The sequence below is a fragment of the Nonomuraea diastatica genome, assembly GCF_004349015.1.
In the GTDB taxonomy this organism is placed as follows: Bacteria; Actinomycetota; Actinomycetes; order Streptosporangiales; family Streptosporangiaceae; genus Nonomuraea; species Nonomuraea diastatica.
The window spans coordinates 1-54,570 of the sequence record NZ_SMKP01000023.1 but is presented as its reverse complement, the minus strand read 5'-3'; the positions used below and the strand labels follow the sequence as shown (position 1 = coordinate 54,570).

The window sequence follows — 54,570 nt, the reverse complement described above, 5'->3', positions numbered from 1 at the left end:
GAACATGCGCAGCATGGTGGCGCACTGCCAGCCCAGCCAGCCCATTCCGGCCCCGACGACGGTCACCGCCGCCAGCGTGGCCAGGAGGTTCATCTCCATGCCCACGACGCTGTAGAAGAGCGCGGTGTTGATTCCCGCCAGTGCGCCCACCAGCGCCGTGGTCCACACCGGGCTCACGCCCCGCCGGATCGCCCACGCCACGATGCCGCCGGTCAGCAACGCGATGAGCGGGAAGGTGACGGGGAAGCCGATCAGCGCTTGCGGCAGGCCGGTGGTGTAGTCGCGCATCGGCTGGTCGATCGCGTCGGCGTACCAGCGTGTGGCCGCGGGCGCGAACAAGGCGAGCCCTCCCTGCACGACCAGGAAAACCAGCCCGGCGGCGGCCGGCCACTGCCAGCCACGGGTGAGACCGACGATGAGGCTCAACGTCAGCGCCGCCGCCGCACCGAGCCCGAGCACGCGCGGCGCGATCCCGGGCAGCCAACTGAAGATCAGCTCGGAGGCCATGCCGAACGCCGACGTCGAGCCGATGGTGGCGATCCCGATGGCCAGCGCCAGACCCCACCGCTCCGCGCGGGTACGCCGCAGCACGGCGAACGCCATCACCATGGCGAAGATCTCCACCTGGATCGACAGGCCCAGCCCGAAGTGCGAGGGTGTGGCCCCGACCGCGATGTCGAACCCGTACAGTTCGTGCCACCACAGGTCGGCGGCCGCGTACAGGAGGTTGGCCGAGGCGCCGAGACCGCCCACGAGGAACGGCCAGGGCGCGCGGAAAGTGCGCAAGACCGTCACCGACGGGGTCTCCGTCGCCGGCCCACGCGACCAGGTCGACAACAGCACGACGATCAGGCAGGTCAGGCCTATCACGGCGGTGCCTGAGTAGAGCAGCAGATGGGGCGCGGTCCAGAAGTTGTCGGGGCCGACGTCGCCGTGCCACTGCCCGTCCCACACCATGCCGACCAGCAGCACGGTGTAGCCGAGCATCAGGAACCACGCCCCGGCGACCTCCCTGCGCGGCACGTCACGAGCGACGCCGCTGTTCCTGGTGGTGCGATCGGGCGGGTCGACTATCGGTCTGATGGCCATGGATGGCGTCTCCTAATCTCCGACGATGGTGTTGACCTTGATGACGTCCGTGCCGGACGCGCCCCGCACGCCCACCCTGATCTCCCACACACCCGGCATGGTGAACAGCTCGCCGCGCGCCACATAACGTCCGGCACCGTCGCCCTTCGCGGCGATCTCCGAGGTCGTGTGCCCCATGTGGGGCATCACTCCAAACAGCGAGACCTCGGCGGGCGTGGCGGGATCGAGCGCGATCCGCGCCTGCAGCGGCCCGGTGCGCGGTTCGAGCACGATCACGACCGCGTAGTGCGCGCCCCTACCTGTCAGCTCCACCGGCTCCTGCGCCTCGCCGCCGCGCAGGAGCCACAGGATCCCGGCCGCGAGCAGCATGACGGGCAGGACCACGAACGCGTGGCGCCGTGTCATCGCGGGCTCCCTTCTGCGCCGACCTCGATGACGTAGGGCACGGTGACGACCTCGTAGTTCCTGGCGTACTGGATCCAGGCGAGGTAGCGGCCGGGCCGGGGGAAGGTGAAGACGAATTCCAGCTGGCGGCCGAAGCCCGCGACCGACTCGTCCGGAGTCCGCCGCGAGGTGCGGGCCATCGATCGGGCCTCGTGGATGTGGCCGAGGTAGCCGCCGTCCTGGCTGCGCAGGATCAGGTGCCCGGCCATGCCGAGCCACGGCTGCAGGCTGGCGACGCCGGTGTCGAGCATCAGGCGTACGGGCCGGCCGGCCACCGGCCGGGCCGGCTCGGTGACCGGGGCCTCACCGGGCGGCGTTTCGCCGGTGACCGGTGGATGGCCGGTGGGAGCGCGGCTGGGAGCGGGGGCGTCCGGCCGCGCGCCTGGCGGCTCGTCGGTGACGCTGAACTCACCGGAGACGAGTTGCCCGCCGGCGTCGGCCCGCTCGAACTCGGCGTACACCAGATGCCGGCCCGCCTCCTGCGCGCGCAGCCGCACCTCGTATGTGCCCGGTGCCGTCCTCAGCGGGTGCACGTGACGGAAGTACGAGCCATCCTGGCTGGTCACCACGACGTGCGAGAGCGCGGCATGGTGCTCGACCAGGTCGTCCGCCCGCAGGCCGGTCGACCCGTCGAACAGCTCCACCCGCAGGCGGAACTCCGAGCCGTTCCTAGGCGCCCCGGGAAACACCTCGATCGCCGCTTGCGCGTTCGGCCGCCCGAGCAGCAGGTCCGGCGAGGGCGCGGGCGGTGCGCCCTCCGGCATCGCGGGCGCGAAATACGGGGACAGCAACCCGGCGGTGAACGCCACGACCGTCGCCACCAGGAACGCTCCCGCGAAACCCCCGGCGGGCACCCGCCTGGACAGCGCCGCGCTCGCCATGGCGCCGATCAGGGCCACCGCCGCGCACGCGGAGGCCGCGTAGACGACCACCTCCCACAGCGGCGCCCGCGCAACCAGCACGGCGAACGGCAACACGGACCGTTCCCCGCCGGCGCGGAGCTCCAGCTCGTGCGGTCCGACCCGGTCTACGGCGAGCACCACAGGGTACATCCCCGGCCGCCCCGCCTCGACGGTCACCGCCCCGGTCGAGGGGCCGGGGCCGGGAGAGGAGCCGGCGCCTGCCACGGAGCGCAGGGCCAGGTCGACCCTGCCGCCCTCGCCCGGCACATGCGCGACCACGTCCACCTGCAGCGGCGCCGGCACCTGCACGCTCGCCCGCACCACAACGGTGATCTCCATCCCGGCGATCGACTGGGCGAAGCGCACGTCGGCCTCCGCCGTGCGGCCGTGCGCCAACGCCGGACCTGCCCAGGCGAGCAAGGCCAGCAGCGCGAGGAGAACCGGGATCAGAGCACGTTTGAGCACGAGCCAGAGCGTAGGAATCCGCTCATGCCGAGCGCATCAGGCGCGGGCACTGACCCGGCTAGTTCCTGGGAACTAGCCGGGCACAGTCGATGGGGTACCAGCGATCTTTGCCGGCGGTGCGAGCGGCCCGGCCCTGTTCGTTGACCTCGATCTCGCGGGATGTCGGCTGCATCCGGGGAGAGCAAAGGTCTCATGTCGCGGACGAGGCGGCTCCTCAGCGATGCGGTCTCGCAGGCCGATCTGGAGCGTTGCTCGGCCGGGCCCGCCGGAAGGCCGGATCCTCTCGGCTTGACCTTGACGCGACGTCAACGTCTTGACTGATCGCGACGGACCCCGACGCGGGCACGGCAATCACCAAAGGAGCCGCAGTGAGTGAGACGACGCTTCCCGTCCTGCCCTTCGACCGGCCCGATCCCATGGCGCCGCCCCCCGTTTACGCGCGGCTGCGTGAGGGAGCACCGGTCGCCCGCGTGATCACGCCGGATGGGCGGCGGGCCTGGCTGGTGACCTCGTATGACGCCGCCGCGGAGATTCTTTCCGACCGTAGGTACGGGCTGGCGCCGCCGGGTGTCGAGATGACCGGCAACGACACGTTGTTCCAGGACGGTGCGGCCCACGCCCGGCTTCGCCGGCTCGTGTCGAAGGCCTTCGGCCCGCGGGGCGTCGGCGTGCTGCGGCAGCGGGTCGAGCATCTGGCCGACGCGTACGTGTCGGCGTTGGCGGACGGCGGGCCACCGGCCGATCTCGTCTCCGGGCTCGCCGCCCCGCTCTCGATCACGGTGATCGGCGAGCTCCTCGGGGTGGCGATCGGCGACCGGGAACGTTTCCGCGCGCTGGCCGATGCCGCGGGCGCCGTGGACTTCTCCTTCGGGGCGGAGGAGGATCTGGCCGCGGCCGCCGAGGCGTGGAACGCGCTCACCGCCTACGCCGGAGAGCTGGTCGCGGCCAAGCGGGAGGCGCCGGGGGACGATCTGCTCAGCGCCCTGGTCACGATCCGGGACGCGGAGGACGGACGGCTCAGCGACGCCGAACTCATCGCCATGGCCACGACCCTTGTCGCCGCCGGTTACCAGACGGCCGGCAACGCCATCTCCACCGGTGCCGTCCGTCTGCTGATGGAAGGACGGCTGTCGGCGCTGTTGTCTTCCGGGGAAGGGGAGATCGGTGAGGTGGTGGAGGAAGTCCTGCGGATGCAGGCCGGGCGGACCGGCGAGCCCTTCCCGCGTTACGCGCAGGAGGATCTCGAGCCGGCCGGGGTCCGGATCGGTGCGGGCGACATGGTGCTGGTCCGGCTGGAGGCGGCTCATCGTGACCCCGCCCACTTCGCCGATCCCGACCGCTTCTGGCCGGAGCGGCGGTCCAGCCCATCTCTGGTGTTCGGGCACGGTATGCACTACTGCCTCGGTGCTCCCCTGGCCCGCGTGGAGCTCGCCGCCGCTCTCGGGGCCCTGGCCCGGCGCCTGCCCGGGCTCAAGCTCCAGGTTCCGGTCGAGGAGATCGAGTGGATCGGCGGCGGGAACGACACCGGCCCCAAGGCCGTCCGCGTCACGTGGTGAGGCACCGGATGGCGACGTTCGGCCTGACGCCGATGCGGTGACCACCGGCCCACGTCCCAACCCCCACGCGGTGACCAGCGTCCCTGGTCCGACGCCGAAACGACCTGCTCTGGCGGAATGCGGCCCCGATCCCGACGGCCGTGATCACACGTTGCCCAGCACGCGTGTTACCTGGATCTCCACGACGACTCGGGACGGATTGGCCCTGGGCCGCTTGTAGCGGGCGGCGTAGCGGCGTTCCGCCTCGGCCACCTGCTCTCGCTCGGTACGCAGCACCGCCCGCCCCTCAAGCGTCGACCAGCGGCGGCCGTCCACCTGGCAGAGCGCGACCAGCGCGCCGGCCGTGCCGATCAGCCTGGCCTTGCGCGACGAACCCGAGGTGATCACCCTGGCGACGCCGGCGGCCAAATCCAGCGTCGCCCCCACCGGCACGACGTGGGGCGGGCCGTCGGAGCGGGCGGTGGCGAGCGTGCACAAGTGCCGCTCCTGCCAGAAAGCGGCGAAGGCGTCGCCTTGCTCGGCCAGGTTCACGGTCCTCCTCCAGGTGCCTGCGAGGAGCATCGTATATCTGCCGGTCTGGCAGACTTTGGCGGGTGAAGCGGCTCCTCGTCGTCAGGGTCGGCGCCAGGCGATGCGCACTCGCGTGCGAGGCGCTCATCCGCGACGAGCCGGCGCGGATGAGACCGGTGCCTTCCTCCGTGTGGGGGCCCCTGCCGTACCGGCCGCCGCCTGGGCGAGCGGGGCCCCACCGCCGAGGACCTGGCGGTCATGCTCGACGCCCCCTGCTCGTTCACCGGGCTCGACGACGTCCACATCTCCTGGGGCGCCTGTCTGGGCACACCTGACGAGATCCTGGTGTCGGGGCCGGTGGCCGAGGTCGGCGACCACCTCATCGAGTCCGTCGAGGGACAGGGCCGAAGCGGCCTGCGCAACGCCGCCCGGCAGGGCCGGAAGTCACCGGGATCCGACCCGCTCCCCGGATGAACGCGAAGCGCTGGGCGAGGTCCGCCACTTCGATGGCCGTGACCATGCGCCCTCCTTACTCGGCCGTGTGCGCGAGGATGGCGTCGGCCAGTTCCTGGTGGGTCTCCGGTGGCAACGTGTGCCCCATGCCCGGCACGATCACCAGCCGCGCCCCCGGGATCCGCTCGGCGATGATCGCGCTGTGACCCGGCTTGGCCGGCTCGTGGCTGCCCTCGATGACCAGCGTGGGCGTCTTCACTCGGTCCAGCACGCCCACCGGCTCGAAGCCGGGGTCGGCCGCCGCGGCGAGCCGGTGGTTGGCCACCGCCGACAGGTCGCGGGCCCGGTCGTAGATCCGCTCCTGCAACCGGCGAGCCGCGTCCTCGTCGAACGGCAACCCGGTGCCGTGCAGGACCCGCTGCTCGGCGATCATCCGGTCGATGAGCGTGCGGCGGTCCCGCGCCGGTGGGGCGGCCATCAACGCGCGGAAGAAGTCCACGAACTCCGGCGCCGGCTCCGGCAGGCTGCCCTCGGGCTGCGGCTGTCCCATCAGGGCCCGCATGATCACCTGGCCCTCACCGCCACCGAGCGGTGAGGAGCCGATGACGGTCAGCGAGCGCACCCGCTCCGGCCGCTCCACGGCGACGAACTGGCCGAGCAGGCCGCCCGCCGAGTGGCAGACCAGGTGCGCGCTCTCCAGACCGTGGTTGTCCATCACGCGGTAGACGTCGTTCTTGATGTCCTCCCATGTGTACGGCTCCGCCTCGAAGTCGACGGTGCCGGACATGCCGGTGTCGCGGTGGTCGTACCGGATCACCCGGCGGCCGCCGGCGGTCAGGCGGCCGACGAACTCGTCCGGCCACAGGACGCCCTGCGACATCGAACCCATGATCAGCAAAATCGGCGGGTCCGTGGCGGCACCGAATTCTTCGCTCCAGATGGTGACGTTCTGCATGCCTCACAGCATGCCGTCCCCGGCTACGGGCGCCTTCTGTAGAACTACTAGTCGCGCCAGCTCCGTACGGGAGCCGATGCCCAGCTTCGGATAGATCTTGTACAGGTGGTATTCGACCGTGCGCGGGCTCAGGAAGAGCTGGGCGGCGATCTGCTTGCTGGACAGCCCGTCCGCGACCAGGCCCGCGATCCGCAGTTCCTGCGGGGTCAGCGCGTCGAGCACGCTCGACGGCGGGGCGGCGCCGCTCTCGCCCGCCGCCCGCAACTCCTCCTGCGCGCGCCGCGCCCACGGGCGGGCGCCCGCCCGCTCGAACGTCTCCCACGCCAGCCGCAGCTGCGCCCGAGCCTCGCCCGGCCGCTGCGCGCGGCGCAGGCGCTCACCCAGCAGCATGGCCGTCCTGGCGGCCTCGAACGGGTTGGTGTGCAGGCGCAGCGCGTCCAGCAAGGCCGCCTCACCGGAACCGGTCAGGCCCCGGCACCTGGCCAGCAGCGCCCGCGACTCCGACGTCGCGGCATGCTGCGCCGATCGCTCATAGACCTGCAACGCCGCCCGGGCGGCGGCCTCGTCGCCCGCACCCACCGCGGCCTCGATGCGGTCCGGCAGGGTCCGCCACACCACGGTCGGATGCCCCGCCCCCGGCCCCGCCGCCGCGATCGCCCGGAACCGGTCGTGCGCCGCCTCGTGCCGGCCCAGGCACAGGTCGAGCATCGCCAGCGCGTACGCGGCCACGCCCGCGCGCAGCCCCACCCGGTGCGGCAGGGCGATGGCCAGCGCCTCGCGGGCCTGCCGCTCGCAGGGCTCCTCCTCGCCGCGCAGCGCCGCCAGCACCGCCAGGTTGGCCAGGTGCGCGGCCACCGTGTTCTCGTAGCCGGCCTCCCGCGCCAGCGCCAGGCCCTCCTCGGAGACGGCCTGGCTGCGCGCCAGCCGCCCGGCGAGGCGGTCGGCGGTCGCCACGAACTCCAGCACGACCGGCAGTTGCCCGGCCATCCCCGACACCCTGGCCACCTGCCCGGCCCGGGTGGCCAGATCGCCGGCCAGATCCGTCTCGCCCAGCGCGCCGGCAGCGGCTGCCGCCCACAGGTAACCCGCCGCGTCCTCCAGCTCATCCACCCGTAGCAGGGCCCGCCGCAGCAGGCCGGGCCCGGCGGCATCACCCTCCAGTGTCAGGCCGATCCCGGCCACCGCGTCGCGCAGGAACCCCTCGGTGTGCGCGACCGCCCGCCGGCCGAGCTCGGCCATCGCCGCCGTGTCGCCCACGTACGAGGCCGCCTCCATGGCATCGGCCAGCAGGTCCATGCTGTCGCCCACCGCCATGATCCGCACGGCCTCGGCGGCGTTGCCCGAGTTCAGCTCGAACCGGCCCCGGAGCTGGGCGATCTCCATGGTGAGCGCGGCGTCGCCGCCGGCTCCTTCGCGCGCCTCGGCCAGCAGCGACTCCGCCTGTCCCGGCCGGCCGCCGAGCCAGGCCGCGACGGCGGCGTCCTTCAGCCGGACGGCCCGCTCGCGTGGCCCGGGGCTCAGCTCGGCCGCCCTGGCCAGGGCGGTGGCGGCGGCGCCGTACCCGCCGCGGTCGCGGGCCCGCCCAGCGGCGGCCACCAGCGCGGCGGCGACCTCCTCCGACCAGCCCAGGGCGGCTCCGGCCAGGTGCCAGGCCCGGCGGTCGCCCTCGGTCAGCTCCGCCAGGACGGCGTGTACGTGGCGGAGGTCGGCGGCGGCCGCCGCCTCGTGGATCGCGGAGCGCATGAGCGGATGGCGGAAGCGCACGCCGGTGCCGGACACCTCGGCCAGCCCGCTGTCCTCCAGCTCGGCCAGTGCCGCCGCCCCGGCTCCGGCCGCCAGCCGTTCGGCGGCCCGCAGGACCACGTCGAGGCCGGTCTCGACGACGGCGACCAGCGCGACCAGCCGGGCGGCGGCCGACAGCCCGCTCACCCGGTCGCCGAAGAGCCGGGTGCCGCCAGGCAGCGGGTCAGGCAACGCTTGGCGACCGGCGAGCTGCGCGGGCGTCAGCCGGGCGGCGATCTCCTTCAGGGCGAGCGGGTTCGCGCCGGTCAGGGTGATGAGCTCCCGCCGCACCGGGCCGGGCAGCGGCCCGTGACGCGACTCCAGCAGCTCGGCGGCCGCGGCCTCGGGCAGGCCGCGCACCTCCACCGTCTGCGGCACGCCCTTGACGGGCGCGTCGCCGCGGACGGCGAACACCATCGCGATCCGCTCCGTCCCCAGCCGCCTGGCGGCGAACAGCAGCGCGTCGGCCGAGGCCCGGTCGATCCAGTGAAAGTCGTCGATCAGGCAGATCAGACCGTCCGGTATGGCGGCCTCGACCAGCAGCGAGAGCACGCCGGCGCCCACCAGGAACCGATCGCCCGCACCTCCTGCGGCCTGCCCCAGAGCCGCTCGCACGGCATCGCTCTGCGGCTCCGGCAGCGCGCCGAGCAGCCCGGCCATCGGCCACAACGCCTGGTGCAGCGCCGCGAACGCGAGGTCGGACTCGGACTCGGCGCCGCTGGTCCGCAACACCCGCATGGCCCCGCCCCGCGCCGCCGCCGTCTCCAGCAAGGCGGTCTTGCCCGCGCCCGCCTCCCCCCTGAGCACGACCGCCCCGCCGAAACCGTCGTGAGCCCGCGCGATCGCCTCGTCGAGTGCGCTGACTTCCGCGGATCTGCCGTAAAGCACGAACACCAACTGTAAGGGGCCACCACTCAGGGCGTTCTCCCGCGGCATCAGCGCGAAGGGGAGGCATGGGCGACGCTCTGAACAGGGTTTCGGCGGAGGGTCTGCCAGGAGGTTGCCGGTGGTCGGCAACGAGCAGACCGTGCTGCTTGGCCCGGCTGCCCATTGGCTCATCGGCCCGGGTCTCGAATACTCGAAGGAGCCACCCGCCCCAATGCCGTAAATGATGCCAGGAGGGTTCATGCGCGCAGCCGAGATCGTGGAGACGCTGCCCACGGCGCGTCTCGACGACGAGGCGCTGGCGGCCGTGCGCATGCTCTGCGAACACCGGCTGCCGGGACTCATCGTCGCGGACGAGCAGGGGCGCGTGGTGGGCTGCCTGTCGTCGGTCGATCTGCTCAAGCTCGCCTTGCCGCGCTACGCGCTGGGCGAGCCGCTCCTGGCCCGCGTGTTCGACGAGGCGCACGCGGACAGGATCGCCGAGCTCCTGGCTCGCAAGCCCGTCCGTGACCTGCTGGACGAGGCAGGACACCGGATCCCGGTGGCGCGCCCGGAGGCGACGCTGGTCGAGCTGGTCGAGATGATGACCCGCCACGGTTGCCCGTTGATACTGGTCGAACAGGCGGATGAGGGCGGCTCACTCGGGGTGATCACCGCCAACCGGCTGCTGGAGAAGCTGGCGGCCGCCATCAGCGAGGCCTCCCCATGACCGTGACGACAGTCTCCCAGCAAAGAAGAGGTGCCCAGCTGGCCGCTCCCGACGAACTCGCCGCGCTGGCCACGAAGATCGCCGCCGAGGCCGATGGGACATCCGGCGAGTTGCTGGACGGCTATCTGCAGACCCTGGCCGAGGTGAGCGTGAGCCGGCGTCCGCCCAGCGACGACGAGCTGAGGCAGTGGCGCGACATCGGGGCGCGGGCGGCCGAGCTCGGCGTCCCGATGCGGAGCCTGGTCAATCTCTATCTGCGGGCCACCTGGCAGGCCTGGCCGCATCTGCCCGGCGTGCGCGGTCCGGACGCGACAGAGCGCATCTGCCCGGTCGGTGAGTCGATCATGCGTACGGCCGACACCGCGGTGATGACCCTGGCCGAGGGGTACGAGGAGGTCCAGCGGTGGATCGTGCGGCGCGAGGAGTCCCTGCGCCGCGAGTTCATCGACGACCTGTTCGACGGGCGCGACATCGGCGGGCTGGCGGAGCGTGCCGAGCGCTACGGCTTGCACCTCGGCTGGGCCCACGTCGTGGCGGCGGCCCGCGGTGCCGCGCCCTTCGTGGACGGCGGCCTGATCGCACGCCAGGTCGAGACAGCGCTGCGCCCGCACTTCGGCACCCGGGACGCGCTGGTGGGCACCAAGGACGGGCTCCTGGTCTGCCTCGCGCCCCAGCGGCACCGAGCGGTCCTGGACGAGTTCGTGCGCCAGCTCTCCCTCGCCTTCGGTGCGGACACGTCGTGGCGGGTGGGCATCGGCCGCCCGCAGTCCGGCGCGGGCGGAGTCGTCCGCTCCTTCGAGCAGGCCCGCGGCGCGCTGGAGATCGGCTCGCGCCTCAGCCTCCCCGAGCAGGTGCTGCGCGCGCGTGAGCTGCTCGTCTACCAGGTGCTGCGCAGGGACACCGCGGCGCTGTCCGAGCTGGTCACCGAGGTCCTGGAGCCGCTCCGCACCACGCGGATGGGAGCCGAGCCGCTGCTCAACACCCTCTCGGCCTACTTCGATTCGGGCAGTGTCGCGACGGTCACCGCGCAGCGGCTCCACGTGGGCGTGCGCACGGTCACCTACCGCCTGCGGCGCATCCGTGACCTCACCGGATACGCGGCCGACGACCCCCGGCAGGCGTTCACCCTGCACGTCGCGGTGCTCGGCGCGCAGCTCATCGGCTGGCCGAAGCAAGAGAGCTCATGACGCAACCACGTCTCGCACCACCGGACACGGGCGTCACGCACTCGGACGGGACCAGCACCATCCGTCTGATCCGTTGGGCCGCTCCGCTGCTCGCGGCGTTCTGGCTGCTGCTCTCCGGCCATATCGATCCGCTCTTCGTGACGTTCGGCGTGATCTCGGTCGCCCTCGCCTGCGTGCTGGGCCACCGCGCCGGGCTCAGCCTGGAGAAGGGCCCCACGCTGGGCCTGGTGCTGCGGCTGCCCCGCTACCTTCTCTGGCTCGTCAAGGAAGTCCTGATCTCCGCGGTCACCGTGACGCGCCGGGTGTGGTCGCCTCGACCGGACCTGACCCCGGTCGTCACCTGCACGCCCTCGCGCGGCCTCTCCCCTCTCACCCAGGTGGTGTACGCCAACTCCATCACCCTCACCCCCGGCACGCTCTCGCTGGACCTCGACGACGAGCACATCGAAGTGCACGCCCTCGACAGCGCCGGGGTCCAGGACCTGGGTGACGCGCGCGTGCTGCGGCAGGTGCACAGGCTGGAGGCACGGCGGTGATCGTCGCGGTGATGGCCGCGCTCCTGGTCACCATGCTCCTCGCCCTGGCGAGGGCGTTCCTCGGGCCGGGACGCTACAACCGCATTCTGGCGATCAACATGTTCGGCGCCAAGACCGTCCTGTTCGTCGCCGTCTCCGGTTACCTCTTCGGCCGGCCGGAGTTCCTCGACATCGGCATCCTCTACGCCTTGGTCAACTTCGTCGCCGTCATCGCGGTCCTGCGCCTCACCCACGAGACGGAGAGCGACGCCGCATGATCCTCCTGGAGATCCTGAGCGCCGTGCTGCTCGCGGCCGGCGCGCTGTTCATCGTGTCGGGCGCGGTGGGCCTGCTGCGCTTTCCCGACTTCTACACCCGCATCCACGCCACCGGCATCACCGACTCGGCCGGGGCCGGCCTGATCCTCCTCGGGCTGCTGCTGCGGACGACAACATGGGAGGCGGGAGTCCGGCTGCTCATCATCATGCTGTTCCTCGTGGTGACAGGTCCGACGGCGACACATCTCCTGGCGCACGCCGCGCGCCGCGACGGCGTACCGGTCTGGCGTAAGGGCGACCCCCGCCGATGACGACGTTCACCGTGATCAACTTCACGCTTCTGGCGATCCTCACCGTGACCGCGCTGGTCATCGCGCGGTTACGCGCTCTGTACGAGGCCGCCATGCTGACCGCCCTGTCCAGCCTCGTCACCGCGAGCCTGTTCGTGCTCATGGACGCGGTGGACGTGGCCTTCACCGAGGCAGCGGTCGGCGTCGGCATCAGCACCGTCCTGCTGCTCGGCGTGCTCGCGCTCACCCGGTCGCGCGAGGCGGTCACCCCACGGCGCAGGCACCTGCCGGCCATCGCCGTCACCGCGCTGACCGGCGGCCTGCTCGTCTACGCCGCCCAGGACCTCCCCGCCTTCGGCTCCGCGGACAGCCCGGTCCAGCGACACCCCGTCACGGAGGTCTACCTGCACCAGTCGCAGGAGGAGATCGGCGTGCCCAACACCGTCACCGCGGTGCTGGCGAGCTACCGGGCCCTGGACACGCTGGGCGAACTGGTCGTGGTGTTCGCCGCGGGCACCGCCGTACTCCTGCTGCTCGGACCGCTCACCCACGGGAAGCGGCGGCAGAACCTGGACCTGATGGAGTACAAGGTCCTGCGGGTGGTCAGCAGCCTGCTGATGCCGTTCGTCCTGGTGTTCGCCCTCTACGTGCTCTTCCACGGCGACTTCGGGCCCGGAGGCGGATTCCAGGCCGGCGTGATCTTCGCCACCGGCTTCGTGCTGCACGGCCTGGTCTTCGGCCTGGACAAGTCTCAGCGGGTGGTGCCACCGGCGGCGCTGGGGTCTCTGGTCCCGCTCGGCCTGGGACTCTTCGTGGGTCTGGGCGTGGTGACCATGCTGCTGGGCGGCTCGTTCCTCGACTACGGCACGCTGCTGCCCGCCGGCGGGCCCGCGGCGCAGCACCTGGGCATCCTGATCGTCGAAGTCGCCATCGGCATCACCGTCGCGGCGGTCATGACGTCGATCTTCTTCGCCTTCGCCGGCCGGAGACCCACGCGATGACCGGCACGCACTACGTCTACTGGCTGCTGTTCGCCCTCATGATGATCGGCCTCTACGTCGTCATCAGCCACGGCAACCTGCTGAAGAAGATGATCGGGCTCACGCTCTTCCAGGTCTCGGTCTTCCTGTTCTTCATCAGCCTCGGCAAGGTCGAAGGCGGCAGCGCGCCGATCATCTCCCCGGAGGTCGAGACCTACTCCCACCCGCTTCCCCAGGTGCTGATCCTGACCGCCATCGTGGTCGGCGTCGCCACCCTCGCGGTCGGCCTGGCTCTGGCTGTGCGCATCTTCGAGGCCTACGGCACCGTGGAGGAAGAGGACATGCGAGAGCACGACGAGGACCGGCACGGAGCCGCCTCGTGATCGCGAACCTGCCGGTGCTGCAGGTGCTCATCCCCCTCGGGTGCGCGCCGCTGTGCGTGCTGCTGCGCCGCCGGAGCCTGGCGTGGCTGGTGTTCTTGGTGGCCGCGCTCGGCTCGCTGGCCTGCGCCGCCGTACTCGCCCGGCAGGTGGCGGCCCACGGCCCGCTGCACTACGCCGTGGGCGGGTGGGCGCCGCCGTACGGCATCGAGTTCGTGGTCGCCGGCTACAACACCCCCGTGCTGCTGGTCGTGTCGGCCGCGGCCGTGGCCGCGGCCGTCTACAGCCTGGGGAGCGTACGCACCGAGATCGACGACCGCCGGGCACCGCTGCTCTACACCTTTCTCTGCCTCACCGTGGGCGGCCTGCTGGGGCTGACGGTCACCGGCGACGTGTTCAACGCCTTCGTCTTCCTGGAGATCTGCTCCCTGTCGACCTACGCCATGGTCGCGCTGGGCCCGCGGCGCCGCGCCCTGCCGGCCGCCTTCCGCTACCTGGTGATCGGAACGGTGGGCGCGACGTTCGTGCTGATCGGCATCGGCCTGGCCTACGCCGTCACGGGCACCCTCAACATGGCCGACCTGGCGGCGCGCCTGGCCGCGGCCGACAGCGACCGGGCGCTCTACGCCGCCGCCGTCTTCGTCTTCGTCGGCCTGGCGGTGAAGGCGGCGGCCTTCCCGCTGCACGCCTGGCTGCCGGGCGCCTACGGCGAGGCGCCATCGGCGGTCAGCACGTTCCTGGCCGCCACGAGCACCAAGGTGGCTCTGTACGTGTTGTGCAGGCTCACCTTCACCGTGTTCGGCGCCGGCCTGGTCTTCGGCACGATGCCGCTCGGCAGGATCGGCCTGCTGGCGGGCGGGCTGGCGATGGTGGCCGCATCGGCCGTCGCGTGTTTCCAGACCGACCTGAAATACCTGCTGGCCTGGTCGAGCATCGCGCAGATCGGCTACATCCTGGCCGGGATCAGCCTGGGCAACGCCGGGGGGGTCTCCGCCGCCTACCTCCATCTGATCAACCACGCGGTGATCAAGGCCGCGCTCTTCGCCGCCGCCGGCCTCGTGCTGGTGCGGCTGGGCTCCGTGCAGTTGTCCGCGCTGGCCGGCCTGGGCAGGCGCATGCCCTGGACCTTCGCGGCGATCGTGATCGCGGGCCTCGGCCTCGTCGGCGTGCCGCCCACGGCCGGTTTCGCCGGCAAGTGGGCGCTTGCCTCGGCGCTCATCGAGGCGGGCCAGTGGCCGGTACTCGTGGCCATGCTGGTCAGCTCCCTGCTGGCGCTCGGTTACATCGGGCGCATCGTGGAGACCGCCTGGTTCCGCGAGCCCGCATCGGTCGCTGAGCCGTCAGGAGCGCCCGCGTCGATGACCGCGGTGGTGTGGGCCCTGGTCGCGGTCTCCGTCGTCTTCGGTCTCGACGCGGCGCTGCCCGCCTCGCTCGCCGAGTCCGCCGCCGAGGCGCTGTTGAACGGTGGTGGATGATGCCTCTCCTCCTGGCGGTCGCCGTGACGCTGCCGGTCCTGGCCTGCGGGGCCGTCCTCCTGCTGCGGCGCAGGCCTGCCGCACGCGAGGCCGCTTCGGTGGCCGCCGGCGTCACGCTGGCCGCCACGATGATCAGCCTGTGGCCCGCCGCCGGCCAGGACGTACGGCTGACGCTCTGGTCGTGGTTGCCCGGATTGTCGCTGGAGTTCGCGCTGGAGCCACTCGGGCTGCTGTTCGCCACCGTGGCGGCGGTGCTCTGGCCGGTGACGACCGTGTTCGCGGCCGGATACCTGCGTGCGAGCGAGACGCCGCACCGGACACGCTTCTTCGCCTTCTTCGCTCTGGCCATCGCGGCTGCGATGTGGATCGCCCTGTCGGCGAACCTGGTCACGCTGTTCATCGGCTACGAGATCATGACGGTGGCGACCTGGCCGCTGGTCGCGCACGGCGGCGACGCGGCGGCCCGGCGCGGCGCGCGCACCTACGCGGCGATCCTGCTGACCAGCTCGATCGGCCTCTTGCTGCCCGCCGTCGTGTGGACCTGGGTGCTGGCCGGCGACACCACCTTCCGCCCCGGCGGCCTGCTCGGCGGTACCGCGGGAACCGGCGTGCTGACCGTGCTGTTCGCCCTCTATCTGTTCGGCATCGGCAAGGCCGCGCTGATGCCGGTGCACCGCTGGCTACCCGCCGCGATGGTGGCGCCCGCCCCCGTGTCGGCGCTGCTGCACGCTGTCGCGGTGGTCAAGGCCGGGGTGTTCGCGGTGCTGAAGGTCACCGTCTACGTCTTCGGGATCGACACGCTCACCGAGACCGGAGCCGCGGCCCCGATGAGCTGGGTGGCGGCGTTCACCTTGATCGCGGCCGCGGTGATCGCCATCAGGTCCGACAACCTCAAGCGCCGCCTGGCCTACTCCACCGTCGGCCAGCTCGCCTACATCGTCCTGGGCGCGACGCTGGCCCGCGACATGGCCGTGGCAGGCGGGGTGTTCCACCTGGTGACGCATGCCGCAGGGAAGATCACGCTGTTCCTGTGCGCGGGCGCGATCGCGGTGACGGCGGGCAGGACACGCGTCAGCGAGCTGGACGGCCTGGGCCGGGCCATGCCGTGGACGTTCGCCGCATTCCTCACCGCCGCCCTCTCGATCATCGGGCTGCCTCCCCTGGGCGGCACCTGGAGCAAGTGGCTGCTGCTCATGGGCGCGGCCGAGGCAGGGCAGTTCGCCATGATGGCGGTGCTGCTGGCCGGCTCCTTGCTCGCGCTGGCCTACCTGATGCCGATCCCGGCGCGTGCCTTCCTGCTGCCGCCGGCGGATCCGCCTGCGCACGGGGAGGCCCGGCTCTCCCTGTCGGGACCGCTCGTGCTGACCGCGCTCGGCTGCGTGGCGCTGTTCTTCGGCGCGGAGGCCGTGCTCGCGCCGCTGGCCGGGATCCTGGAGGTGCCGTGAACGACGATGACGACCGCCGCTGGCTGGACGAGCCGCGCAACGTGACCCGCATCGTGTACGGCCTGGCCGTCCTGTGCGCGCTCACCTTCGCCGCCGACCTCTTCTACACCAAGCATCCGCACTTCGCCGTCGAGGAATGGTTCGGCTTCCACGCCGTGTACGGGTTCGTCGGGGCCTTCGCCCTGGTCATCGTCGCCAAGGTGTTGCGCAGGGTGTTGCGGCGCGATGAGGACTACTACGAGCGGGGCCGCGATGACGGCTAATCCCGCCCTGCTGCTGATCCTCGGCGCGGCCGGCGTGCCGCTGCTGCGCGGCCTGCCCCGGCGCGCCCTGATGGCGGCGGTGCCGGTCGCCGGGCTGGTCCTGCTCTGGGCGTTACCCGAGGGCGCCGCATCCGGCCTGCAGTTCCTGGGGCTGGAGCTGACACCGGTGCGGGTGGACGCCCTGTCGCGGGTGTTCGCCACGGGTTTCCTGATCGCGGCGCTGCTGACCATGGTCTACGCCATGCACCTGCGCGACACGCTGCAGCAGGCCATGATCCTGGTGTACGCGGCGGCTGCCGTCGGCGGCACGCTCGCGGGCGACCTGGTGACGTTGTTCGTCTTGTGGGAGCTGGCCGGGCTGTCGTCGGCGTTCCTGATCTGGGCGGGACGCAACGAGCGCAGCCACCGGGCCGCCACCCGCTATCTGGCCGTGCAACTGCTGTCCGGCCTGCTCATGCTGGCCGGGATCGTGCTTCGGGTCCGGTCGGGCGCCGGACTGGAGTTCGGCCATCTCGGGGTGGACGCGCCCGGCGGCGCACTGATCCTCGCCGCGATCGGTATCAAGTGCGCCTTTCCCCTCCTGCACTCCTGGCTCACCGACACCTACCCCGAGGCGACCATCGTCGGCGCCGTCGCGCTGTCGGCCTTCACCACCAAGTTCGCGGTCTACACGCTGGCGCGCGGCTTCGCCGGCACCGAGATGCTGGTGTGGATCGGCATCGTCATGGCCGTCTTCCCGATCTTCTACGCCGTCATCGAGAACGACCTGCGCCGGGTCCTGGCCTACAGCATGATCAACCAGCTCGGATTCATGGTCGTCGGCGTCGGCATCGGAGGCGCGCTGGGCATCAACGGCGCGAGCGCCCACGCCGTGGCCGACATGGTCTTCAAGGGCCTGCTGTTCATGAGCGTGGGCGCGGTCATGTTGCGCACGGGCACCGCCAACGGCTCCGACCTGGGCGGGCTCTACAAGTCCATGCCGCAGACCGCCGCGCTGTGCATGGTCGGCGCCGCATCGATCTCCGCCTTCCCGCTGTTCTCCGGCTTCGCCACCAAATCGCTGATCATGGAGGCGGTCGGGCAGGAGCAACTCACCGTCGCCTGGTTGCTGCTGCTGTTCGCCTCCGCCGGGGTCTTCCACCATGCCGGCATCAAGATCCCCTACTTCGCCTTCTTCGCGCACGACCGGGGCTATCGCGTCGCGGAGGCGCCCCTCAACATGCGCGCGGCGATGGCCATGGCCGCAGTGGTGTGCGTGGCGATCGGGGTGGCGCCCTCCCTGCTGTACGGCATGCTGCCGTACGCCGTGGACTACGTGCCGTACACCACCGCCCATGTGATCAATCAGTTGCAGCTGCTGCTCCTGGCCGCGCTCGCCTTCACGGTGCTGGTGCGCACCGGGCTCTACCCGCCCGAACTGCGCTCGGTCAACATCGACGCCGACTACGTCTACCGCCGGGCGCTCCCCCAGAGCTGGCGGGCGTTGTCGTGGGCCGCGGACGCGGTCCGCGGCCGGGTCGGGCCCGTGCTGCGCCGCCGTGGCGGGGAGCTCTGGGAGATCACCACGGGTCCGCTCCGGCCGGGCAGCCGGGTCGCCCGGCCATGGTCCACCCACCTGATGGTGTGGTGGACGGCGCTCCTGCTCGGCGCCATGCTGCTGCTGGCCTTTCTGTGACCTTGTCCGCGCTCGGCCACCCGACTGTGTGCCCCGGCCGGAGCCGGCCTCGTCGCGGCCGCAGCGGACCGGTTTCCGGCGTTGCGCTGGTGCACAGCGCGGCGGATGCCTGATCGCGGGCCGGTACGGCTACGACTTGAGTCGTACGGGGCGGTGGCGAGGATGGGACCTGCGGTGGGTGCGGCGGTCGGCGGCGGTCGGTAACGTCGCTCGCGTGGTCAGACGCATGGTTGCCCGCGCCCGAGAGCGCCCGCGCGTGGTGGACGCCGCTTTGGCTGTGCTGGTGATGCTGGCCAACGTCCCTGTGCTGGCCGGCGGTCACGCGGGGGTGGCCGGGTGGGGATGGCTGTGCGTGGTCTGCCTTCCGCTGGTCTGGCGGCGGGCGGCTCCGGTCCTCGTCCTGTATGTGACGGTCGGCTTGAGCCTGGCGTCCTACGTGGCCGGGGTCCAGGAGGTCCACCCGGTGGCCGCCATCGCGGCGGCGGCCTACACGGTCACCCGGCACCGCCCGTGGCGGTGTGTGCTGCCGCCGGTGGTGGCGCTCGGAACGGCCTTCCTCTACGGCACGCTGGTGGCGGGGCTGCGGTGGGATGACCTGGTGACACTCACCTCGGCCGTGACGGCGGCCGTCCTGCTCGGGGTGACGCTCCAGACCAGACGGGCCTATCTCGCGGGGCTGAAGGAGCGGGCCGAGCGGCTGGAACGCGAGCGTGACCAGCAGGCTCATCTCGCGGTAGCGGTCGAGCGGACCCGGATCGCCCGGGAGGTGCACGACATCGTGGCCCACAACCTGGCGGTCATGGTGGCTCTGTCCGACGGGGCGGCGTTCACCGCGACGGCCGCTCCCGAGCGGGCCGCCGACACGATGGGGAAAGTGTCGGCTGCGGGCAGGGAGGCGCTCGCGGACATGCGCCGGCTGCTGGGTCTGCTGCGCGACGGCGGGCCGGACACCTCCGCCGGGATGGGCGAGCTGGCCCCGCAACCCGGCGTGAACGATCTCGATCTGCTCCTCGACCAGGTGAGGGAGGCGGGCGTGCGGGTCACCCTGGTCCGCGAGGGCGTGCCGGGCCGCTGGGGGCCGGGCGCCGGACTGACCATCTACCGGATCGTGCAAGAAGCCCTGACCAACACGATCAAGCATGCCGGGCCGGATGCCGCCGCCCGGATCCGGCTGAGCTACACGGTCTCCGGGGCCGACCTCGAGATCGTTGACGACGGCCGCGGCGCTCCTGTCCCGGCCGTCGCGGGGCCGGCGCCTGGCGGTCACGGACTGGCCGGTATGGCCGAGCGGGCGGCCGCGTACGGCGGCCGCATCGAGGCGGGTCCCTTGCCCGACGGAGGCTGGCGGGTGCGCACCCGCCTTCGGTTCAGCGACGGAAGCGCGTGAAGATCCGGCTGCTGCTGGTGGACGACCAGCCCATGTTGCGTCTCGGCTTTCGCATGGTGTTCGAGACCCAGCCCGACCTTGAAGTCGTCGGGGAGGCGGGCGACGGCGCGCAGGGCGTCGCGATGACCGGCGCGTTGAGACCCGACGTGGTGCTGATGGACGTCCGGATGCCGGTGATGGACGGCATCGAGGCCACCCGGCGGATCGTCGGCTCCGGGTCTCCGGCGCGCGTCCTGCTGCTGACCACGTTCAACCTCGACGAGTACGTCTTCTCCGGGTTGCGCGCCGGAGCGAGCGGCTTCCTGCTCAAGGAGGTGCCGCCGCCTGATCTGCTCACCGGCATCCGGGCCGTGGCCTCCGGCGACGCTGTGGTCGCCCCGCAGGTGACGCGCCGGTTGATCGACGCCTTCGCCCAGCACCTGCCCGACTCGGCGACCGGCTGCTCGCCTGCCGACGAGCGGCTGGATCAGCTCACCGATCGCGAACGTGAGGTGCTGGCAGAGGTGGTCCGCGGTCACTCCAACGGTGAGATCGCCGAGGCGCTGACCGTCTCGGAGGCGACGGTGAAGACCCACGTCGGCAGAATACTCACCAAACTTCAGCTGCGTGACCGGGTGCAACTCGTCGTCTACGCCTACGAGACGGGCATCGTACGCCCAGGCCAGGACACGTGAGCGCGACGTAGGGCCGGGACCACCCCTGGCGGTCATGGTCGCGGGGGATGTGATCCGCGGGGCATCGGTCGGATCACGCCGGTCAAGCCGGCCGGCGCGAGCCTTCGGTCGAGTTCACCGGCACTGCGGTCGACGGCGCGGTGGGCTGCGCACGAGTGGCGAGGTCGAACAGGGTCGTCAGTTCCCGGGCGTAGCCGGGCAGGTCGAGGTCTGGTGCGGTCTGCAGCAGGAAGGGCAGGCCGTCGATGCTTCGCTGGATGGTCGAGGCCATGACGAAGGTGTCGAAGTCGCGGAACTCGCCGTTGTCCTGTCCTCTGCGCAGGATGGCCTGGACGTGGCCGAGGGCGCTGCGGTCGTCGCCGGCATCGTAGGAGCGGCTGTCGTCCTCGGTGTCGCGGAAGTTCAGGAAGATCGACATGAGAGCCTGCATCTGGACGCGGTGGTCGTCGATGAACTCGATCACGCCGGTGATGTAGGCGTGGAGTTCGCTGCGTGCGTCGGGCTGGCCGGTCAGGCGTTCGTTGGCGAACTGGCCAAGCAGCCCGTAGACCTCGGTCACGACGGCGGTCATCAGCTCGGCCTTGCCGGCGAAGTGGTAGGAGATCAGCCGGGTGCTGCTCAGGCCGGCACGTTCGGCGATCCGGGCGAACGTGGCCTGACCATAGCCGAGTTCGGCGATCGTCTCGATGGTGGCGGCGATGATCTGCGCGCGGCGAGCGGTCGCCGTGACGGTGTGGTGGTCATCAGCTCTTACTTGCACAAGTAATATTATCCGGACTGGTTGACGGCAGGCAATCTCACCCCTCGCAAGCGTGTGGCGATCGTGCGCGTACCGTCCGGCCCTCTCAGGATCCCGGCTACCAGGCGCCGCCACCACGGTGCGTCGCGCCCGCCCCGCCGACCCGGCGGGCACGACGCACCGCTCCCCTCACAGCGGTTTCCTGACCTGGTCAGCGCGCCATAGCCGGGGATCGGCTCCTGGAGCCGCGACCCCTTCGGGTGCGTCCCCACGGCTTGACGATGGACAGCACCGTAGCGAGGAACAGGACGACCAGCATCACGACCGACCCCGCCAGCAAGCCGGGCTCCAAAGAGCCGATGTCGGCCCCGGGGTCGGCCAGGGTCGCCGCGAGCGCAGCCTTCACCCCTTGGGCGGTGTACGCGTATCCGAAGGTCATCGCGAAGATGGTGAGCACCAGTTTGGTGACGACCCACCAGTGGCGCAGGACGCCCCACTTGGTGTACAGCGCCAGCACCAGCCCGGTGACCAGGGCTCCCAGGCTCCCGGGAATCATGATCGCGGTGTCGCTGATGTGCAGCAGGTCGTAGGCCGCGGGCCGCAGCGGCTTTCCCGTACTGCTCAGCGCCACGGCGCCCATGACGAGCATGGCGTAGCCGCCGCCAAGCCAGCCCACAGAAACGCTCACGTGCAGCACCAGCCACACCCTGCGGGCGGTGGGCTTCATCGGCCAGAAGACCGATCGCCTTGGTGGGGAGTGAACCGGCCTCACGAGATGCCCTCCATTGCGGTAGACGACGAGGTCTCCAGCACACAGGTGACCGGCAGGTGGGCGAATCACGGCAGGTACCACTCTTCTTGGTATAGGTGGCTGTCATGGCACAAGCGGAAAAAGGTCCTAAGCTCCGACGGTGTGGAGAGCATGCACCCGCGAGAGGCGCTGAGATCTCGTCCGCCCGGACTCCTGATCTCCTCCGCGCCCTGGCGCGCCTGGGCGTATGCGGCGACCGGCGCCCTGCTCGGCGGCGGCACCATGGCGGTGGTGCTGACACTCGTCCTGGTGGGCGCGACGCTGGCGCCTCTTGTCATCGGGTTCGTCCCGTTGACGGCGGCCGGGCTGGCGGGGATCCCGGTCGGCGCCATCGAACGCCGGCGGCTGCGGTTGCTCGGTTTGCCGGCGCACCCCAGCCCGCACAGGACCCTGCGCCGACCGAAGCCCGTGGCCTGGACAGGCACCAGGCTCCGCGAGAACGCCTCCTGGCGCGAGTTCGGCTACACCATGGCGCTGATCACTGGACTGTGGTTGCTCGACTACGTCGTCGCGGCCGTCCCGCTCGTCTGTCTCGCCTGCCTCGCCGCGCCGGTTGTCTACCTGGTGTCGGGGCCGGTCGACGTCCTCGGCTCCCATCTGGCCACGCTGGCGGACGCGCTCCTGGTCGCGGGATTCGCAGGGCTCGGACTGGTCGCCGCGGCCTATCTGGCCGTCGCGGTGGCGAGCATGCGCGTCTCGATCGTCCGGGCGTTGCTCGCGCCTCCTCCGCATGAGGTCCCCGACATGGAGACGGTCGGCTCCAGCGGACGGCTGCTCGACGCGTTCGACGCCGAGCGGCGACGCATCGAGCGTGATCTGCACGACGGCACCCAGCAGCGGCTCGTCGCGCTCGGCGTGATGCTGGACATGGCGCGGATGAACGTGGAAGAGCCCAAGCTGCGCAGTCTGCTGTCCCGCGCCCATCGAGAGACCATCACGACGCTGGAAGGGCTGCGCGAGCTCGTCCGCGGCATCCATCCACGCGTGCTGACCGAGCGCGGCCTCGCCGAAGCCGTCTCCGAGCTGGCAAGAGCCCATCCCATGAGGATCCGGGTGAAGATCAACGTACCGGGCAGGCTCGGGCCCAGCGTGGAGAGCACCGCGTACTTCATGGTGAGCGAGGCACTGGCGAACGTCGCCAAACACGCCGAAGCCGGCGACTGCTGGGTCAGCGGCTGGATCGTTCGTGACGTGCTGATCCTGGAAGTGGGCGACAGCGGCAGGGGCGGCCTCGACTCGCGGGCGGACGGAGGCGTCCAGGGCATGGCGGACCGGGTGGCGGCGGTGGGCGGCCAGGTGAAGTTCACCAGCCCCGGCGGCGGGCCGACCGTCCTGCGCGCCGAGATCCCCTGCCTGCCGCAGACGGCGACGACATGAGAGTCGTGCTGGCCGAGGACTCCGGCCTCCTACGGGAAAGCCTGGTCAATCTCCTTACCTACTTCGACCATCAGGTGGTGGCCGCGGTGTCCACCGCCGGTGAGCTCCGCACCGCGGCCGCGGACTTTCGGCCCGACATCGTCGTCACCGACGTGCGCATGCCGCCCGACCACACCGACGACGGCCTGCGGGCCGCGATCGCGCTGCGCCGCGATCGCCCTTCGCTGCCGGTGCTGGTCCTCAGCCAGTACGTCGACAGCGCCGCACTCGCCGAGCTGCTGCGCAGCGGCGATGCCGGCACCGGCTACCTGCTCAAGGACCGGGTGGCCGACAGCGCCCAGTTCGTGGCGACCATGCGTGAGGTGGGCGGCGGCGCAACGGTGATCGACCCGGACGTGGTGCGGCGGTTGCTCACGCACCGGGACGACCCGTTGCTGCGGCTCAGCACCCGCGAGCTCGAGGTGCTGGCCCTGATGGCGGAGGGCCGGTCCAACGCCGCCATCGGCAGGGAACTCGTCATCTCCGAGGTGACCGTCTCCAAGCACATCGGCAACATCTTCACCAAGCTGGATCTGCCCGCCGACGAGATCAGTCACCGAAGGGTCCTGGCGGTCCTCAGCTACCTGCGAGGCTGATCACTCCGGTCGGCTGTGGCGTTCGACCGTGCCGCTCGACTGTGCAGCCCGGCCCTGCCGCCGGGTGACGAGGGCCACGGTGATGAGGTAGGCGGCGACGAAGACCGCCCCGGACAGGGCCCTGAAGGCGTCGCCGACCAGCAGGCCGATCAGCAGGACGATGACGGCCGCCTGCGTCGTTCCCGCGCCGAGGACGAACACCGCCGCGGCGGCGCGGGTCGTCGCCCGGACCCGGGCCACCGCCCAGAGTCCCGCCACCACCGCCACCGAGGTGTAGAGCACGACGACCGGCCACGGGGCCTTGACGACGGAGACCAGCAGTTCGGTCCCCACGAACCAGCTCGCGTAGAGCCCGGCTCCCGCCGCGAACGGCAGCCATCGCGCCCCCGGACGATCCACGACCGCCACGACCCCCGGAACCCGCGGGACCCGGGGCAGCCGTGCCGCGACCAGGTAGGCGGCCAGCGCGGCACCGAGCACGGCGGCCAGGTGCAGGAGGAAGGTCGCGCCGTCCTGAACCCCGCGGTTCTCGCCCCAGAACACGAAACGGGCGATCGCCAGCCCGCCGGTGACGATCGCCAGAATCCAGGTGGCCCGTTTCGGCAGCCACGGCTGGTCCGCCTGCTTGGGGAACAGCAGGTGTGTCAGGAGTACCGGGGTGAGGAGCGAGAACAGGCCGTGCCAGGGCAGGATGTACAGGATCCAGGGGATCCTCAGCCCCGCCACGACGCCCAAGGTCCCGTACGCGTCGTTCGCCGGGTCGAGCGGGTGGAAGAGTGTTTCCGAGATGAGGCCCTCGTTGTACAGGCCGTAGACCATGCCCAGGCACCACAGGCCGAGCAGTCCCGTCTTCGTGCGTGTGGCCACTTCGCGCAGCACCAGGATCGGCAGGCCGTACACGAAGACGGTGAAGGGGAAGAACATACCCGGCTGGAAGAAGTCGGTGGCCGGCATGGAGCCGCTGAAAACCTCCGCCAGCAGCGGCGAGAGCACCATGAGCAGCAGGATCGGCCACCGGCTCTGACGTAGCGCGTTCATCGTGAGGAGTTTCCTTTCGTCGATATCCGACGCTAGAGACGGCGCTCCTCACGCACGACAACCCGAAGTCGGACTCAGGCACGCCGCCGCCATACGCCTCAGGTCGCAGTCCGTCCACCGACGGTCGTATGCACATGCAGCGGGCCGGGTCCGAAGCCGCGGGCGGCGGTGGAAGCGGGAGAGCCGGACCGGCGTGGTGCCGGACGGGCGTTTCGACCTGCCGCGCCTCTCGGAGGAGTTCGTCGTGTTCTGGCGGGAGCACGGCGGAGGGTGTGCTCGCCCGTCCTGAGCGCCGCCGTAGGGCTTTCCGGGTGGATCACAACCTCGGTCACCTGGCGGTGGGCTCACCGCGTCGCGGGGCGGTCGCGGGGGCGCTGTCGGGCGTGTGCGAGGAGCGTCCGCGTGCGGCGACAGAGAAGTCGACCTTCAGTGCGTAACGGTGCGCCACGTAGGAGCTGATCGTGTATTCGAGGGGGTTGCCGTGCTGATCGACGATGGAACGCGTCTCGACGAGCATCGGCGTGGTGGGGGCGACGTCGAGTTCGGATGCGTCGTCGTCGGCTGTGCGCGCCGTGAGGACGGAGGAGCCGAGAGTCGGTTGCAGTCCCAGGCGGCGGAGGGTCTGGTGCAGTGAGCCGGTCTCCAGGTCCGCGGTGAGCAGCGCGTCGAGGGAGGCGGGGAACGTGGCGTGCTCGATGGCCACGGGCAGGTCGTCGAAGATCCGGACGCGGCCGATGGCGACGACGGACGCGGGCCGCGGGCCGCTGTCGGGGTAGAGGGCGGCTGTTTCCTGGGGCGAGGCGGGGCGTACGCCGGCCTCCAGGACCCGGGAGCGCGGCGTCCTGCCGGCGGCGAGTGCCTGATCGTGGAAGCTCAGCAGGGTGCCGACGGGCCGGGCGGCGGCGGCCTGGCGCACGAAGCTGCCCCGTCCGGGCACCCGTTCCAGCAGGCCGTCGCGCTCCAGCCGGACCAGGGCGGCGCGCGCTGTCATCCTGGAGACGCCGAACTCCTGCGCCAGCCGCGATTCGGAGGGGAACGGGTCGCCGTCGGCGGCGGCTTCCAGACGCCGGCGCAGCTGCTTCTCGATGCGCTCGTACAGCGGTTGCGACGCGGCCATGGCGGGTGTGTTCCTCCTCAGTCGAGCGGTCGGTTCCCAGTGTGACGCCAGTCGACACCGTCTTCGACTTCTGTATAGGCTGTATATACAGCTTATCCGGCGATGTGAAGGAGAGCATCATGTCCGTGGCCTCGATGGACCTCCCGCGCTGGGACGGCCCCCTGCCCGCGCACGACGAGGTGGCGAAGATGATCGACCACTCGCTGCTGCGCCCCGAGCTGGCTCCCGCCGAGGTCGAGGACGGTCTGGCGACCGCGCTGGAATACCGCACGGCGTCGGTGTGCGTACGGCCCGCCGATGTCCGGGCCGCGGCCGCCCTGCTGCGCGGCAGCCAGGTCGCCGTCGGCACGGTCGTCGGCTTCCCGCACGGCGGCAGCACCACGCAGGCGAAGGTCTTCGAGACCACGGAACTGATCTCCATGGGGGCGGAGGAGATCGACACGGTGATCAACATCGGTCGTCTGCGCGGCGGCGACGTCGCGTTCGTTCAGCACGAAATCGCCGCCGTCGTCCAAGCCGCCGAAGGACGCCCCGTCAAGGTGATCTTCGAGAACGCCTACCTGACCGACCAGGAGAAGACCGCCGGGTACGAAGCCGCCGAGACCGCGGGCGCGGCCTTCGTCAAGACCAGCACCGGGTTCGCCCCTGGCGGGGCGACGGCCGCCGACATCGCCCTGATGCGGCGCACGGTGTCCTCCCAGGTGCAGGTGAAGGCCGCCGGAGGCGTGCGCACCTTGGACGCGCTCCTGGAACTTCACCGACTCGGTGCGACCCGCTTCGGAGCGACGGCCACAGCGGCGATCCTCGACGACCTCGAAACCCGCCGCAACGGCAACCCGCCCGCGGCGAGCGCCGCCGACAACCTGACGGCCGGCTACTGAGCCCGGACCCACCGCGGGAAACTCACGGGTCCGGCTTCCGGCGGGGGCTTCATCGGCACGCCGGTCGAGCCCCCGGTCCACCGCCTCGCGGGGTCCAGGGAGTCCGCCTTGACGACGTCCAGCGCGCGATCACGGAGGAGAACGTCTCCGGGCGCCGGGTGACCGCGGTGACGATGTGGCCCTCGGCGATCGCCTGCGCGGCGGCAACCTGCCCCATGATCGAAAAGACGGGCAGGCCGATGACGGCTATGGTGCACAACATGGGAGCACAGGTGGAGCGACGTCGTTACGACTCGATGCGCCGTACGGCACAAGCGCTGGAAACGCGGGCCGAGATCGCCGACGCCGCGCGCCGGCTCTTCGTCAGCCGCGGCTGGGCCGCCACCACCGTGCGCGACGTGGCGCGGGAAGCCGGAGTCTCCGCGCCGACGGTCTATGCCGTGTACGGCAACAAGGCCGGGCTGGCCCGGGCGCTCGCCGACGCCGCCGACCTGTCGGCCGCCCCGGCCCAGCAGCTCGCGGAGCTCGAGGCCGCCGGGGAAGACGCCCAACGGCAGCTCGCCGCGATGGCCGGTTTCGACCGGCGCCTGTACGAGCGCGCCGGAGACATCATCGCGCTGCTGCGCGAGGCCGGACGGGCCGAGCCCGAGCTGGCTGCGGTCTACCGCGACGGCCGGGGCAGGGCCGACCAGATCCGGCTCGCCGTGTTCTCCTCATGGCCCGCCGGCACCTTGCGCGAAGGACTGGACGTGCCGACGGCCGTCGACACCTATGCGGTGCTGTGCAGCGTCGACGTCTATCGCACGTTCACCGACGAACGGGGCTGGTCGCCCGATCGGGTCGAACAGTGGTGGGCCGATGCTCTGGGCCGGCAACTGCTCGCTTGACCCCTGGCGTCCGCAGGCGTGGAGCTGGAGAGCCCTGACTACGCGTTCCGTACGCCGGACATCCACGCCAGATGGGCGACCTGATCTGCGGAGATCAGCAGGTCAGCACGCAGGCGGCAGACATCGCCGAAGTCCTCGATGGAGTTGTCGTGGATCGAGGCGTGCCGCCGGGGCTCGCCGCGGTGTCAGGAGACGCGGCGTTCCGGGTAGTCCTTGGCCTGCCGGACCTCTTCTCGCACGATCGTTGATCAGCCGGCGACGCAGCGGCGGCTCCACGATCCAGCGGATCCCCGGGCGGAAATGAAACCGCAGCGTCCTCACCAGCAGGGTCCCACCCCGGTCGGGGGTGCAGACCAAGCCGCGTCGAAGTCCGAGAACAGCCGCGTCAGGCGGTTGGCCGGCGGCGGGGCCAGGACCACGTCGACCGGTGTCCGGGAGTGAGCCGCATCCGGGACACCGCGGGCGCGGCCGGCAGGCCCGATCAGCATGGCTTCTCACCGGTCAGTGTGCGGGCGCGGAGGCGCGCCAAGGCCGAGTCGAAGTGCTCGTCACTGATCAGGAGCGCGTAGTGCTGCGGCTGGATCTCGTTCTCCCCGACGTCCACGTAGTCCAGCGTGACCCCGTTGGCCGGCGTCAGCGGCAGGAACGGGCCCCAGGGAACACCAAGAGGCAAGTCCAGGATCCTCGCCAAGGACGCGGCCGAGACGGCCTTGTCGCGGGCATGCACGATGGTGTGGTTCAACTCGACGCTCATGCTCGTCCTCTCACTCCGGGGGTTGTTGTGGGGCCGGGACCGGCGCGAGGAGCCGACGCTGCGTACGATCCTGACCGCGGCGCGAGCCGCCCTCCGCCGGGCAGAGGGTCCCAGCGCAACCGGCTCGGCGTCGAGATGGTCGTCGAGCGCATCCGCGGCACCGGCCACCGCATCCATCCCCGTGCCGCCGACATCGCCGTCGCCCTGATGAGCCGGATGCGGAGCCGGGACCGTTGCATCAGCCGATGGAGCCGGTCGATGGGGCCGGCCTGCCCGCACATCCTGGTCGGTCAGGGTCTGCGACCACGTGCTACCAGTCGACCGGCAGTTCGTACACGCCGTACGCGCCATCGTGCTTGTAGGGCAACTCCGTTACCGGCGTGGCCAGACGCAGGCTCGGCACGCGCTCGAAGAGCGTGGCGAACACGATCTCCAGCTCCATACGGGCCAGGTTCTGCCCGAGGCACTGGTGAATGCCGTAGCCGAAGGCGACGTGGTGCCGGGCGCCGCGGCGCAGGTCGAACGTCTCGGCGTCGGCGAACACCGCGGGATCCGCATTGGCCGCACCCAGCAGCGCCAGGACGCCGTCTCCGGCGCGGATCGTCGTGCCGGAGATCTCGACGTCGTCGGTCGCGATACGGACGGATCCGGTATCGGCGATGCTGAGCTGGCGCAGCATCTCCTCGATCGCGCCGGGCAGCAGCCCGGGATCAGCGTGCAAAGCGGCCAGCTGGTCCGGGTTGTTCAGCAGCGTCACGGTGCCCAGCGCAATCATGTTCGCCGTGGTCTCGTGGCCTGCCTGCAGCAGGAGCGTGCACATCTTGAGCACGTTTTCCCGGCTCAGCTCGCCCGCCGGCTCCAAGTGTCCGGTGATCAATCTGCTCAGCAGGTCGTCGGTCGGGTGACGCTGCTTCTGCGTGATCAGTTCGTTCATGTAGCCGAACAGGGAGCCCATGGCGGCTGTGAACTGCTCCCGGGTGGTCGCCCTGGTCAACAGGGTACGGGTCGCGCTTTGGAAGAATTCATGGTCGGCGTAGGGCACACCGAGCAACCGGCAGATCACCAGCGAGGGCACCGGCAGCGCGAGGGCTTGGACGAGGTCCACCGGTGGTGTCGTGCGCAGCATGTCGTCGAGAAGCTGATCCACCGTCGACTGGATGCCGGGCCGCAGTGCCTTCATGCGTTTGACGGTGAACTCTCCGATGAGGGCGCGCCGCTCAAGGGTGTGCTGGGGCGGGTCCTTGCGGACGAAGGGCGGATTGTTGAACAGTTGCCGCAGCTCGGGCTGGATCGCGGGGAAGCCGGGCCGGGTGGCGTCGGCGCTGAAGGCCGGGCTTGTCAGCACCGTGCGGACGTCCTCGTACCGCGTAATCAGCCACACGGTGCTGCCATCGGGCAGGCGGACTTTGGACACGGGATCGGTGTCGCGCAGTTGACCGTACTCGGGAGGTGGAGCGAAGGGGCACCTTCGCTGGAAGGGGAAGTCGGAGAGGTCGTCGGCGTTCGGGTGGCGAGAAATGGCCTCGGTCATCAGGAGGATCCTCCACATGCGCATAAACGAAGGCTGTCCCTCCGTTTGGTTTCCGGCGCTAAGCTAGCACATATGGAGGCGATTCCTCCACATGTTGGAAGGGGATGGAAACATGACCGAAAGTGCTCCGCGGTTGCGGGCCGACGCCCGCCGCAACCGCGAACAGGTCATCACCGCTGCCCGAGAGGTCTTCATCGAGCAGGGGACCGAGGCGTCACTGGAGGAGATCGCGCGGCGCGCCGGCGTCGGGATCGCTACCTTGTACCGGCGATTTCCCGACCGCGGCGCGCTGATCAGAGCCGTCGTACTGGACAACATGGCGGTGATCACCGAAGAGCTGGAAGCGGCCGAGAAAGAAGAACCGGACGCAGAAAGCGTGCTGGTGCGACTCCTGCGCGTCGTCGTACGACGACGGATCGGCGCGCTGGTCCTGCTCCTGCTTCCGAGCCTGCACGAGGACCCGACCACTCACGAACAGGTGCGGGCGGCCCGAGCGAGCGCCATCAGACGGCTACGTCCCTTGTTGCGTGCCGCGCAGCGCGAGGGACGCCTACGCGGCGATATCACCATCACCGACATCGCGCTCGGGCTGGTCAAGCTATCCCGCCCGCTCCCCATGATCGCCGCCAGGCTGAACGACGCGGCGACCGAACGTCAGCTTGAGCTGTTCATCGACAGCCTGCGGGCCTCCTCGGCCGACGGCACCGGACTGCGCGGGAAGCCGGCCCTGGACGCAGACCCGAACGACGTCCTCGGTCCACCACTCTGACCACCCCCGTCCGACGAGCAGGCAAGCGCGCATGGAAGCGTCGAGGCCCTCTCCTGAGCCTGGATCGGCAGAACATCAGTGCCGCTTCAGCACCCCGACCAGGCTCGTGAGGCTGTCCTGGCCATGGCCGGCGGCGACGCCCTCGCGAAAGAGCTTCAGGACGGCGGCGGGAAGTGAGCCGTCCACGCCGGATGCCTGTGCGGTGCGCTGCACGTGTTCCATGCTGGCCAGGCCCATGGAGACCCGATCGACGTCCCCCTCGTGGTTGCCCGCGGCGATGCGTGGCGCGTAGAACTCCAGGAAATAGCCGAGGTTCATGGTCTTCATCGCGTGCGGCAGGAAGTCCTCCGCCGAGATGCCGTTGGCCTCCGCCACCGCCTGACCGTGCAGATAGCCGGCCAGCGCCGTCCAGAACATGTCGATGCCGATCTGGTAGTACAGCGCTGCCAGACCCTGGTCCTCGCCGAGGTATTCGATCCCGGTCAGCACCTCGAGGGCGGGCCTGTGCGCCTCGATCGTGTCTTTGGGTCCACTGTAGTAGGTCATGGCGTCCGGCGTGCCGATGCCCGGAGGCGGCACCTGCACGCCGCCGGTGATCTGCACGGCTCCGCGCCCGGCCAGCCACGCGGCCGCCTGACGCGCCCTGTCCGGGGTGTCGGAGGTGAGGTTGGCCACGACACGTCCGTTCAGGGCAGCAGGCGGGGCTTGAGCAAGGATGGCGTCCATCGCGTCGTAGTCGGTCAGGCTCAGCACCACCAGCTCGTTGGCGGTGAGCGCCGCCTCGACGGACTCCGCTCTCCTCGCGCCCCGCGTCACCAGCTCGTCCGCCCTGGCAGGCGTGCGGTTCCACACGGTCACCTCGTAGCCGCCGCCGAGGTAGGCAGCGGTCATGGCCTGCCCCATGGGGCCCAATCCGATCACGGTCACAGATCTCATGATGCTCTCCCTACTAAAACGAACGCTCTATTTAGAGGAACGGTAGCACGACTAAGACGAACGCTCTATCCAGTACGATGAGAACCATGCGGACCCAGCACGAACGTGGCACGCGGGAGCGCATCGTCCGGGCGACCTCCCGCCTGATGCAGCGGCAGGGGTACGAAGCGACGGGCCTCAAGCAGATCTCCCAGGAGGCCCAGGCCACGCTGGGTTCGGTCTACCACTTCTTTCCCGGCGGAAAGCGTGAGCTCGCGGTCGAGGCGGTCCGCCACGGGGCCAGGGAGTTCGCGGAATTCCTGCGCGCCGCGTTCGACCAGGAGGACGATCCGGCCGCGGCGATCGGCGCCTGCACCCGTGACCTGGCCAAAGGGCTGCGCGAGTCCGGCTGGCTGGACGGCTGTCCCGTCACCACCACGGCGCTGGAGAGCGCCGGCCGGGTGCCCGAGATCCAACAGGCCGCGGAGAACGCCTACGAGCACTGGCGCACGCTGGTCCGCGACAAGCTCGCCCGCGCCGGCTTCGCCGACGACGTGGCGCACGATCTCGCCCACAGCGTGATCAACATGCTGGAGGGCGCGGAGTTGTCGGCGCAGGTGTCCCAGAGCGAGGCACCGCTGGAGATCGCCGGCAGGCACCTCGCACGCCTCATCGACTCCTACCGGTGAGGTGAGCCGGTCCGGGCCGGCCCGTCAGATGCGGCTTGGATGGACGCTTGGTCCGGGCTCGGCCCGTCCGCCTCACGGCTGCCGCGCCGGCTTTCTGAGCACCTCGGTGAGGGCCGAGATGCTGTGCTCGCCATGGCCCGCCTCGGCCGCTCGCCTCACGAGGTCATAGAGCGGGGCCAGCCAGTCGGTGTCGACGTTCGTCTCCCTGGTCAGGTCCTCCTCGTGGGCCGCCCCGGACAGGAAGAGGTTCACGGAGGAGGCGCCGTCGGTGTAGTCGCCGCTGTCGATCTCCTTGGCGTAAACGGGCAGCAGTGACTTGATCATGTCCAGCCACTTGCCGGCGAAGCGCACCATCGTGTTCACCTCCAGCCCGCGTGCCTGGATGGCTGCGGCGCCCTGGAAGAAGCCGACGAGGGCAGGGAGCAGGGTGGCACCCACCGCCATCTCGTACAGAGCGGCGAGATCGCTCTCGTCTCCGAGGTGAACGGTGTCGCCGCCCAGCACCTTCAGGGTCGTCTCGAACTCCTCGAAGACCTCCTTGTCGCCGCTGTAGTACAGCAGGGTGTCCGGCGCTCCCACGGCCGAGGGAACGTTCTTGACCGCCCCCGCCAGGAATCGGGCGCCGTGGTCGATGGCCCAGGCGGCCGTCTCGCGGGCGCCGGCCGGGGAACCGCTGTTGAGGGTGACCAGGGCCCGCCCGCGCAGTGACGTGCCGGCCGGCCGCAGTGCCAGCCGGGTGTCCTCGAAGGTGGTCAGGCAGGTGATGACCAGAGGGCTTGCCGCCACCGCCTCCTCCATGGTCTCCGCGTGCCTGGCTCCCATGGCGATGAGGGGCGCGGCCTTGGCGGCGGTCCTGTTCCAGACAGTGGTCGGGTGTCCGGCCTCGACGAAGGCCTCGGCCAGGGCCCGTCCCATCGAGCCCAGGCCGATGACGGTCACCGGTGTCTCGTTCTTCGCAGTCATATGCATACTCCAGCCACAGAGATAAGCCACAGGGATAAGGAGGTGAGCCCGCTTCCTTGGAGACCGTCGAGGTCGTGCCGCGGGCCCGATTCATGGTGACTGGACCGCACACATTTTCTCAAGTACCTACATTTTTGCCATGTACTGACAAGAATGTAAGTATGGGCCGATGAAGGAGACAAAGAAGCGGACGTTCACCTGCGGGCTCGACGCTGCCATCGCCGTCATGGGCGGAAAGTGGAAGGGCCTGATCCTGTTCGCGCTCCAGGACGCTCCTTTGCGCTTCGGGGAGTTGCGGCGGGCGGTGCCCGGCATCAGCGAGCGGGTGCTGATTCTGCAGTTGCGGGAGATGGAGAGCACCGGGCTGCTGCATCGCGAGGTCTACCACCAGGTCCCGCCGAAGGTGGAGTACTCGCTCACCGCGTTCGGTCAATCACTCAATACCGCGATGGGGCCGCTCGGGGAGTGGGGCGAGGAGCACATCGAGCGCATCGAGGCCATACCGTGGGACCAGGTGGGGTGATCTGCGCGGATCCTTCGCCCGATCACCGTCTGGCCGCGCGCTCCCGCCGTCTGGCGGCCAGGACCTGTCGCAGGTGCCGCTCACTGTGGACCAGCAGGCGGTCGAGGCATCCGCGCCGGAGACGGCCCCCGCAACAACATCGACGACAAGACCGCGGTCAGCCAGAGCAACGCCGCGGCGCCGGTCAGTGTGGCGCTCAGCCCGGAGCGGAATGCGCCGTTCGCCGCCTGGAGAAGTTCGGCCGCCTGCGCCGGGGCGAGCGTTCGCGCGATCTCGGCGGCCGCGCCGAGAGACTCGTCCGCCCCCGGCGGCACAGCCGGCAAGGCGGAGCGGTATCCGATGGCGACGGCCGTGCCCAGGATCGCGACCCCCAGCCCCGCCCCCAGCTCGAACGAAGTCTCCTGGATGGCGGCGGCCTCTCCCGCCCTATCCGCGCGGGCCACCGACATCGCCAGATCGGCGCCGAGCGTCATCACCACGCCGGCCGCCGCCCCCGCGACGATCAGCACGACGAGCACGACAGGCCCGCTCAGCACCGATGGAAGAACGGCCAGCGCGGCGCCGAAGGCCACCAGCGCCATCACCACGGCCGACCGGCGTCCCCAATGAGCCGCCAGCCACGGTGCTCCGCCGGCTCCGACCGCGTTGGCCGCGGCCAGCGGCGTGAGCGCCAGCCCTGCCTGAAGGGGAGCCAGCCCGTCCAGGAGTTGGAGCCACTGGGTGAGGAAGAACAGCAGCGCGGTGTAACACCCGAAGCAGGCGAGCACGGCCACGATCGCGGCGGAGAAGTGGCGCTCGGCAAACAGCGACAGGTCCAGCAGCGGAGCCGACGCCCGCCGCTGGCGCAGCACGAAAAGCACCAGGAAGGCCACGCCCAGGGCCCCGGCGCCCGCCGACATCGCCGACGGTGGTTCCCCCGCTTGCTTGATCGCGTACACCATCAGGCCAAGGGCGGCGACGGACATCGCCGCGTCCGCCGCGTTCCAGCGACGCGGCGCCTGGTCCTTGGACTCGGGGATCAGCCGCACGCCGACGGCGAGCACCAGAGCCACGATGGGTACGTTGACCAGGAAGACCGCACCCCACCACCAGCGCTCCACCAGCACGCCGCCGAGAATGGGCCCGAGCGTGGCGCCCGCGCTGTGCGCCGCCGTCCACACGCCGATGGCGATCGACCGCTCGCGGCCGTCGGGGAAGACCGTCCTGATGATCGCGACCGTGGACGCCATGATCATGGCAGCACCCACGCCGAGCAGTGCTCGGGCCCCGATGAGGTGGACGGTCGTCGCCGACGTCGCCGCGATGGCCGAGGCGCAGCCGAACACAGCGAACCCGGTCAGCACCATGCGCTTACGGCCGAGCCGGTCCCCCAGGGTTCCGCAGGTCACCAGCAGCGCGGCCACCGTGAGCGAGTAGACGTCGACGATCCACAACAGCGCGGTCGCGTCCGGCAGCAGCTCTCCGGTCAAACTGGGCAGGGCGACGTGCAGCACGGTCAGGTCGATGCCGACCAGGAACAGACTCGTGCACATCGTGGCGAGAATCGCCCACTTGCGGGGCCGCGGAGCCGCTTGAGGCCCTTGGGGCCGTACGTTCGCACGCATGCTCCCAGCCTGGGAAGATGCTACATAACCTACAAGTACTGTCTTATTTGTGACATAGTGCCGATTCTTATACCAATACAGGTGACGGGAATGCGGACAAACCTGCCGGACAAGCCGGAGAACTGCATGGTCGAGGTCGCCATGGAGATCCTGGGCGGTCGATGGAAACTGGCGATCGTGTACAAACTGCTGCTGCAAGGCACGCACCGATTCGGAGAACTGAAGCGGGAGATGACCGGCATCACCCCGCGCATGCTCACCCGGCAACTTCGTGAGCTGGAGGAGGACGGGATCGTTTCGCGGACCGTCCACCGCGAGGTGCCGCCCCGGGTCGACTACGCGCTCACGGAGACGGGCAGAAGCCTGGAGGAGATCGTCCGCCTGCTCGACGGATGGGGCCGGTGGTATCTCGATCACCGTCCCGGCACGTCCCCGTCGAATCCTGAACAGGCCCGCCAGACGGCGGATGGCCCCGCTGGGATGCGCTGAAACGGGCGGTGCCCTGTGCACCGCGTTCGGGAGCGAGCGCCGCCCACACCACCGACTGGGCGAGATAGAACGTCATGGACCGTTGTCCGAGAGCGGCGAGCGCGTTGGTCACCGGGCCCCTCCGTTCGGCGAGCCGACGTGCGGCGAGGGCGATGAGGGCCGCGTACCCGAGGCCGCACGCGTAGCCGCTCACCTGGTGCAGGCCGCCGGCGATCAAAGCGTCCAGCGGGGTGTGGCGGGCCGGCATCCCGGCCTTGGCCAGCGCCAGGGGACCGAGCTGCGCGTCAGCACCATGGCGCTCTACCGGCACATCGCCGGCAAGCGTGAACTGGTGACGGCGATGATCGACACGATCCATCGGGAGGCGGACCTGCCCGAACTGCCGCCCGAGGACTGGCGACGGGCCCTCGAGCTCGCCATGCTGTGGGAGTGGGGCATCTACCGGCACCACCCCTGGGCCATCCGGTTGACCCCGGTCGCCGGGCCGGTGCCGGCCCCAGGTCTCATGGCGAACACCGAGTGGATGATGAGCGTGATCACCGCGCAGGGGCTCTCCCCGGATGCCGCACTGGAGATCATCACCGTACTGTCCGCCTACACCTCGGGCATGGCGCTGCAAGCCATGCAGGCGGCGGTGGAGGAGACCGAGCTCGGGCTGGACGCCGAGCACTGGTGGAGATCCAAGGACCCAGAGTTCGCGCGCCTCGCGGCCCAAGGCAGTTTCCCCGTCATGTTCAGCGTCTCCGGACCGCCCGACGTCGACAAGGTCTTCACCCTCGGCATGGAACGCCTGCTCGACGGGCTCACCCCGCTGATCGCCCCGGGAGCCGACCGACGCAGAGGCCGGTCCGGCGCACGCGCCGGATGATCAGCCTCGGTGGAGGCTCCGTCGGCGGGGAGGCCGCGTCACCACCGCCCGGCCGGGGTGTGTGGCAGAGGTGCAGGGCCGGCCCTGGGCGGGTCCTTGTCCGGCGTCATCTGTCGAAGGTGGAGAGCCAGCCCGTGAGTGTCGCGTCGTTCATCGGCCGCAAGGACCCGGCTGGGGCGCCGAGGGCGCGTTCGAGTACGTCACCGTACGCGGCGAAGGTCCGCGAGATCGCCTCAGCACCGGCTTCTTGCAGCACCATGAGGCCGGCGGTCTCGGTGAGGTCCTGGATCAAGGTGAGGACCACCAGGCCGATCCGGTCGGGATAAGGCGTGTCGAAAACGCCCTCCGCGACCCCGCTGCGCACGATGTCATCGACGAGCGGGACGAACCTCGCCGTGCCCGCCGCCCGCGACTTCTGCCGTACCACGGCGTTGTCATCGGAGTACATCACCGGCAGGACCGAGATGAGGAACCGCTTGTCCTCGATCTTCACCTGGTCGAACACCGCCAGGAAGGCTTGCAGCCGCCGCAACGCCGGCCCCTGTCCCGCGGCGGCCGTCAGCGCCTGCTCCCAGCGCGTCATCATCCGCTCCACCAGTGCTTCGAGCAGCGCGGGCTTGGAGTCGAAGTAGTGGTAGAAGGCGCCCTTGGAGATGCCGAGCCCGTTTAGCACGTCCTGGATGGTCATCTGCTGGTAACCCTTGGTGCATACGAGACGGTGGGCCTCGCGGAGGATCGCCTCACGCCGCGCGGCGTAGTCCTCCTCGTTGACCGTACGTGCCACGACACTCCCCATCCATCAGCGAACCGACCGCCGGTTGATTTTACGGGGGCGTCTCCCCCACTTCTACGGCCTCGCACATCATCGCGGTGACGGGCCGGGTTGCGCGTCATCGACCGCTCCCCTAAAAATAGACCAACCGATGGTTTATTTATGCGCGAGGAGATGTGATGAGGTCTGAGGGGAAGATCACGACGTTGCCCACGGCACGTACCGATCCTTTCGATCCGCCCGACGGGCTCGGCGGGCTGCGCCCGTTGACCAGGCTCGTGTACGCGGACGGGCACCTCGGCTGGCTGGCCCTCGGCCACGCCGCGGTGCGCGCTGTGCTGTCCGACCCGCGCTTCAGCACGCGGCCGGAGCTGAAACACGAGCCTCTGTCTTCGGGGCTGGGCCAATTGGGGGCCGATCTGGCGCAACCGGGGATGTTCGTGCACATGGACCCGCCGGAGCACACCCGCTATCGGCGGCTGCTCACCGGGCAGTTCACGCTCGCGCGGATGCGCCGGCTGGAGCCGCGGATCGAGAAGATCACCGAAGAGCAGCTGGACGAGCTGGCGCGGCACGGGTCACCGGCGGACCTCGTGGCCGGATTCGCGTTGCCGGTCCCGTCGCTGGTCATCTGCGAGCTGCTCGGTGTGCCGTACGCGGGCCGCGAGCGGTTCCAGCGGGACTCGGCGATCGTGATGCGTGGCGCATCGGCAGGCGAGGACGTGATGCGTGCCTACGCCTCCCTGTACGCCTTCCTCGGTGAGCTGGTCGCCGCCAAGCGCGCCGCGCCGGCCGACGATCTGATCAGCGATCTGCTGGCCACCGAGGAGCTGACCGACGAAGAGCTGATCAACATCTGTCTGCTGCTCCTGATCGCGGGGCATGAGACCACCGCGAACATGATCGCGCTCGGCGCGTACCGCCTGCTGACCGAGCCCGCCCAGCTGAGTGCACTGCACGCCGACCCGGCGGCGGCGGCCGAGGAGCTGCTGCGGTACCTGTCGATCCCGCACATCGGACCGATCCGGGTGGCGCTGGAGGACGTCGAGATCGAGGGCGAGGTCATCAAGGCCGGGGAGTCGGTCACCGTGTCCCTGCCCGCGGCCAACCGGGACCCGCGCAAGTTCGAACATCCGGACCGGCTCGACCTCGGGCGGGGCGCATCCGGGCAACTCGCCTTCGGCCACGGCATCCACCAGTGCCTGGGACAACAACTCGCCCGGATCGAGCTGCGGCTGGTATACAGCGCGCTGTTCAGCCGCTTCCCCGGTCTACGGCTGGCGGTCTCGCCGGAGGATGTCCCCCTGCGTACGGACATGCTGGTGTACGGCGTCCACCGGCTGCCGGTCGCCTGGTGACCGGTCATGCGGCACCACGGCACGCGCCGGACGGCGTCCGCATCAGCAACCCGTCACAGAGCACCAAGGACCAGACGTACGACGGCATCCGCTGAGGCTCGTCCCGGCGAGTTGCTCCAGGCCGCGCGCGACGCGTTCCACTCCGGCGCGGGTCAGCGCAGGCGCTTGTTCTCGCATGCGCTCCGCACCGCCACCCCGGCCGGCAGGATCAGGACACCGGCGAGCCCAGAAACCGCCCTGGAGCGGCAGGGCGTCCACGATCGTGCCGCCGGCGCGGTCTTGATCCACGTCTGAGGCTCACGGAGACCCCGCTGTACGGCCAGCAGTATCACCGCGCCCGCAGCACGGGACCGGCCCCGGGGCAGAGCAGAACGACGGCCGCCAAGGTGACGGCGATGGCGAGCACCGTCCGGTGCAGCCCCTTCGCGATGGCCACACCCGCGATGAAGTTTCCCCCGATGCCCGCCATGCCGAATCCGAACAGCAGCGGGCCGACGAACCGCTCGTCGATGCCGGACAGGTTCTGCAGCACCGGCCTGACGAACGTGTACGCCGCGAAGTGCCCCGTGACGGCGCTGTCACCCTGTACGGCCATGAGGGGCAGGTCACCCGGAACGGGTGAGGAAATCGGCCAGGCGGACTGGGGCGTCGCCTCCGTGGCCGGCCGCCACCGCGGCGTCGACCACGTCCTTGACCGCCGCGACGACCGTCGCGGGAACCTGGGCCTCCTCGTGTGCGTGGACGATGTGATCCAGGCTCGCGGCGATCGAGGTCATCGAGGCCGACGACGCCCCGGAGAAGCGGCCGGCGTCGATGTCGGCCGCGAGCCCGGGCAGCAGGTCGGCGAGGAGTTGCGCCATCTGCTGAGCGTGCGGGGCCAGCGCGGTGGCCGGGACCTGCTGGCGCGCCGCGAGTGCGAAGGAGTGCATCAATCCGGCGATCGAGGTCCAGAACAGGTTGATCAGAGCGACGTCGAAGGTCGCTGCCCGGCCGGGGTCGCTCCCGAGGTGCGCCGCCGTACCGCCCAGAGCCGACAGCGTGGCGCGGTGGCGCTCGAAGAGGGAGGCCGGTCCGCTGTAGAGGACGCGGGTGGCCTCCGTGCCGATGGCCGCGGCCGGGGTCATGATCGAGCCGTCCAGGTAGGCCAGGCCGAGCCCGGCGGCCCGGGCGGCCAGCTCCCGGGTACGGCCCGCGCCCTCGGAGGTGAGGTTCACCAGTGTCGTGGCCGGCAGCGCGCCTTCGCCCGACTCCGCCAGCGCCCGGTCGAGGACGGCGTCCACGGCGTTCGCGTCGATGACGCAGATCACGCTCACCTCGCTGGCGGCAAGTGCGGCCAGCGGGCCGTCCACCCAGGCGGCACCGCTCGCGACCAGTTCGCCGGCCTTGCCCGCGCTCCGGTTCCACACCGTGGTCGGGTGACCGGCGGCGAGGAACGCCGCGGCCATGGCGCGTCCCATCGGGCCCAGACCGATCACCGTCACCGGCGGCAGCGACATGTTCTGGCTCATTGTTGTGCTGTTCCTTCGTTCGGATCGTGGCGTCTGCTTGTGCTTATCGATCAAGGTTTGCTTCGGCGTCATCAGCAGGCACGAGCGCTGAAGAGGTGCACTGACGTGATCGCTCGCGGCGGGTTTGCCGACTCGCCGCCGCGCGGGATCGACGGCCTGCATGGATGTCTGTTCGACTCGGGGAAGCCACGCCGCGTCGCCCCGGTGAGACACGCCGGCGGCCGCCGGGCCGCACCGAGAAGGTGCTCACCCAGGACTCGCGGGGAACCACGCACAGCGTAAGGTGCCCGATGAGCGCCTCTCGTCGCACTTCCCCGCCGGCCCTCCGGCCGCCACGACCAAGCTTCGGGCCACCCCGTCTCCCCGGCACGTACCCACAAAAAGGTGGCTATCCCTGTCAGCGACACGTCCCACCCTGGATCAGCCACACTTTCCAGAATCCGGCCGTTGGATGGATCACGATCCCGGTCCGGCCGGTTGTCGAGTGCTTGCTGCCGCCGTTCCCCTGCCGGTCGGCGCCCTCACCGCGACCGGGCTCACCCCGCTGAGCGACGCCCGTCACCTCAGTACATCCTGAGCCGCTGCCCCGTCACCCGGCGCCCCTGGTGCGAGGCCAGGAAGGTGATCACCTCGGCCACCTCCTCCGGCTGCGCGACCTCCCGCAGCACCGCGCTCTGCTCGACCGCCTTGACGACCTCCTCGTTGACCCAGCCGGTGTCGGTGACGGGCGGGTAGAGCATGTTGGCCGTGATGCCGTACGCACCCAGCTCGTGCGCGGCCGACATGGTGTAGTTCTCCTGGGCCGCCTTCGCCGCGCCGTACGAGACCTCGGTCGGGAAGCCGTCAGGGCCGCCGGAGGTCAGGCCGATGATGCGGCCCCAGGTCGCGCCGCGGGCCACATGGCGGCGCGCGAACTCGGCGATCAGCAGCGCGGGGGCGCGCGCGTCCACCGCGAACTGCCGGTCGTAGGTCTGCGCGTCCACGATCCGCAGCGGGCGGCCGAAGCCGTCGCGCTCGGTGGGCGTGAAAGTGTCGCTGAGCCAGCCGCTGGCATTGTTGACCAGGATCTCCACCGGGCCGAACGCCTTCTCGGCCTGGTCGAACAGGTCGCGTGGAGCCTCCGGGTCGGCCAGGTCGGCCTCGGCGGACTCGGCCGTGCCGCCTGCCTCGCGGATGCGGCGTACGACGTCGTCGGCGGTCGCGGCGCGGTCGCGGTCGTAGGCCTCGGGATAGGCAGCCTCATTCGACGGCTTCAGCCGCTTGTAGGTGAGAAAGACCGAAACGCCCTCGGCCGCCAGCGCGACCGCCACTGCCGCGCCGATGCCCTGATTGGCGCCTGTGATCAGCGCGACCTTTCCCGCCAGCCCTGTATCGATCATCGATTCTCCTTCCGCGTGGCAACCTCGACCTATACGGCATAGGAGCTGCCAAAGTGGCCATCCTGCACGACGTGGCGGCGCGCCTTCTACAGGATTTCCTGCGGGACTGGAACCCGACCGACACCAGATCGGCTCCTGTCCGGACAGCACCTGCTCGGCGGCTCTCCGCCGGAGAGACGGGTGCGTTTCCAGAGTGCGGTTGTCCGCTGCGCGCCTCGCTCATTCTCCCGTCGAAGACGACGATCGGCGATCTCTCATCGCCGTGCCGAGGGCGTCGTCGTACGGGCTGCGCCCCGCGGGCATCGAGGCCAGCAGCGCCTCGGTCCGCCGGGTCAGCGCGCCGGCGGCCAGCCGGTCCGTGGGGATGTAGAGCTCGTCGGCGCGGACGGCCTCGACGACCAGGTGGCCGACGGAGTCGATGTCGCGGCCGTGCGCGGCCAGCGCGGCGTCACCGGCGGTGGCGATCGGGCGCATCCGCTCGCGGGCGGTGGGCGCGAGCACGGTGTCCGGCGCCGCGTTCAGGCTGTTGGCGGCGACGCTGGTGGCGACCAGGCCGGGGAGCAGGACGCTGGCCCCGATCGGGCGGCCCTCGTCGCGCAGGCCGCGGCGCAGCGCCTCGGTGAGCCCGACGACCGCGTACTTCGAGGCGTGGTAGGTGTAGCCGGAGCTGCGCTCGGGGAAGACGACCAGTCCCGCGGCCGAGGCGGTGTTGACGATGTGGGCGGGGTCGCCGCGGTCCAGCAGGCGTGGCAGGAAGGTGGTCACGCCGTTGTTGACGCCTTCGAGGTTGATGCCCACCACGTGGTCCCAGATCGGGTACGAGATCTCCTCGGAGATCGTCTGCATCACCCCCACGCCCACACCGGCGTTGTTGACCAGCACGCGGACGGGCCCGAGCCGGCGTTCGGCCTCGTCGGCGACGACCGTGAAGGCGGCGCGGTCGCGTACGTCGAGCTCGAACGTGGCCACCTCGGTGACGGCGGCCAGTTCCGCGCTCGCCCGCGCCAGCGCGGCGGCGTCGATGTCGGTGAGCGCCACTGTGAGTCCTTGCCGGGCGAGGGCTCGGGCGATGCCGAGCCCGATCCCCTGCGCTCCGCCCGTGACGAAGGCGGTGATGCCGGGAGAGATTTCCATAGCTTCTCCAAAGTCAGAGCGTGTCTGTTTTCGGAGTCTATATGATGTTTCCGCTATGCTGGCCGCCATGGAGCACAAGGGCATGGGGTTGCGGGAGCGCAAGAAGCTGCGCACGCGCCGCACGCTGATCGAGACCGGGCTGAGGCTGTTCGAGGCGAAGGGATTCGAGGCCACCACGGTCGCCGACATCTGCGCGGCGGCCGAGATCTCCCCCGCGACGTTCTTCACCTACTTTCCCGCCAAGGAGGACCTGGTCTTCGCCGACCAGCCGGATCAGGTCGAGGCGGTCAACGAGCTGCTGGCCGGGCGGCGGCCCGGCGAGTCCGTGCGCGAGGTGCTCACGCGTGTCGTGGAGCAGTTCACGGCCGCCGGGGCGTGGAGCATCGACCCTGACGATCCCCTTGTCGCGGTCCGCGCCCGGCTCATCGCCACCGTGCCCGCGCTGCGCGCCGTGGCGCTGCGGCGGTTGTTCGACATCCAGGGCCAGTGGGCCGAGTCCCTCGCCGCGGCCTTCCCCGGCGAGCTCGACGACCTGGAGGCGCACGCCGTCATCGGCTCGGTGACTGGTGCGGTGATCGCCGCCGCCATGGCCAACCTGCGCCGCGGCGAGGCGGCCCGGCCCATGCCGGAGGTCGTCACCCGCGCCGCCGTCACCGCCATGGACGCGCTCCCCTGACGCGCGGGGGCCGGCACGTCCTGACGGCTGATCGCGGCGTCACGTCGCGTGGTTCATTGACAGACGGCCCTTTTGTACAGCCGCGTGGCCAGAGGCACGAACACGACCAGGAGCACGACCGACCACAGCAGCGACACCGGCACCGCATGCTGCAGCGGCCAGGCACTGGGCATGGGGATGGCCGGGCTGGTGTTCCCGAACAGCTCGCGTGCGGCCTGGACGAGGGTGGAGACCGGGTTCCATTCGGCGATCGGCTTCAGCGGACCGGGCAGCCGCGCGCTGTCGACGAAGGCGTTGGACAGGAAGACCAGCGGGAGCGACACGATGGTGGCGACGTTGTTGAAGACCTCGGGCGTGCGCAGGGCCAGCGCGACCGTGGCCGTCACCCAGGAGAAGGCGTACGCGAACAGCAGCAGCATCAGGAACCCGAGAGCGGCCTCGAACGGCGAGGTGTGGATGCGCCACCCGGCGAGCAGCCCGACGAGCACCATGGTGACGATGCTGGTCAGGTTGATGAGGACATCGCCGATGGTCTGGCCGGTCAGCACCGCCGAGGGCGACATCGGCAGTGTCCTGAACCGGTCGAAGATGCCTTTGCGCAGGTCCTGCGTCAGCGTGTAACCGGTGATCTGCGCGCTTGAGGTGATCGTCATGACGAAGATGCCGGGGAGCAGGTATTCCGCGTATGACATGCCGGGCACGCTGATCATGCTGCCGAAGACGAAGGTGAACAGCAGCACGAACACGATCGGGAGGATGACCACACCGCCCAGCAGGTCGGGAGCTCTGCGGATCTTCAGGGCGTTGCGCTTGGCGATCGTCATGCCGTCGGCGGCGGCCAGTTGCAGGGCGTTCATCGGACGGCCTCCTTGGTCTTCTCGTCGGCCTGGTGTCCCGTCAGGCTCAGGAACACGTCGTCCAGGGTCGGCCGACGCAGGCCGGCATCGCGTACGGTGATCCGCTCGGCGGCCAGGTGGCCGAGCGCCTGGGTCAGTGCGGCCGCGCCGCCGGCCACCGGGATCGTCAGCTGCAGGGCGGCGGCATCGATCCGCATGTCCCCGAGCGCCAGCGGCGCCAGCGTTCTCGCGGCGGTCTCCAGGTTCGCCGCGTTCGTCACCGACAGCTGAATCCGGTCGCCGCCGACCTGGTCCTTCAGCTCGTCGGCGGTGCCGAGCGCGATCACGCGCCCGTGGTCGACCACCGCGATGCGGTCGGCGAGCCGGTCGGCCTCCTCGAGGTACTGGGTGGTGAGCAGCACGGTCGTGCCCTCGGCGACGAGCTCGGCGATGACGTCCCACAGGCCGATCCTGGCCCGGGGGTCGAGGCCGGTGGTGGGCTCGTCGAGGAACAACACGGGCGGGTTGGCGACCAGAGCGCCGGCCAGGTCGAGGCGGCGTCGCATGCCGCCGGAGTAGCCCTGCACGGGGCGCTCGGCCGCGTCCGTCAGGTCGAAGCGCTCCAGCAGCTCGCGGGCGCGCTGCCGGCTGCGCCTGGTGCCCAGATGGTAGAGGCGGCCGACCATCTCCAGGTTCTCGGCGCCGGTGAGGTGGTCGTCGACGGCGGCGTACTGGCCGGAGGCGCCGATGTGGGCGCGCAGCCGGGGCGCGTCGCGGACGACGTCGAATCCGGCCACCGTGGCGTGCCCCGCGTCCGGCTTGAGCAGTGTGGTGAGGATGCGCACCGTGGTGGTCTTGCCGGCGCCGTTCGGGCCGAGCAGCCCGAACACCGTTCCCTCCGGAACGGTCAGGTCCATCCCGTCGAGGGCGGCCACGTCGCCGTACTTCTTGATCAAACCCTCGGCCACGATCGCGTCTGGCATGAGAATCTCCCCGGTTGTCAGGAACGGTGGATGACGATGTCGCCGTGGGTGGTGTGGGCCCGCACCTCGACGACCTGGTCTGTCTCGGCGGGGACGTCGCTGGGGTCGAGGGAGACGTCCACGGTGCCGTACGTGGAGCTCACGTCCAGCCAGGCGGCGGTGCCGTCCCGGATTCCGAGCTCCAGGCCGCCGCCGGTGGTCTCCATGGTGATCGAGCCCGACACCGCCTCGCCGATCTCCACGCTGGCGTACGCAGTCTTGACAGCGACGCCGGCCAGGGCGCGGTCCACGGTCATGTCGCCGTGGGCGCTGTTCAGCCGCAGCTCGCCGGTCACCTCGCGGAGGCGGACGTCGCCGTGGGAGGTCTTGACCGCGGCGGTGCCGTCGACCTCGCCGATGCGGATGCCACCGTGGGTCGTGGTGACCTCGGCGTGTCCGGTCGCGCGAGTGACCGAGATGTCGCCGTAGGTGCTCTTCAGCCGTAGCCGGCCGGCCTGCTCGACCCGGATGTCTCCGTGGGAGGTGACGATCGTCACCTCGCCGAGCGGTCCCCGGCACATGACGGGCGCCGCCGACTTGACATCGAGGCGGGAACCGGCCGGCACGTCGATCGTCACGTCGACCGAGCCCGGGCCGTCCAGCAGCGAACGTGCCCAGCTCGCGGGCGACTCGACGAGTTTGTCGAGCGAAAGTCCCCAGCCGGAGGTCAAGCCGACATGCGCCTTGCCGGTCCGCACGAGGAGCCTGCCGTCGGCATATTCGGCCTCGGTGTGCTCGGCGGCTCGCACGTCGGCGTCGTTGAGCTCGTCGCTCGGTCTGACTTCGACGACGGTGTCGGTGCGGTCGCTCGCGTTGATCCGGATGGTGGCGGTCGCCATGTCGATGACGGCGGCGATGGGTTCGGGGGTGTCGAAGGTCGGCACGGCGGTCTCCTTGTCGTGGATCGGCATGGTCATCAGCGCACCCAGCCGCTGTAGCGGTTGCCGGCCTGCTGAGCCGGGCGCCGGGCGGAGCGGCGGCCGGCGTCACCGGGATTGAGCGCGGCGGAAACGGCCCGTACCAGCCAGGCGTTGACCGACAGCCCGTCCCGGGCGGCCGCCTCCTCGATGCGCGGCTTGAGGTGCTCGGGAACCCGGAGCGAGATCCGGGACGTGCCGCCGTCATCGGCGTCGGGGGGTGGCAACGGGGCGGACGGCCTCTCGGCCTGCCCGATCTCGCCCTTCTCTTCGAACGAACGGGCGTTCGGCGGTGGCGTCACGACGAAAGCGGGGTCGCGCCCGCGCAGGCGCACCTCGACAGCGCCTGGTGCGAGGTCCTGGGTGATCTCGTCCGCCGCGGCTGACAGAGCCTCCAGCAGCGCGAGCCGGGTGGCCGACTCAAGCGTCGCGGCGAGACGTTCCGCCAGCGCACGTGCTTCCTCGCCGCCCGCCCCTGCAGCGATCGCGAGTTCGCGGCGGAGGTGATCGACATACGGCGCAAGGTTCATGACGCCATAATGGCATCACTATGGCGTCACAGCAAGCGCGGAAGGCGGCGCCCATGGCGTCATGGAGACGCGACGAGCTTCTGCAGGGGATCGTCATCGGCCCGGCGACCGGTGCGGGCCGGCGGCCGCTGAAAGCGGCCCGCGGCTAGGTGAGGTCGCGCAGGAGGGTGCCGGCGTCGAGGTGCCCTCAGCAGGTGGCACGCTTCCCATCCTCGGAGGAGATCCCCCACCGCGGGGACCGACCACGTTCGGCGCTTGCCCGAGGACGTCCGGCCCGAGCACGGTCCTCTCGCGGCGAAAAGGCGCATCGCAGGCCGGCGCGCCGGCGTCAGGGTGTGAACGGCGTCACCGGCGCCGGAGTCAGGTGAGCAGAGGGATGGGGCGGTCGACGATCATCCTGTAGACCAGGTCGGTGGTGATGGAGCCGACACGGGCGAGTTCGGAGGTGATCCGCTCGAGGTCGCTCATGCCGGTGGCGACGATCTCCAAATAGTCCCGATGACTCCCTGCTCCTCCAATGCGCGCAGCCGGATCCGCGTGGCCCGAGACACTGAGCTGGATGCTCTGGGCGAGCCTGGCCAGGGTCGCGCGTCCGTCGGTCTGGATGGCGAGGGACCGCCTGATCGATTCGGCTTTCTCGTCATGCTCGATACGAGGTGTTCGTCGACGGCGACCTGGGCGACCACCACGCCGTAGGTGATCGCCCGACGGGGCGCGGGGGTTGACCGGCCCGTGCGCCCCGTGGGTCATACGGGCTGCCCGATCGGCCGGATGGTCAGGGTGTTGAGGTCGACGCCCGCCGGTTGGTCGAGGGCGAAGCAGATGGCCTCGGCGACGTGCTGGGGAGGCATGGCGAAAGAGGGTGCGCTGTCGCCTGGCCAGAAGGGGGTGTCGATCATGCCAGGATTGACGAGGGTGATGCCGATGCCACGGGTTGTGGCGTACATCCGCAGGTTCTCGGCGAGTCCGGTGACGGCCCACTTGGTCGCCGAGTAGAGGTTGGCGGGGCTGTTCTTCAGCCCGGCGACGCTGCCGATGAGCACCAGCCGCCCGCCGGGCTCACCCGAGGCCGGGGCCGAACCGGCTCGGTCTTTTGACCAGGTGCGCCCACATTCTCTGCGCCGCCATCCAAACGTTACCGATGACACTGCCAGAACAGCAGGTCAGACACTGTGCTGCCCGACCGTGCCCATGCCGTTACCCATCTGGGATCTTCGCTTCTGTGCCCGTCCACGGCCAACCGAGATAGGAGCACCACCTCGTGCGACAGATCACCAGAGCCGCCCTCACCGCACTCACCCTCACCGGCGTCTTCGCCGCAACACCTCCGGCCACCGCCGCCGCGCCGGCGGGCAATGCCCCCTCGTGCGTGGCCGTCTGGCAGACCACGGGCTCCATCACCAAGAAGGGCTACGCGCGCAACGACTGCGGTCACCGACTACGACTAAAGATCAAATGGGCGCGCGGCACCGACGGCGCCTGCCACACCGTCAACCCGGGACACACCATCTACTCCCAGGTCGCACGGGGCCCTCGCACCTTCGACGGAGCTGACACCTGCTGACGGCCGCACAGTAAGGGGCCCGCCGCGCCCACGTCGGCCACCATGTTCTTCCGTCAGGTGGGGAGCGCCGCCGGCGCGGCACTCGCCGTCGCCGCGTGCACCCCCGCCCGCGGCGCCGCGACCCGTTCGGGGGTTCTCGTCGGTCGTCTCCGCCGCGTCGTACATGGAGATTCCGCCGAGAGCGTGCTCCGCCCCGGACAACGTCAGCAGGAGCGTGGGGCCGGGGCTCTGGAAGTACGCCTCGGCACGCCGGTCCTCGCGATCGGATAAGGGCCGGGTTTTCTGGTCGTCCGTCCCGTCGACCAAGATCGGTGACCCCCTGGCCGCACAACATGTCGGCCGTGTGCCCGCCCAGGAAGGCCCGGCCGCGGCGACCCTGCTCCGGTCAAGGCGTCCACCGAGCCCAGGAACGGCGGTCTCGATCTGGCCGAGGTGATCGAGGATGTGGCGCATGTCCTCGGCTCGGGACCGCCAGTACAACGGCGCCTCCGGGTGGTCCGCCTCAGCATCATCGCATCGAGGTGGGTGGGCTGGATCACGACGAAACCGTCGACTGCCCAGAAAGACCTCGATCTGCAGATCCGCGGTCCGGCCCGGGACCCCGCACCGGCTCTGGCGCCGGCATGCCGTCATAATTCGGCAATCCCTCCGTCCCCTGGCGAACATTCTCTGTTCAAGGTCTCTTCAACATCGGACGTTGGACGTAGGATGTCCTTTCAAACTTTCTCTGCCAGGAAGGGCGAAGAGATGCACGATGGTCACCCCCCGGAGAGCCGTGCCGGGCGCTTCCGGCGCCGACGGGCGGGCGCCGTGATGGTGCTCGCGGGCTTACTCGTCGGCGTGTTCGGCGCGCCGGCGACCGCGGCGCCGACGGAGGCCCCCGAGACCGGCGGCACCGCACCGTTCGCGGACGAGCAGGTGCTCTACAAGCAGGGCGACTTCGGATACGCCTGCTTCCGGATCCCCGCCGTGGTGCGGGCCACGGACGGCACGCTCCTGGCCTTCGCCGAGGGACGGGTGAAGGACTGCGGCGACGACGAGGACATCGACCTCGTGCTGCGCCGTTCCGCCGACGGCGGGCGGACCTGGGGACCTCTGCAGGTGGTCTCGGAGGGGAACGGCACGACCCACGGCAACCCGGTGCCGATCATCGACGAGCGCACGGGGCGGGTCGTGCTGGTGAGCACCCACAACGGTGCGGAGCCGTGCCCGAACGGCTGTGACCGCGATCCCTGGGTGCAGTTCAGCGACGACCACGGGGTGACCTGGTCGGCCGCCAGGGAGATGACCGAGGGCAAGCGTCCGGAGTGGAACTTCTGGTACGCCACCGGCCCGATGCACGGCATCCAGCTCAAGCACGGCCCGCACGTCGGCCGGCTGGTCGTCGGGGCGAGTTACGAAAGCTGGGACCGGGTCGGCGAGCACGTCTACGGCACGCACCTGCTCTACAGCGACGACAACGGGGTGACCTGGAACATCGGCGCCGAGACGTCCTACGACGACGGCACGATGATCGCCCAGGAGGTCACCGTCGTCGAGCTCGACGATGGGCGGATCTACGCCTCGGCCCGCGAGCGCGGCACCGATGAGGGCAGCCGGGCGTACGCGACCAGCAGCGACAGCGGCGAGACGTGGGATGTCCCGTTCCGCACCGTGCCGGCGCTGGCGACGACCGACGTCCAGGCGTCGCTGCTGCGGTTCGGCGAGAAGCACATCCTCTTCTCCTCGCCGATGCACCCGGGCGCCCGGGAGGCGATGGGAATCCGGTCGTCCTACGACGAGGGGGGCCGCTTCGAGACCTGGGAGGAGGGCAAGGTCTTCCACTGGGGGCCGTCGGCGTACTCGGACATGGTGCGGCTGGACGGCGACGAGGCGGCCCTGATGTACGAGGCCGGCGACGTGTCGCCGTACGAGCAGATCCGGTTCGCGCGGTTCAACGAGGCGTACCTGGAGACGCCGAACGGCACCCCGCCCGGCATCCCCGGACCCCCCGCGCCCGGCCCGACGACGCCGGACGTGTCGCCGTACCGCAACAAGACGTATGTCCGCGGTGGTGCGCGGACCACCGACGGACGGTTCGGCAACGGGCTGGCCCTGGACCGGGCGGACGACCGGGCGGAGGTGGCGTTCGACGAGTCCATCGACCTCGGCGCGAAGGACTTCACGCTGACCTCATGGATCCGGTACTCGGAAACGACCGGCGCGCACGCGATCCTCTGGTTCCACCGGGTGGACCGGGGCACCAACCCGCCGGCGCTGTGGTTGCGGGCCGAACCGGCCGCCAACCGCATCCGGGCGGTGCTCGCCGTCGACCGGTTCGACGTGGCCGTGCAGTCGCCGAGCGCGTACAACGACGGGCAGTGGCACTTCGTGGCGCTCCAGCGGGTACGCGGCGAGCTCCGGCTCCTGGTGGACGGCGTACAGGTCTCGTCGGCGCCGGTGCCGGACGGCTCGCTGACGCTCGGCAAGGAGTTCGGGCTCGACGGAATCCACGTCGGGCAGCGGCTGGACGGTGCGGACCGCTTCCGCGGGACGCTGGACGAGGTACGCGTCTACCGGCGCGCCCTCACCGGCGCCGAACTGGACCTGATCCGGCAGCGGAACCTCCCGATCGGCGGTCGGCTCGGGCTGCGGCTGCCGTTCGATCACGTCGGCTGAGGACACGAACCGCCAGGCGATGGCGCTCACGGAGGCCGCCGACCGATCGGCGCACGGCGGACATCCTACGTTTCGAACGAGCGGCGAACACGCGGTGTTCCTCCGGTGGCTCGCCCGTGTAGTCGGCGTAAAATCTCCTCCACCGCCTGGCTCTCGGCGACCGAGAGGTGGGATGTTCGACACAAGGTCTTCGACGAGCCTGGAGGCAGCATGCCTACGCGTGACGGCGCGTCGCTTCAGGAGCGCATCGTCACCCTGATCCACGATCGCGGCCTGGCCCCCGGGGCGCCGATGCCGACCGAAGTGCAACTGATGGACCTGCTCGGGGCGAGCCGCAACAGCGTCCGTGAGGCCGTGCGGGCCCTGCGGGCGCTAGGCATCGTCGAGATACGGCACGGACATGGGACGTTCGTCGGCCACGCGTCGCTCGACGTACTGACTCCGTCGCTCGCCTTCCAGGTGCGTGCTGGCCAGGGTGGCGGGATCCGCGCGCTGCACGATCTGGTCGAGGTCCGCGAGCTGCTCGAGACCGGGCTGATCGGCCAGGTGGCCCAGAGCACCAGCGCCACCCGCCTCGCGGCGTTGGACGCCCTGGTCAACGGCATGGATCGCGACCGTGAAGCCGATCGGGCGTTCCACGCGCTGCTGTACGAATCGTGCGGCAACGAGCTGGTGCTGCAGCTGATCGGCCTGTTCTGGGACGTCTACCACGAGGTCGAGCCGACCCTCGGCCCGCCGGAGGAGCGGACCGCGGAGATCATCGTCAACCACCGCCGGATCGTGGCGGCGCTGCGCGCCCGGGACACCGAGGCTGCCCGGGAGGCGATGCGGCTGCACTTCCGCGACGTCAAGGCGCGCATCGCGCGCGCGACGGCCCGGCCGCTCCCCGCGCCGACCTGACCCGCACCGACCTATTCGGGCCGGGTGTCCTGGTCAAGGGTCGCCCACGCGGAGGGCGGCGTCGGCGTTGCGGCGCCGGCTCATGGCGAGGTGCGCGTACGCCCCGAGCACGGCGCACAGCCCCAGCCCGGCCGCCAGCGCCACGGGCGTGAGCAGGCCTGGCGTGTGATCGGCGACGGGCAGGCCGCCGGCGAATGCGGACACGTAGATCAGCCAGACGTGGTTGGCCTCCCACACGGGTCCCATCGCGTGGCGCGCGTGGTGCCGGATCGCCTGGTGACCGGCTTCTCCCCGGCCGGCCAGCAGCGTCCACAGCCCCGCGCCGAAGTCCGCGCCGGCCAGCACCGTGTACGCGGCCAGACCGGCGAGGATGAACACCATGGGGAGCTCAGCCATCGTGGTCCTCGATCGGCACACGGCTGAAGCGGTGCAGCAACCATGCGACGCCGCCGGCGAGTCCCAGGTAGACCACGACCAGGGTGCCGTAGCCGATGGGTATTCCTGACGCGCCGGTGACCGCCTGGCTGGTTCGCATGATCCCGTACACGATCCAGGGCTGGCGGCCGACCTCGGTGGTGATCCACCCGCAGATGAGCGCGACGACCGACAGGGGGCCCGCCAGGACGACCGCGCGGAGGAACCAGCGTGAGCGGGGCAGCCGTTGGTGACGCAACCGGACGTAGAGGTAGATGAGGCTGAGCAGCGCGAGCAGCGTCCCGATGCCGACCATGCCCTGGAAGGCCAGGCGTACGGCGTTGACCGGCGGCTGATCCTCCACCGGCACCGTGTCGAGGCCCTGAACCGTCGCGTTCGGGTCGTGGAAGGCCAGCAGCGACAGCAGGCGCGGGATCGCGACGCCGTAGACGACCTCCTGGCCGTCGTACCAGCCCAGCAGGTGCTCGGGCGCGCCGCGGATGGTCTGCCCCAGCCCTTCCAGCGCGGCCAGCTTCACCGGCTGGTGCTGCGCGACCTCGCGCGCGGCCCAGTCACCGATGATCACCTGCAGCGGCGCGGCGACCGCCGCGGCCGACAGCGCGACCGTCAGGGCCGTGCGGCGGTAACGGTCCCGGCGGCCGCGCAGGAAACCCCACGCGTACGGGGCGGCGACGAGGAATCCCGCGACGATGAAACCGGCGAAATACATGTGGACGAACTCGTGCCAGAAATAGCCGTTGGCGAACAACGCCGACCACGGGTCCGCGTCGACGGCACGGCCGTCCTGCATCCTGAAACCGGCCGGGTGGTTCATCCAGCCGTTGACGGAGATCACGAACAGTGACCCCAAGACTCCCGCGATCGCCACGGGGATGCCCGCCAGGAAGTGCGGCAGCGGCCGCAACCGGTCCCACCCGTACACGTAGATCGCGATGAAGATCGCCTCGGTGAAGAACGAGAAGCCCTCCAGCGTGAACCCCAGCCCGAACACGTCGCCGAAACCGGCCATGAAACCCGGCCACAGCAGCCCCAGCTCGAAGCTGAGGATCGTCCCGGTCACGACGCCGATGGCGAACAACGCCAGCATCACCTTCGACCAGCGCCTGGCGAGCGTACGGAAGAGCAGGTCCCCGGTCCGCAGGTAACGCCACTCGCAGAACAGGACCATCGCGGGAAAGGCGATCCCGAAGCACACCAGCGGGATGTGCACGGCGAGCGACAGCGCCTGCATCTGCCGCGCCTCGAACAGATATTCCTGGTCGATCGATGCGAACGCGCCACCGAGAGCCGTGATCGTCGCGCTCATGTCGTCTCTCACCTCTGGCCGTGCCGACCACGCGTACCGCCGGCGGCTGGGTCCGGTGCATGTCGAAGACCTCCGGCATGGTGGAGGCGCCTGCGATCGACACTATAAGCAGCCTTCCGTAACTCCCTGCGAGGCTCGCCGGGCACCTCGGGCGGCCGAGGCCGCGTCAGCCGCCACCGGCGGCTCACACCTTTTGCGTCCGGGGTCGTACCACGGCGACCGGGCAGGTCACGTGGTGCAGCACCGCGTGGCTGATCGAGCCGAGCACCGCGGAGGCGAAGCCGCCCAGGCCGCGCGAGCCCACCACCACCAGATCCGCCGTCCCGCCCGCCCGGATCAGGACGTCGGCCGGATGGCCGGCGACCTGCTCGCCGACGATCTCGACATCCGGGTTCGCCTCCTGCCAGGGCGCCACGCGCTCGGCCGCCCTGCGGAGATCCTGCTCGCGGACGGTCTCGATGATCATGCTGTATCCGGCCGCCAACGGCGGGGCGATCGGCATCTGCCAGGCGAACACGACGTGCAACGGCAGGTAGCGGACGCGGGCCTGGTCGATGGCGTACGTCACGGCGGCCTCGGAGTCGTCGGAGCCGTCGTCTCCGACGACCACCCGCCCATACCCCACGACGGACGGCCCGCGGACGATCACGACCGGTCCGGTGGCGTGTCCGGCGACCCCCCGGCTG

Annotated in this window: 59 protein-coding genes and 1 pseudogene (1 of these 60 only partly in view); 30 read left to right on the top strand and 30 right to left on the bottom strand. The window is 70.5% G+C overall.

The window, feature by feature from the left end; translation table 11 throughout:
• The 3 genes in view from E1294_RS11030 to E1294_RS11020 are tightly spaced (at most 12 nt apart) and all read right to left on the bottom strand, a layout consistent with a single transcriptional unit that may run on beyond the window.
• Window positions 1–1,089 carry the 5' portion of a hypothetical protein gene (locus E1294_RS11030; protein ID WP_132507479.1) on the bottom strand. Its footprint begins 42 nt before the window's first position, so 1,089 of the gene's 1,131 nt are visible here — the first part of the coding sequence; it begins with the start codon at window positions 1,087–1,089; its stop codon lies off the left edge, out of view.
• A gap of 12 nt (window positions 1,090–1,101) precedes the next feature.
• Window positions 1,102–1,494: a hypothetical protein gene (locus E1294_RS11025; protein WP_132507477.1), complete on the bottom strand. Its 393-nt coding sequence runs from the start codon at window positions 1,492–1,494 to the stop codon at window positions 1,102–1,104.
• A complete protein-coding gene (locus E1294_RS11020) occupies window positions 1,491–2,900 on the bottom strand; it encodes a hypothetical protein (RefSeq protein WP_132507475.1) in 1,410 nt (469 codons plus the stop codon). The genes E1294_RS11025 and E1294_RS11020 overlap by 4 nt, the downstream gene beginning before the upstream one ends.
• Before the next feature lie 368 nt (window positions 2,901–3,268).
• On the opposite strand from E1294_RS11020, the gene E1294_RS11015 reads away from it, so the two are divergent.
• On the top strand, window positions 3,269–4,456 hold the full coding sequence (locus tag E1294_RS11015) for a cytochrome P450 (protein WP_132507473.1): 1,188 nt from the start codon (window positions 3,269–3,271) through the stop codon (window positions 4,454–4,456).
• A 144-nt stretch (window positions 4,457–4,600) separates the two neighbouring features.
• Here the strand turns inward: E1294_RS11015 and E1294_RS11010 are convergent, their stop codons facing one another.
• On the bottom strand, window positions 4,601–4,987 hold the full coding sequence (locus E1294_RS11010) for a pyridoxamine 5'-phosphate oxidase family protein (protein WP_246082938.1): 387 nt from the start codon (window positions 4,985–4,987) through the stop codon (window positions 4,601–4,603).
• 237 nt (window positions 4,988–5,224) lie between these two features.
• On the opposite strand from E1294_RS11010, the gene E1294_RS11005 reads away from it, so the two are divergent.
• Entirely contained in the window at window positions 5,225–5,440 is a 216-nt protein-coding gene (locus E1294_RS11005) for an SAM-dependent methyltransferase (protein WP_132507469.1), read from the top strand.
• A gap of 55 nt (window positions 5,441–5,495) precedes the next feature.
• On the opposite strand, the gene E1294_RS11000 is transcribed toward E1294_RS11005, so the two are convergent.
• Together E1294_RS11000 and E1294_RS10995 are read right to left on the bottom strand one after the other, a co-directional pair.
• Window positions 5,496–6,374: an alpha/beta fold hydrolase gene (locus tag E1294_RS11000; protein WP_132507467.1), complete on the bottom strand. Its 879-nt coding sequence runs from the start codon at window positions 6,372–6,374 to the stop codon at window positions 5,496–5,498.
• A 3-nt stretch (window positions 6,375–6,377) separates the two neighbouring features.
• Window positions 6,378–9,044, bottom strand: a complete 2,667-nt coding sequence (locus tag E1294_RS10995; protein ID WP_132507465.1) for a helix-turn-helix transcriptional regulator — start codon at window positions 9,042–9,044, stop codon at window positions 6,378–6,380.
• Window positions 9,045–9,282: 238 nt separating this feature from the next.
• Between E1294_RS10995 and E1294_RS10990 the strand changes: the two genes are divergently transcribed.
• The 13 genes from E1294_RS10990 to E1294_RS10930 all read left to right on the top strand — a co-directional run bounded on the left by E1294_RS10990 (window position 9,283) and on the right by E1294_RS10930 (window position 20,299).
• Complete coding sequence (locus E1294_RS10990) at window positions 9,283–9,750, top strand: CBS domain-containing protein (protein WP_165977221.1); 468 nt, start codon at window positions 9,283–9,285, stop codon at window positions 9,748–9,750.
• Window positions 9,747–10,937 (top strand): PucR family transcriptional regulator, encoded by a 1,191-nt coding sequence (locus tag E1294_RS10985; protein ID WP_132507461.1) that lies wholly within the window; start codon window positions 9,747–9,749, stop codon window positions 10,935–10,937. The genes E1294_RS10990 and E1294_RS10985 overlap by 4 nt, the downstream gene beginning before the upstream one ends.
• Window positions 10,934–11,473 carry a Na+/H+ antiporter subunit E gene (locus tag E1294_RS10980; protein ID WP_132507459.1) on the top strand — a complete coding sequence of 180 codons (540 nt, stop codon included), beginning with the start codon at window positions 10,934–10,936 and terminating at the stop codon, window positions 11,471–11,473. The genes E1294_RS10985 and E1294_RS10980 overlap by 4 nt, the downstream gene beginning before the upstream one ends.
• Window positions 11,470–11,730, top strand: a complete 261-nt coding sequence (locus E1294_RS10975) for an MrpF/PhaF family protein (protein WP_220447659.1) — start codon at window positions 11,470–11,472, stop codon at window positions 11,728–11,730. The genes E1294_RS10980 and E1294_RS10975 overlap by 4 nt, the downstream gene beginning before the upstream one ends.
• The gene (gene mnhG / locus E1294_RS10970; protein ID WP_132507457.1) at window positions 11,727–12,041 is read left to right on the top strand and encodes a monovalent cation/H(+) antiporter subunit G; all 315 of its coding nucleotides are present in this window, start codon (window positions 11,727–11,729) and stop codon (window positions 12,039–12,041) included. Before E1294_RS10975 ends, mnhG begins: the two co-directional genes overlap by 4 nt.
• Window positions 12,038–13,021 carry a DUF4040 domain-containing protein gene (locus tag E1294_RS10965; RefSeq protein WP_132507455.1) on the top strand — a complete coding sequence of 328 codons (984 nt, stop codon included), beginning with the start codon at window positions 12,038–12,040 and terminating at the stop codon, window positions 13,019–13,021. Before mnhG ends, E1294_RS10965 begins: the two co-directional genes overlap by 4 nt.
• Window positions 13,018–13,383, top strand: a complete 366-nt coding sequence (locus E1294_RS10960; RefSeq protein ID WP_132507453.1) for a cation:proton antiporter subunit C — start codon at window positions 13,018–13,020, stop codon at window positions 13,381–13,383. The genes E1294_RS10965 and E1294_RS10960 overlap by 4 nt, the downstream gene beginning before the upstream one ends.
• Window positions 13,380–14,855: a monovalent cation/H+ antiporter subunit D family protein gene (locus E1294_RS10955; RefSeq protein ID WP_132507451.1), complete on the top strand. Its 1,476-nt coding sequence runs from the start codon at window positions 13,380–13,382 to the stop codon at window positions 14,853–14,855. Before E1294_RS10960 ends, E1294_RS10955 begins: the two co-directional genes overlap by 4 nt.
• Window positions 14,852–16,300: a proton-conducting transporter transmembrane domain-containing protein gene (locus E1294_RS10950; protein ID WP_132507448.1), complete on the top strand. Its 1,449-nt coding sequence runs from the start codon at window positions 14,852–14,854 to the stop codon at window positions 16,298–16,300. Before E1294_RS10955 ends, E1294_RS10950 begins: the two co-directional genes overlap by 4 nt.
• Window positions 16,297–16,563, top strand: a complete 267-nt coding sequence (locus E1294_RS10945) for a hypothetical protein (protein WP_132507446.1) — start codon at window positions 16,297–16,299, stop codon at window positions 16,561–16,563. Before E1294_RS10950 ends, E1294_RS10945 begins: the two co-directional genes overlap by 4 nt.
• A complete protein-coding gene (locus E1294_RS10940) occupies window positions 16,553–18,238 on the top strand; it encodes a Na(+)/H(+) antiporter subunit D (RefSeq protein ID WP_132507444.1) in 1,686 nt (561 codons plus the stop codon). Before E1294_RS10945 ends, E1294_RS10940 begins: the two co-directional genes overlap by 11 nt.
• A gap of 214 nt (window positions 18,239–18,452) precedes the next feature.
• The gene (locus E1294_RS10935) at window positions 18,453–19,625 is read left to right on the top strand and encodes a sensor histidine kinase (RefSeq protein WP_132507442.1); all 1,173 of its coding nucleotides are present in this window, start codon (window positions 18,453–18,455) and stop codon (window positions 19,623–19,625) included.
• A complete protein-coding gene (locus tag E1294_RS10930; RefSeq protein WP_132507440.1) occupies window positions 19,622–20,299 on the top strand; it encodes a response regulator in 678 nt (225 codons plus the stop codon). Before E1294_RS10935 ends, E1294_RS10930 begins: the two co-directional genes overlap by 4 nt.
• Window positions 20,300–20,381: 82 nt before the next feature.
• Here the strand turns inward: E1294_RS10930 and E1294_RS10925 are convergent, their stop codons facing one another.
• Window positions 20,382–21,059 (bottom strand): TetR/AcrR family transcriptional regulator, encoded by a 678-nt coding sequence (locus tag E1294_RS10925; RefSeq protein ID WP_220447658.1) that lies wholly within the window; start codon window positions 21,057–21,059, stop codon window positions 20,382–20,384.
• 190 nt (window positions 21,060–21,249) lie between these two features.
• A complete protein-coding gene (locus E1294_RS10920; protein WP_132507438.1) occupies window positions 21,250–21,765 on the bottom strand; it encodes a hypothetical protein in 516 nt (171 codons plus the stop codon).
• Window positions 21,766–21,960: 195 nt separating this feature from the next.
• Here E1294_RS10920 and E1294_RS10915 point away from each other — a divergent pair, with 195 nt between their 5' ends.
• Both E1294_RS10915 and E1294_RS10910 read left to right on the top strand, forming a co-directional pair.
• Complete coding sequence (locus E1294_RS10915; RefSeq protein WP_165977220.1) at window positions 21,961–23,226, top strand: sensor histidine kinase; 1,266 nt, start codon at window positions 21,961–21,963, stop codon at window positions 23,224–23,226.
• Window positions 23,223–23,861, top strand: coding sequence for a LuxR C-terminal-related transcriptional regulator (locus E1294_RS10910; RefSeq protein WP_132507434.1), 639 nt, complete (start codon window positions 23,223–23,225; stop codon window positions 23,859–23,861). Before E1294_RS10915 ends, E1294_RS10910 begins: the two co-directional genes overlap by 4 nt.
• Here the strand turns inward: E1294_RS10910 and E1294_RS10905 are convergent, their stop codons facing one another.
• Together E1294_RS10905 and E1294_RS10900 are read right to left on the bottom strand one after the other, a co-directional pair.
• Window positions 23,862–24,899, bottom strand: a complete 1,038-nt coding sequence (locus tag E1294_RS10905) for a hypothetical protein (RefSeq protein WP_132507432.1) — start codon at window positions 24,897–24,899, stop codon at window positions 23,862–23,864.
• A 328-nt stretch (window positions 24,900–25,227) separates the two neighbouring features.
• Window positions 25,228–26,016, bottom strand: coding sequence for a GntR family transcriptional regulator (locus E1294_RS10900; RefSeq protein ID WP_132507430.1), 789 nt, complete (start codon window positions 26,014–26,016; stop codon window positions 25,228–25,230).
• Between the two features lie 119 nt (window positions 26,017–26,135).
• Here E1294_RS10900 and deoC point away from each other — a divergent pair, with 119 nt between their 5' ends.
• From deoC to E1294_RS52600, 3 genes are all read left to right on the top strand, one after another.
• Window positions 26,136–26,897 (top strand): deoxyribose-phosphate aldolase, encoded by a 762-nt coding sequence (gene deoC, locus E1294_RS10895; RefSeq protein WP_132507428.1) that lies wholly within the window; start codon window positions 26,136–26,138, stop codon window positions 26,895–26,897.
• 260 nt (window positions 26,898–27,157) lie between these two features.
• Window positions 27,158–27,784: a TetR/AcrR family transcriptional regulator gene (locus tag E1294_RS10890; RefSeq protein ID WP_132507426.1), complete on the top strand. Its 627-nt coding sequence runs from the start codon at window positions 27,158–27,160 to the stop codon at window positions 27,782–27,784.
• A 71-nt stretch (window positions 27,785–27,855) separates the two neighbouring features.
• A complete protein-coding gene (locus tag E1294_RS52600; RefSeq protein ID WP_165977219.1) occupies window positions 27,856–28,032 on the top strand; it encodes a hypothetical protein in 177 nt (58 codons plus the stop codon).
• Window positions 28,033–28,265: 233 nt separating this feature from the next.
• On the opposite strand, the gene E1294_RS10885 is transcribed toward E1294_RS52600, so the two are convergent.
• On the bottom strand, window positions 28,266–28,538 hold the full coding sequence (locus E1294_RS10885) for a VOC family protein (RefSeq protein WP_132507424.1): 273 nt from the start codon (window positions 28,536–28,538) through the stop codon (window positions 28,266–28,268).
• Window positions 28,539–28,848: 310 nt separating this feature from the next.
• Window positions 28,849–30,069: a cytochrome P450 gene (locus tag E1294_RS10875; protein ID WP_132507422.1), complete on the bottom strand. Its 1,221-nt coding sequence runs from the start codon at window positions 30,067–30,069 to the stop codon at window positions 28,849–28,851.
• A 133-nt stretch (window positions 30,070–30,202) separates the two neighbouring features.
• Between E1294_RS10875 and E1294_RS10870 the strand changes: the two genes are divergently transcribed.
• Window positions 30,203–30,838 carry a TetR/AcrR family transcriptional regulator gene (locus tag E1294_RS10870; protein ID WP_165977218.1) on the top strand — a complete coding sequence of 212 codons (636 nt, stop codon included), beginning with the start codon at window positions 30,203–30,205 and terminating at the stop codon, window positions 30,836–30,838.
• Window positions 30,839–30,913: 75 nt separating this feature from the next.
• Here the strand turns inward: E1294_RS10870 and E1294_RS10865 are convergent, their stop codons facing one another.
• Window positions 30,914–31,774 (bottom strand): NAD(P)-dependent oxidoreductase, encoded by an 861-nt coding sequence (locus tag E1294_RS10865; protein ID WP_132507418.1) that lies wholly within the window; start codon window positions 31,772–31,774, stop codon window positions 30,914–30,916.
• 86 nt (window positions 31,775–31,860) lie between these two features.
• Here E1294_RS10865 and E1294_RS10860 point away from each other — a divergent pair, with 86 nt between their 5' ends.
• Window positions 31,861–32,442 (top strand): TetR/AcrR family transcriptional regulator, encoded by a 582-nt coding sequence (locus E1294_RS10860; RefSeq protein WP_132507416.1) that lies wholly within the window; start codon window positions 31,861–31,863, stop codon window positions 32,440–32,442.
• A 72-nt stretch (window positions 32,443–32,514) separates the two neighbouring features.
• Here E1294_RS10860 and E1294_RS10855 read toward each other — a convergent pair whose 3' ends face one another.
• Window positions 32,515–33,405: an NAD(P)-dependent oxidoreductase gene (locus E1294_RS10855; RefSeq protein ID WP_132507414.1), complete on the bottom strand. Its 891-nt coding sequence runs from the start codon at window positions 33,403–33,405 to the stop codon at window positions 32,515–32,517.
• A 169-nt stretch (window positions 33,406–33,574) separates the two neighbouring features.
• Between E1294_RS10855 and E1294_RS10850 the strand changes: the two genes are divergently transcribed.
• Window positions 33,575–33,928 carry a winged helix-turn-helix transcriptional regulator gene (locus E1294_RS10850; RefSeq protein ID WP_132507412.1) on the top strand — a complete coding sequence of 118 codons (354 nt, stop codon included), beginning with the start codon at window positions 33,575–33,577 and terminating at the stop codon, window positions 33,926–33,928.
• Between the two features lie 80 nt (window positions 33,929–34,008).
• On the opposite strand, the gene E1294_RS10845 is transcribed toward E1294_RS10850, so the two are convergent.
• Window positions 34,009–35,460: an MFS transporter gene (locus E1294_RS10845; RefSeq protein WP_246082937.1), complete on the bottom strand. Its 1,452-nt coding sequence runs from the start codon at window positions 35,458–35,460 to the stop codon at window positions 34,009–34,011.
• 162 nt (window positions 35,461–35,622) lie between these two features.
• Between E1294_RS10845 and E1294_RS55645 the strand changes: the two genes are divergently transcribed.
• Window positions 35,623–36,021: a winged helix-turn-helix transcriptional regulator gene (locus E1294_RS55645; RefSeq protein WP_132507408.1), complete on the top strand. Its 399-nt coding sequence runs from the start codon at window positions 35,623–35,625 to the stop codon at window positions 36,019–36,021.
• 34 nt (window positions 36,022–36,055) lie between these two features.
• Here E1294_RS55645 and E1294_RS55640 read toward each other — a convergent pair.
• Window positions 36,056–36,292 (bottom strand): annotated as a pseudogene (locus E1294_RS55640) (DUF418 domain-containing protein); the annotation flags it as partial.
• 21 nt (window positions 36,293–36,313) lie between these two features.
• Between E1294_RS55640 and E1294_RS10830 the strand changes: the two are divergent.
• Window positions 36,314–36,889, top strand: a complete 576-nt coding sequence (locus tag E1294_RS10830) for a TetR/AcrR family transcriptional regulator C-terminal domain-containing protein (RefSeq protein WP_132507406.1) — start codon at window positions 36,314–36,316, stop codon at window positions 36,887–36,889.
• A gap of 106 nt (window positions 36,890–36,995) precedes the next feature.
• On the opposite strand, the gene E1294_RS10825 is transcribed toward E1294_RS10830, so the two are convergent.
• Complete coding sequence (locus E1294_RS10825; RefSeq protein ID WP_165977217.1) at window positions 36,996–37,673, bottom strand: TetR/AcrR family transcriptional regulator; 678 nt, start codon at window positions 37,671–37,673, stop codon at window positions 36,996–36,998.
• Between the two features lie 167 nt (window positions 37,674–37,840).
• On the opposite strand from E1294_RS10825, the gene E1294_RS10820 reads away from it, so the two are divergent.
• Entirely contained in the window at window positions 37,841–39,019 is a 1,179-nt protein-coding gene (locus tag E1294_RS10820; protein WP_132507402.1) for a cytochrome P450, read from the top strand.
• A 328-nt stretch (window positions 39,020–39,347) separates the two neighbouring features.
• Here the strand turns inward: E1294_RS10820 and E1294_RS10815 are convergent, their stop codons facing one another.
• The 4 genes from E1294_RS10815 to E1294_RS10800 all read right to left on the bottom strand — a co-directional run bounded on the left by E1294_RS10815 (window position 39,348) and on the right by E1294_RS10800 (window position 43,040).
• On the bottom strand, window positions 39,348–39,614 hold the full coding sequence (locus E1294_RS10815; protein WP_132507400.1) for an MFS transporter: 267 nt from the start codon (window positions 39,612–39,614) through the stop codon (window positions 39,348–39,350).
• A 10-nt stretch (window positions 39,615–39,624) separates the two neighbouring features.
• Window positions 39,625–40,527: an NAD(P)-dependent oxidoreductase gene (locus tag E1294_RS10810; RefSeq protein WP_220447657.1), complete on the bottom strand. Its 903-nt coding sequence runs from the start codon at window positions 40,525–40,527 to the stop codon at window positions 39,625–39,627.
• Window positions 40,528–41,090: 563 nt separating this feature from the next.
• Window positions 41,091–41,906 carry an SDR family NAD(P)-dependent oxidoreductase gene (locus E1294_RS10805; RefSeq protein ID WP_132507398.1) on the bottom strand — a complete coding sequence of 272 codons (816 nt, stop codon included), beginning with the start codon at window positions 41,904–41,906 and terminating at the stop codon, window positions 41,091–41,093.
• A gap of 219 nt (window positions 41,907–42,125) precedes the next feature.
• A complete protein-coding gene (locus E1294_RS10800; RefSeq protein WP_132507396.1) occupies window positions 42,126–43,040 on the bottom strand; it encodes an SDR family NAD(P)-dependent oxidoreductase in 915 nt (304 codons plus the stop codon).
• A gap of 67 nt (window positions 43,041–43,107) precedes the next feature.
• On the opposite strand from E1294_RS10800, the gene E1294_RS10795 reads away from it, so the two are divergent.
• Window positions 43,108–43,716, top strand: a complete 609-nt coding sequence (locus E1294_RS10795) for a TetR family transcriptional regulator (protein ID WP_165977216.1) — start codon at window positions 43,108–43,110, stop codon at window positions 43,714–43,716.
• Window positions 43,717–43,769: 53 nt separating this feature from the next.
• On the opposite strand, the gene E1294_RS10790 is transcribed toward E1294_RS10795, so the two are convergent.
• The 6 genes from E1294_RS10790 to E1294_RS10765 form a co-directional block, all read right to left on the bottom strand.
• Window positions 43,770–44,573: an ABC transporter permease gene (locus E1294_RS10790; protein ID WP_132507392.1), complete on the bottom strand. Its 804-nt coding sequence runs from the start codon at window positions 44,571–44,573 to the stop codon at window positions 43,770–43,772.
• Window positions 44,570–45,535 (bottom strand): ATP-binding cassette domain-containing protein, encoded by a 966-nt coding sequence (locus tag E1294_RS10785; RefSeq protein WP_132507390.1) that lies wholly within the window; start codon window positions 45,533–45,535, stop codon window positions 44,570–44,572. Before E1294_RS10785 ends, E1294_RS10790 begins: the two co-directional genes overlap by 4 nt.
• Before the next feature lie 17 nt (window positions 45,536–45,552).
• On the bottom strand, window positions 45,553–46,491 hold the full coding sequence (locus E1294_RS10780) for a DUF4097 family beta strand repeat-containing protein (protein WP_246082936.1): 939 nt from the start codon (window positions 46,489–46,491) through the stop codon (window positions 45,553–45,555).
• Entirely contained in the window at window positions 46,491–47,021 is a 531-nt protein-coding gene (locus tag E1294_RS10775; RefSeq protein WP_132507388.1) for a toxin-antitoxin system HicB family antitoxin, read from the bottom strand. The genes E1294_RS10780 and E1294_RS10775 overlap by 1 nt, the downstream gene beginning before the upstream one ends.
• 360 nt (window positions 47,022–47,381) lie before the next feature.
• On the bottom strand, window positions 47,382–47,510 hold the full coding sequence (locus E1294_RS57110; protein ID WP_281284409.1) for a hypothetical protein: 129 nt from the start codon (window positions 47,508–47,510) through the stop codon (window positions 47,382–47,384).
• A 257-nt stretch (window positions 47,511–47,767) separates the two neighbouring features.
• A complete protein-coding gene (locus tag E1294_RS10765; protein ID WP_281284408.1) occupies window positions 47,768–48,169 on the bottom strand; it encodes an SDR family oxidoreductase in 402 nt (133 codons plus the stop codon).
• A gap of 113 nt (window positions 48,170–48,282) precedes the next feature.
• Between E1294_RS10765 and E1294_RS10760 the strand changes: the two genes are divergently transcribed.
• The 3 genes from E1294_RS10760 (at window position 48,283) to E1294_RS10745 (ending at window position 52,143) form a co-directional block, all read left to right on the top strand.
• The gene (locus tag E1294_RS10760) at window positions 48,283–48,585 is read left to right on the top strand and encodes a hypothetical protein (RefSeq protein WP_132507386.1); all 303 of its coding nucleotides are present in this window, start codon (window positions 48,283–48,285) and stop codon (window positions 48,583–48,585) included.
• Between the two features lie 747 nt (window positions 48,586–49,332).
• On the top strand, window positions 49,333–51,243 hold the full coding sequence (locus E1294_RS10750; protein WP_220447656.1) for a sialidase family protein: 1,911 nt from the start codon (window positions 49,333–49,335) through the stop codon (window positions 51,241–51,243).
• Between the two features lie 210 nt (window positions 51,244–51,453).
• Entirely contained in the window at window positions 51,454–52,143 is a 690-nt protein-coding gene (locus tag E1294_RS10745) for a FadR/GntR family transcriptional regulator (RefSeq protein WP_132507384.1), read from the top strand.
• Window positions 52,144–52,176: 33 nt separating this feature from the next.
• Here the strand turns inward: E1294_RS10745 and E1294_RS10740 are convergent, their stop codons facing one another.
• The 3 genes from E1294_RS10740 to E1294_RS10730 form a co-directional block, all read right to left on the bottom strand.
• On the bottom strand, window positions 52,177–52,539 hold the full coding sequence (locus E1294_RS10740; RefSeq protein ID WP_132507382.1) for a cytochrome d ubiquinol oxidase subunit II: 363 nt from the start codon (window positions 52,537–52,539) through the stop codon (window positions 52,177–52,179).
• Entirely contained in the window at window positions 52,532–53,884 is a 1,353-nt protein-coding gene (locus E1294_RS10735; protein ID WP_132507380.1) for a cytochrome ubiquinol oxidase subunit I, read from the bottom strand. Before E1294_RS10735 ends, E1294_RS10740 begins: the two co-directional genes overlap by 8 nt.
• A gap of 184 nt (window positions 53,885–54,068) precedes the next feature.
• Window positions 54,069–54,570, bottom strand: a 502-nt coding sequence (locus tag E1294_RS10730; protein ID WP_132507378.1) for a universal stress protein, incomplete at its 5' end; no start/stop codon positions are given.

Excerpts from the sequence above, each read along its gene's own strand:
- E1294_RS11025 (WP_132507477.1), bottom strand. The coding sequence starts at position 1,494 with ATGACACGGCGCCACGCGTTCGTGGTCCTGCCCGTCATGCTGCTCGCG.
- E1294_RS11005 (WP_132507469.1), top strand. The coding sequence starts at position 5,225 with ATGCTCGACGCCCCCTGCTCGTTCACCGGGCTCGACGACGTCCACATC.
- E1294_RS11000 (WP_132507467.1), bottom strand. The coding sequence starts at position 6,374 with ATGCAGAACGTCACCATCTGGAGCGAAGAATTCGGTGCCGCCACGGAC.
- E1294_RS10990 (WP_165977221.1), top strand. The coding sequence starts at position 9,283 with ATGCGCGCAGCCGAGATCGTGGAGACGCTGCCCACGGCGCGTCTCGAC.
- E1294_RS10985 (WP_132507461.1), top strand. The coding sequence starts at position 9,747 with ATGACCGTGACGACAGTCTCCCAGCAAAGAAGAGGTGCCCAGCTGGCC.
- E1294_RS10980 (WP_132507459.1), top strand. The coding sequence starts at position 10,934 with ATGACGCAACCACGTCTCGCACCACCGGACACGGGCGTCACGCACTCG.
- mnhG (WP_132507457.1), top strand. The coding sequence starts at position 11,727 with ATGATCCTCCTGGAGATCCTGAGCGCCGTGCTGCTCGCGGCCGGCGCG.
- E1294_RS10965 (WP_132507455.1), top strand. The coding sequence starts at position 12,038 with ATGACGACGTTCACCGTGATCAACTTCACGCTTCTGGCGATCCTCACC.
- E1294_RS10960 (WP_132507453.1), top strand. The coding sequence starts at position 13,018 with ATGACCGGCACGCACTACGTCTACTGGCTGCTGTTCGCCCTCATGATG.
- E1294_RS10950 (WP_132507448.1), top strand. The coding sequence starts at position 14,852 with ATGATGCCTCTCCTCCTGGCGGTCGCCGTGACGCTGCCGGTCCTGGCC.
- E1294_RS10940 (WP_132507444.1), top strand. The coding sequence starts at position 16,553 with ATGACGGCTAATCCCGCCCTGCTGCTGATCCTCGGCGCGGCCGGCGTG.
- E1294_RS10920 (WP_132507438.1), bottom strand. The coding sequence starts at position 21,765 with ATGAAGCCCACCGCCCGCAGGGTGTGGCTGGTGCTGCACGTGAGCGTT.
- E1294_RS10915 (WP_165977220.1), top strand. The coding sequence starts at position 21,961 with ATGCACCCGCGAGAGGCGCTGAGATCTCGTCCGCCCGGACTCCTGATC.
- E1294_RS10910 (WP_132507434.1), top strand. The coding sequence starts at position 23,223 with ATGAGAGTCGTGCTGGCCGAGGACTCCGGCCTCCTACGGGAAAGCCTG.
- E1294_RS10905 (WP_132507432.1), bottom strand. The coding sequence starts at position 24,899 with ATGAACGCGCTACGTCAGAGCCGGTGGCCGATCCTGCTGCTCATGGTG.
- E1294_RS10900 (WP_132507430.1), bottom strand. The coding sequence starts at position 26,016 with ATGGCCGCGTCGCAACCGCTGTACGAGCGCATCGAGAAGCAGCTGCGC.
- deoC (WP_132507428.1), top strand. The coding sequence starts at position 26,136 with ATGTCCGTGGCCTCGATGGACCTCCCGCGCTGGGACGGCCCCCTGCCC.
- E1294_RS10890 (WP_132507426.1), top strand. The coding sequence starts at position 27,158 with ATGGGAGCACAGGTGGAGCGACGTCGTTACGACTCGATGCGCCGTACG.
- E1294_RS52600 (WP_165977219.1), top strand. The coding sequence starts at position 27,856 with ATGGGCGACCTGATCTGCGGAGATCAGCAGGTCAGCACGCAGGCGGCA.
- E1294_RS10885 (WP_132507424.1), bottom strand. The coding sequence starts at position 28,538 with ATGAGCGTCGAGTTGAACCACACCATCGTGCATGCCCGCGACAAGGCC.
- E1294_RS10875 (WP_132507422.1), bottom strand. The coding sequence starts at position 30,069 with ATGACCGAGGCCATTTCTCGCCACCCGAACGCCGACGACCTCTCCGAC.
- E1294_RS10865 (WP_132507418.1), bottom strand. The coding sequence starts at position 31,774 with ATGAGATCTGTGACCGTGATCGGATTGGGCCCCATGGGGCAGGCCATG.
- E1294_RS10860 (WP_132507416.1), top strand. The coding sequence starts at position 31,861 with ATGCGGACCCAGCACGAACGTGGCACGCGGGAGCGCATCGTCCGGGCG.
- E1294_RS10855 (WP_132507414.1), bottom strand. The coding sequence starts at position 33,405 with ATGACTGCGAAGAACGAGACACCGGTGACCGTCATCGGCCTGGGCTCG.
- E1294_RS10850 (WP_132507412.1), top strand. The coding sequence starts at position 33,575 with ATGAAGGAGACAAAGAAGCGGACGTTCACCTGCGGGCTCGACGCTGCC.
- E1294_RS10845 (WP_246082937.1), bottom strand. The coding sequence starts at position 35,460 with ATGTGCACGAGTCTGTTCCTGGTCGGCATCGACCTGACCGTGCTGCAC.
- E1294_RS55645 (WP_132507408.1), top strand. The coding sequence starts at position 35,623 with ATGCGGACAAACCTGCCGGACAAGCCGGAGAACTGCATGGTCGAGGTC.
- E1294_RS10830 (WP_132507406.1), top strand. The coding sequence starts at position 36,314 with ATGGCGCTCTACCGGCACATCGCCGGCAAGCGTGAACTGGTGACGGCG.
- E1294_RS10820 (WP_132507402.1), top strand. The coding sequence starts at position 37,841 with ATGAGGTCTGAGGGGAAGATCACGACGTTGCCCACGGCACGTACCGAT.
- E1294_RS10815 (WP_132507400.1), bottom strand. The coding sequence starts at position 39,614 with ATGGCCGTACAGGGTGACAGCGCCGTCACGGGGCACTTCGCGGCGTAC.
- E1294_RS10810 (WP_220447657.1), bottom strand. The coding sequence starts at position 40,527 with ATGAGCCAGAACATGTCGCTGCCGCCGGTGACGGTGATCGGTCTGGGC.
- E1294_RS10805 (WP_132507398.1), bottom strand. The coding sequence starts at position 41,906 with ATGATCGATACAGGGCTGGCGGGAAAGGTCGCGCTGATCACAGGCGCC.
- E1294_RS10800 (WP_132507396.1), bottom strand. The coding sequence starts at position 43,040 with ATGGAAATCTCTCCCGGCATCACCGCCTTCGTCACGGGCGGAGCGCAG.
- E1294_RS10795 (WP_165977216.1), top strand. The coding sequence starts at position 43,108 with ATGGAGCACAAGGGCATGGGGTTGCGGGAGCGCAAGAAGCTGCGCACG.
- E1294_RS10790 (WP_132507392.1), bottom strand. The coding sequence starts at position 44,573 with ATGAACGCCCTGCAACTGGCCGCCGCCGACGGCATGACGATCGCCAAG.
- E1294_RS10785 (WP_132507390.1), bottom strand. The coding sequence starts at position 45,535 with ATGCCAGACGCGATCGTGGCCGAGGGTTTGATCAAGAAGTACGGCGAC.
- E1294_RS10780 (WP_246082936.1), bottom strand. The coding sequence starts at position 46,491 with ATGACCATGCCGATCCACGACAAGGAGACCGCCGTGCCGACCTTCGAC.
- E1294_RS10775 (WP_132507388.1), bottom strand. The coding sequence starts at position 47,021 with ATGAACCTTGCGCCGTATGTCGATCACCTCCGCCGCGAACTCGCGATC.
- E1294_RS10750 (WP_220447656.1), top strand. The coding sequence starts at position 49,333 with ATGCACGATGGTCACCCCCCGGAGAGCCGTGCCGGGCGCTTCCGGCGC.
- E1294_RS10745 (WP_132507384.1), top strand. The coding sequence starts at position 51,454 with ATGCCTACGCGTGACGGCGCGTCGCTTCAGGAGCGCATCGTCACCCTG.
- E1294_RS10740 (WP_132507382.1), bottom strand. The coding sequence starts at position 52,539 with ATGGCTGAGCTCCCCATGGTGTTCATCCTCGCCGGTCTGGCCGCGTAC.
- E1294_RS10735 (WP_132507380.1), bottom strand. The coding sequence starts at position 53,884 with ATGAGCGCGACGATCACGGCTCTCGGTGGCGCGTTCGCATCGATCGAC.